At 35.9% G+C, this 57,671-nt stretch carries 51 protein-coding genes and 3 tRNA genes (1 of these 54 only partly in view); 26 read left to right on the forward strand and 28 right to left on the reverse strand.

Annotated elements, in window-relative coordinates:
* The first annotated feature begins 130 nt into the window (after nucleotides 1-130).
* The 5 genes from ACFSTE_RS01795 to ACFSTE_RS01815 all read left to right on the forward strand — a co-directional run bounded on the left by ACFSTE_RS01795 (nucleotide 131) and on the right by ACFSTE_RS01815 (nucleotide 5,210).
* On the forward strand, nucleotides 131-949 hold the full coding sequence (locus ACFSTE_RS01795) for a sensor histidine kinase (RefSeq protein ID WP_254884106.1): 819 nt from the start codon (nucleotides 131-133) through the stop codon (nucleotides 947-949).
* A complete protein-coding gene (locus tag ACFSTE_RS01800; protein ID WP_176027843.1) occupies nucleotides 946-1,668 on the forward strand; it encodes a LytR/AlgR family response regulator transcription factor in 723 nt (240 codons plus the stop codon). The genes ACFSTE_RS01795 and ACFSTE_RS01800 overlap by 4 nt, the downstream gene beginning before the upstream one ends.
* Before the next feature lie 6 nt (nucleotides 1,669-1,674).
* Complete coding sequence (locus tag ACFSTE_RS01805) at nucleotides 1,675-3,483, forward strand: sodium:solute symporter family protein (protein ID WP_176027842.1); 1,809 nt, start codon at nucleotides 1,675-1,677, stop codon at nucleotides 3,481-3,483.
* A gap of 3 nt (nucleotides 3,484-3,486) precedes the next feature.
* Nucleotides 3,487-4,584 (forward strand): acyltransferase family protein, encoded by a 1,098-nt coding sequence (locus tag ACFSTE_RS01810; protein WP_378258168.1) that lies wholly within the window; start codon nucleotides 3,487-3,489, stop codon nucleotides 4,582-4,584.
* A 110-nt stretch (nucleotides 4,585-4,694) separates the two neighbouring features.
* Complete coding sequence (locus tag ACFSTE_RS01815) at nucleotides 4,695-5,210, forward strand: NUDIX domain-containing protein (protein WP_378258170.1); 516 nt, start codon at nucleotides 4,695-4,697, stop codon at nucleotides 5,208-5,210.
* Here ACFSTE_RS01815 and ACFSTE_RS01820 read toward each other — a convergent pair whose 3' ends face one another.
* Nucleotides 5,211-5,879, reverse strand: a complete 669-nt coding sequence (locus ACFSTE_RS01820) for an SCO family protein (RefSeq protein WP_176027839.1) — start codon at nucleotides 5,877-5,879, stop codon at nucleotides 5,211-5,213.
* 160 nt (nucleotides 5,880-6,039) lie between these two features.
* Between ACFSTE_RS01820 and rseP the strand changes: the two genes are divergently transcribed.
* Together rseP and ACFSTE_RS01830 are read left to right on the forward strand one after the other, a co-directional pair.
* Nucleotides 6,040-7,362: an RIP metalloprotease RseP gene (gene rseP, locus ACFSTE_RS01825; RefSeq protein WP_378258172.1), complete on the forward strand. Its 1,323-nt coding sequence runs from the start codon at nucleotides 6,040-6,042 to the stop codon at nucleotides 7,360-7,362.
* A gap of 104 nt (nucleotides 7,363-7,466) precedes the next feature.
* A tRNA-Asn gene (locus ACFSTE_RS01830) sits at nucleotides 7,467-7,540 on the forward strand.
* A gap of 463 nt (nucleotides 7,541-8,003) precedes the next feature.
* Here the strand turns inward: ACFSTE_RS01830 and ACFSTE_RS01835 are convergent.
* Nucleotides 8,004-8,085, reverse strand: a tRNA-Leu gene (locus ACFSTE_RS01835).
* Nucleotides 8,086-8,317: 232 nt separating this feature from the next.
* On the opposite strand from ACFSTE_RS01835, the gene ACFSTE_RS01840 reads away from it, so the two are divergent.
* The 5 genes from ACFSTE_RS01840 (at nucleotide 8,318) to ACFSTE_RS01860 (ending at nucleotide 16,269) form a co-directional block, all read left to right on the forward strand.
* Nucleotides 8,318-9,706, forward strand: coding sequence for a dipeptidase (locus ACFSTE_RS01840; protein ID WP_176027837.1), 1,389 nt, complete (start codon nucleotides 8,318-8,320; stop codon nucleotides 9,704-9,706).
* Nucleotides 9,707-9,899: 193 nt separating this feature from the next.
* A complete protein-coding gene (locus ACFSTE_RS01845) occupies nucleotides 9,900-13,013 on the forward strand; it encodes a M43 family zinc metalloprotease (RefSeq protein WP_378258175.1) in 3,114 nt (1,037 codons plus the stop codon).
* 119 nt (nucleotides 13,014-13,132) lie between these two features.
* The gene (locus ACFSTE_RS01850; RefSeq protein WP_176027835.1) at nucleotides 13,133-13,504 is read left to right on the forward strand and encodes a BlaI/MecI/CopY family transcriptional regulator; all 372 of its coding nucleotides are present in this window, start codon (nucleotides 13,133-13,135) and stop codon (nucleotides 13,502-13,504) included.
* Complete coding sequence (locus ACFSTE_RS01855) at nucleotides 13,501-14,841, forward strand: M56 family metallopeptidase (protein WP_378258177.1); 1,341 nt, start codon at nucleotides 13,501-13,503, stop codon at nucleotides 14,839-14,841. The genes ACFSTE_RS01850 and ACFSTE_RS01855 overlap by 4 nt, the downstream gene beginning before the upstream one ends.
* Before the next feature lie 327 nt (nucleotides 14,842-15,168).
* Nucleotides 15,169-16,269, forward strand: a complete 1,101-nt coding sequence (locus ACFSTE_RS01860) for a DUF4407 domain-containing protein (RefSeq protein ID WP_378258179.1) — start codon at nucleotides 15,169-15,171, stop codon at nucleotides 16,267-16,269.
* Nucleotides 16,270-16,400: 131 nt separating this feature from the next.
* Here ACFSTE_RS01860 and ACFSTE_RS01865 read toward each other — a convergent pair whose 3' ends face one another.
* From ACFSTE_RS01865 to ACFSTE_RS01890, 6 genes are all read right to left on the reverse strand, one after another.
* The gene (locus ACFSTE_RS01865; RefSeq protein WP_378258181.1) at nucleotides 16,401-17,621 is read right to left on the reverse strand and encodes a M24 family metallopeptidase; all 1,221 of its coding nucleotides are present in this window, start codon (nucleotides 17,619-17,621) and stop codon (nucleotides 16,401-16,403) included.
* 43 nt (nucleotides 17,622-17,664) lie between these two features.
* On the reverse strand, nucleotides 17,665-18,909 hold the full coding sequence (locus ACFSTE_RS01870; RefSeq protein WP_378258183.1) for an NAD(P)/FAD-dependent oxidoreductase: 1,245 nt from the start codon (nucleotides 18,907-18,909) through the stop codon (nucleotides 17,665-17,667).
* Between the two features lie 19 nt (nucleotides 18,910-18,928).
* Entirely contained in the window at nucleotides 18,929-19,939 is a 1,011-nt protein-coding gene (locus tag ACFSTE_RS01875; RefSeq protein ID WP_378258185.1) for a 4-hydroxyproline epimerase, read from the reverse strand.
* Entirely contained in the window at nucleotides 19,932-21,662 is a 1,731-nt protein-coding gene (locus ACFSTE_RS01880) for a DUF885 domain-containing protein (protein WP_378258187.1), read from the reverse strand. Before ACFSTE_RS01880 ends, ACFSTE_RS01875 begins: the two co-directional genes overlap by 8 nt.
* Before the next feature lie 10 nt (nucleotides 21,663-21,672).
* Nucleotides 21,673-23,256, reverse strand: coding sequence for an aldehyde dehydrogenase (NADP(+)) (locus ACFSTE_RS01885; RefSeq protein ID WP_378258189.1), 1,584 nt, complete (start codon nucleotides 23,254-23,256; stop codon nucleotides 21,673-21,675).
* A 95-nt stretch (nucleotides 23,257-23,351) separates the two neighbouring features.
* Complete coding sequence (locus ACFSTE_RS01890) at nucleotides 23,352-24,284, reverse strand: dihydrodipicolinate synthase family protein (RefSeq protein ID WP_378258191.1); 933 nt, start codon at nucleotides 24,282-24,284, stop codon at nucleotides 23,352-23,354.
* Between the two features lie 140 nt (nucleotides 24,285-24,424).
* On the opposite strand from ACFSTE_RS01890, the gene ACFSTE_RS01895 reads away from it, so the two are divergent.
* Entirely contained in the window at nucleotides 24,425-25,285 is an 861-nt protein-coding gene (locus ACFSTE_RS01895; RefSeq protein WP_378258192.1) for an AraC family transcriptional regulator, read from the forward strand.
* A gap of 50 nt (nucleotides 25,286-25,335) precedes the next feature.
* Here ACFSTE_RS01895 and ACFSTE_RS01900 read toward each other — a convergent pair whose 3' ends face one another.
* The 10 genes from ACFSTE_RS01900 to ACFSTE_RS01945 form a co-directional block, all read right to left on the reverse strand.
* Nucleotides 25,336-26,301 carry a hypothetical protein gene (locus ACFSTE_RS01900; protein WP_176027825.1) on the reverse strand — a complete coding sequence of 322 codons (966 nt, stop codon included), beginning with the start codon at nucleotides 26,299-26,301 and terminating at the stop codon, nucleotides 25,336-25,338.
* A 554-nt stretch (nucleotides 26,302-26,855) separates the two neighbouring features.
* Entirely contained in the window at nucleotides 26,856-28,625 is a 1,770-nt protein-coding gene (locus tag ACFSTE_RS01905; protein ID WP_378258196.1) for a MutS-related protein, read from the reverse strand.
* A gap of 24 nt (nucleotides 28,626-28,649) precedes the next feature.
* Nucleotides 28,650-29,006 (reverse strand): MmcQ/YjbR family DNA-binding protein, encoded by a 357-nt coding sequence (locus tag ACFSTE_RS01910; protein WP_378258198.1) that lies wholly within the window; start codon nucleotides 29,004-29,006, stop codon nucleotides 28,650-28,652.
* On the reverse strand, nucleotides 29,003-29,422 hold the full coding sequence (locus tag ACFSTE_RS01915; RefSeq protein ID WP_176027822.1) for a GNAT family N-acetyltransferase: 420 nt from the start codon (nucleotides 29,420-29,422) through the stop codon (nucleotides 29,003-29,005). The genes ACFSTE_RS01910 and ACFSTE_RS01915 overlap by 4 nt, the downstream gene beginning before the upstream one ends.
* A complete protein-coding gene (locus ACFSTE_RS01920; protein ID WP_176027821.1) occupies nucleotides 29,422-30,042 on the reverse strand; it encodes a DUF4230 domain-containing protein in 621 nt (206 codons plus the stop codon). The genes ACFSTE_RS01915 and ACFSTE_RS01920 overlap by 1 nt, the downstream gene beginning before the upstream one ends.
* 105 nt (nucleotides 30,043-30,147) lie before the next feature.
* Nucleotides 30,148-30,915, reverse strand: coding sequence for a cyclase family protein (locus ACFSTE_RS01925; RefSeq protein ID WP_176027820.1), 768 nt, complete (start codon nucleotides 30,913-30,915; stop codon nucleotides 30,148-30,150).
* A gap of 31 nt (nucleotides 30,916-30,946) precedes the next feature.
* Nucleotides 30,947-32,083, reverse strand: a complete 1,137-nt coding sequence (gene hemW / locus ACFSTE_RS01930; RefSeq protein ID WP_378258966.1) for a radical SAM family heme chaperone HemW — start codon at nucleotides 32,081-32,083, stop codon at nucleotides 30,947-30,949.
* Nucleotides 32,084-32,151: 68 nt separating this feature from the next.
* Nucleotides 32,152-32,709 (reverse strand): crossover junction endodeoxyribonuclease RuvC, encoded by a 558-nt coding sequence (gene ruvC, locus ACFSTE_RS01935; protein WP_176027819.1) that lies wholly within the window; start codon nucleotides 32,707-32,709, stop codon nucleotides 32,152-32,154.
* Nucleotides 32,710-32,759: 50 nt separating this feature from the next.
* Nucleotides 32,760-33,239 (reverse strand): hypothetical protein, encoded by a 480-nt coding sequence (locus tag ACFSTE_RS01940; protein ID WP_378258202.1) that lies wholly within the window; start codon nucleotides 33,237-33,239, stop codon nucleotides 32,760-32,762.
* A gap of 108 nt (nucleotides 33,240-33,347) precedes the next feature.
* Nucleotides 33,348-34,487, reverse strand: a complete 1,140-nt coding sequence (locus tag ACFSTE_RS01945; protein ID WP_176027817.1) for a tetratricopeptide repeat protein — start codon at nucleotides 34,485-34,487, stop codon at nucleotides 33,348-33,350.
* Nucleotides 34,488-34,703: 216 nt separating this feature from the next.
* On the opposite strand from ACFSTE_RS01945, the gene ACFSTE_RS01950 reads away from it, so the two are divergent.
* Nucleotides 34,704-35,213, forward strand: a complete 510-nt coding sequence (locus ACFSTE_RS01950) for a DUF456 domain-containing protein (RefSeq protein WP_378258204.1) — start codon at nucleotides 34,704-34,706, stop codon at nucleotides 35,211-35,213.
* 149 nt (nucleotides 35,214-35,362) lie between these two features.
* Here the strand turns inward: ACFSTE_RS01950 and ACFSTE_RS01955 are convergent.
* The 5 genes from ACFSTE_RS01955 to ACFSTE_RS01975 all read right to left on the reverse strand — a co-directional run bounded on the left by ACFSTE_RS01955 (nucleotide 35,363) and on the right by ACFSTE_RS01975 (nucleotide 42,767).
* Nucleotides 35,363-35,436, reverse strand: a tRNA-Asp gene (locus tag ACFSTE_RS01955).
* Nucleotides 35,437-35,522: 86 nt separating this feature from the next.
* The gene (locus ACFSTE_RS01960) at nucleotides 35,523-36,449 is read right to left on the reverse strand and encodes a DUF58 domain-containing protein (protein WP_378258206.1); all 927 of its coding nucleotides are present in this window, start codon (nucleotides 36,447-36,449) and stop codon (nucleotides 35,523-35,525) included.
* An 83-nt stretch (nucleotides 36,450-36,532) separates the two neighbouring features.
* Nucleotides 36,533-36,850 carry a thioredoxin gene (trxA, locus tag ACFSTE_RS01965; protein WP_176027814.1) on the reverse strand — a complete coding sequence of 106 codons (318 nt, stop codon included), beginning with the start codon at nucleotides 36,848-36,850 and terminating at the stop codon, nucleotides 36,533-36,535.
* 531 nt (nucleotides 36,851-37,381) lie between these two features.
* Entirely contained in the window at nucleotides 37,382-41,767 is a 4,386-nt protein-coding gene (gene dnaE, locus ACFSTE_RS01970) for a DNA polymerase III subunit alpha (RefSeq protein ID WP_378258210.1), read from the reverse strand.
* A 169-nt stretch (nucleotides 41,768-41,936) separates the two neighbouring features.
* Nucleotides 41,937-42,767 carry a DUF6252 family protein gene (locus ACFSTE_RS01975; protein WP_378258212.1) on the reverse strand — a complete coding sequence of 277 codons (831 nt, stop codon included), beginning with the start codon at nucleotides 42,765-42,767 and terminating at the stop codon, nucleotides 41,937-41,939.
* A gap of 340 nt (nucleotides 42,768-43,107) precedes the next feature.
* On the opposite strand from ACFSTE_RS01975, the gene ACFSTE_RS01980 reads away from it, so the two are divergent.
* The 3 genes from ACFSTE_RS01980 to ACFSTE_RS01990 are packed head-to-tail and all read left to right on the forward strand — an operon-like array spanning nucleotide 43,108 to nucleotide 44,918.
* Complete coding sequence (locus ACFSTE_RS01980; protein WP_176027811.1) at nucleotides 43,108-43,638, forward strand: 30S ribosomal protein S16; 531 nt, start codon at nucleotides 43,108-43,110, stop codon at nucleotides 43,636-43,638.
* Between the two features lie 19 nt (nucleotides 43,639-43,657).
* Nucleotides 43,658-44,182, forward strand: coding sequence for a ribosome maturation factor RimM (gene rimM, locus ACFSTE_RS01985; RefSeq protein ID WP_176027810.1), 525 nt, complete (start codon nucleotides 43,658-43,660; stop codon nucleotides 44,180-44,182).
* 22 nt (nucleotides 44,183-44,204) lie between these two features.
* Complete coding sequence (locus tag ACFSTE_RS01990) at nucleotides 44,205-44,918, forward strand: tRNA1(Val) (adenine(37)-N6)-methyltransferase (protein ID WP_378258215.1); 714 nt, start codon at nucleotides 44,205-44,207, stop codon at nucleotides 44,916-44,918.
* Nucleotides 44,919-45,418: 500 nt separating this feature from the next.
* Here the strand turns inward: ACFSTE_RS01990 and ACFSTE_RS01995 are convergent, their stop codons facing one another.
* The gene (locus tag ACFSTE_RS01995) at nucleotides 45,419-45,718 is read right to left on the reverse strand and encodes a hypothetical protein (protein WP_176027808.1); all 300 of its coding nucleotides are present in this window, start codon (nucleotides 45,716-45,718) and stop codon (nucleotides 45,419-45,421) included.
* Between the two features lie 362 nt (nucleotides 45,719-46,080).
* Here ACFSTE_RS01995 and ACFSTE_RS02000 point away from each other — a divergent pair, with 362 nt between their 5' ends.
* The 5 genes from ACFSTE_RS02000 (at nucleotide 46,081) to ACFSTE_RS02020 (ending at nucleotide 50,567) form a co-directional block, all read left to right on the forward strand.
* The gene (locus ACFSTE_RS02000; protein WP_176027807.1) at nucleotides 46,081-47,259 is read left to right on the forward strand and encodes an acyl-CoA dehydrogenase family protein; all 1,179 of its coding nucleotides are present in this window, start codon (nucleotides 46,081-46,083) and stop codon (nucleotides 47,257-47,259) included.
* Between the two features lie 11 nt (nucleotides 47,260-47,270).
* Nucleotides 47,271-47,951, forward strand: a complete 681-nt coding sequence (locus ACFSTE_RS02005; RefSeq protein ID WP_378258217.1) for a glycerophosphodiester phosphodiesterase — start codon at nucleotides 47,271-47,273, stop codon at nucleotides 47,949-47,951.
* Nucleotides 47,948-49,159 carry a BaiN/RdsA family NAD(P)/FAD-dependent oxidoreductase gene (locus ACFSTE_RS02010; protein WP_378258219.1) on the forward strand — a complete coding sequence of 404 codons (1,212 nt, stop codon included), beginning with the start codon at nucleotides 47,948-47,950 and terminating at the stop codon, nucleotides 49,157-49,159. Before ACFSTE_RS02005 ends, ACFSTE_RS02010 begins: the two co-directional genes overlap by 4 nt.
* A gap of 5 nt (nucleotides 49,160-49,164) precedes the next feature.
* The gene (locus ACFSTE_RS02015; protein ID WP_378258221.1) at nucleotides 49,165-49,704 is read left to right on the forward strand and encodes a DUF1697 domain-containing protein; all 540 of its coding nucleotides are present in this window, start codon (nucleotides 49,165-49,167) and stop codon (nucleotides 49,702-49,704) included.
* A 74-nt stretch (nucleotides 49,705-49,778) separates the two neighbouring features.
* Nucleotides 49,779-50,567, forward strand: a complete 789-nt coding sequence (locus ACFSTE_RS02020) for a hypothetical protein (protein ID WP_176027803.1) — start codon at nucleotides 49,779-49,781, stop codon at nucleotides 50,565-50,567.
* Between the two features lie 127 nt (nucleotides 50,568-50,694).
* Here ACFSTE_RS02020 and ACFSTE_RS02025 read toward each other — a convergent pair whose 3' ends face one another.
* Together ACFSTE_RS02025 and ACFSTE_RS02030 are read right to left on the reverse strand one after the other, a co-directional pair.
* A complete protein-coding gene (locus ACFSTE_RS02025; RefSeq protein WP_176027802.1) occupies nucleotides 50,695-51,258 on the reverse strand; it encodes a TetR/AcrR family transcriptional regulator in 564 nt (187 codons plus the stop codon).
* 37 nt (nucleotides 51,259-51,295) lie between these two features.
* Nucleotides 51,296-51,769: a TspO/MBR family protein gene (locus ACFSTE_RS02030; RefSeq protein ID WP_176027801.1), complete on the reverse strand. Its 474-nt coding sequence runs from the start codon at nucleotides 51,767-51,769 to the stop codon at nucleotides 51,296-51,298.
* Between the two features lie 102 nt (nucleotides 51,770-51,871).
* Here ACFSTE_RS02030 and ACFSTE_RS02035 point away from each other — a divergent pair, with 102 nt between their 5' ends.
* Genes ACFSTE_RS02035 through ACFSTE_RS02045 form a run of 3 tightly spaced genes read left to right on the forward strand, consistent with a single transcriptional unit; the run spans nucleotide 51,872 to nucleotide 54,877 of the window.
* Nucleotides 51,872-52,957 carry a diphosphomevalonate/mevalonate 3,5-bisphosphate decarboxylase family protein gene (locus ACFSTE_RS02035; protein ID WP_378258224.1) on the forward strand — a complete coding sequence of 362 codons (1,086 nt, stop codon included), beginning with the start codon at nucleotides 51,872-51,874 and terminating at the stop codon, nucleotides 52,955-52,957.
* 48 nt (nucleotides 52,958-53,005) lie between these two features.
* On the forward strand, nucleotides 53,006-53,941 hold the full coding sequence (locus ACFSTE_RS02040; RefSeq protein ID WP_378258968.1) for a mevalonate kinase family protein: 936 nt from the start codon (nucleotides 53,006-53,008) through the stop codon (nucleotides 53,939-53,941).
* A gap of 21 nt (nucleotides 53,942-53,962) precedes the next feature.
* Nucleotides 53,963-54,877, forward strand: a complete 915-nt coding sequence (locus tag ACFSTE_RS02045) for a geranylgeranylglycerol-phosphate geranylgeranyltransferase (protein ID WP_378258226.1) — start codon at nucleotides 53,963-53,965, stop codon at nucleotides 54,875-54,877.
* A 105-nt stretch (nucleotides 54,878-54,982) separates the two neighbouring features.
* Here the strand turns inward: ACFSTE_RS02045 and ACFSTE_RS02050 are convergent, their stop codons facing one another.
* Both ACFSTE_RS02050 and ACFSTE_RS02055 read right to left on the reverse strand, forming a co-directional pair.
* On the reverse strand, nucleotides 54,983-55,327 hold the full coding sequence (locus ACFSTE_RS02050) for a hypothetical protein (RefSeq protein WP_176027798.1): 345 nt from the start codon (nucleotides 55,325-55,327) through the stop codon (nucleotides 54,983-54,985).
* Nucleotides 55,328-56,138: 811 nt separating this feature from the next.
* Entirely contained in the window at nucleotides 56,139-56,483 is a 345-nt protein-coding gene (locus ACFSTE_RS02055) for a hypothetical protein (protein WP_378297926.1), read from the reverse strand.
* A gap of 508 nt (nucleotides 56,484-56,991) precedes the next feature.
* On the opposite strand from ACFSTE_RS02055, the gene ACFSTE_RS02060 reads away from it, so the two are divergent.
* Nucleotides 56,992-57,671: the 5' portion of a carbon-nitrogen hydrolase family protein gene (locus ACFSTE_RS02060; protein ID WP_176027796.1), read on the forward strand. 277 nt of this gene lie beyond the right edge of the window; the window shows 680 of its 957 coding nt (coding positions 1-680); it begins with the start codon at nucleotides 56,992-56,994; the stop codon falls past the right edge of the window.

Genomic DNA, 57,671 nt, shown 5'->3' on the forward strand with positions numbered 1-57,671 from the left:
GGGGAGCTATTTTAATGATTATTGGTACTCATTAAAGTCAAATCTAGTAGAGTTCCCACTCCACATTATTATAGTGTACTTTAATATATATTATTTAGTTCCTAAGTATATCTTGAAAAAGAAATATGCTATGTATATAGCATTCTTATTAATGGCTTTAGGGATTCATTATCTGGTTCGGTCGGGTCTGAATTATTGGTTGGTTACTGAAAACATCTGGCCAGAAGTACAGGGTCGACATGATGCATTTGGATTTAATCATATCATTGCAGTAGTTCTGGGAGAACTGTATGTTATTGGTCTGACTTCTTCGATTAAGTTTACAGCAGACTTTCTTTATGAAAGAAACCAAAATCAACGATTAAAAGCACTACAATATAAAACAGAGCTCAAATATTTGAGAGCACAGATTCAGCCACACTTTTTCTTTAATACCCTGAATAATATTTATGCGTTGACAATGCAGAAATCTTCAGAAGCTTCAGATGTTGTTTTGAAATTGTCTGACATAATGAAATACATTATCTATGATGCCAGTAAGAAAAGTGTTTCACTTCTTCAGGAAATTAATTATATAGATAACTATATAGAACTTGAAAAAGTACGGTTTGGATATAAAGTAACATCAGAAATTAGTATTACAGGGAATGTAGATGAAGTTCAGGTACCTCCCTTGTTATTTTTGCCATTTATTGAAAATTCGTTTAAACATGGATTGTATTCTGGCTCTGATATGAATTTAACAGTTTCTTTTGAAAAAAATAAAGAAGAACTGGTTTTTGTTTCTAAAAATACATTTGATGAGGAGACCGTTCCTAAATCAAAAGGAGGAATAGGGCTAAAAAATATTGAAAGAAGGCTTCAACTACTATACGATAAGGATTATGTTTTGTACATTGCTGTTGAGAATAACGAATTTATTGTTGTCCTTAAAATCCCTGTACAATGACGGTAAAATGTATAATAGTTGATGATGAGCCTTTGGCCATAAATGTGATAGAGTCTTATTTAGAAGAGTTTAAAAATATTGAAGTATGCGGAGTGTATGAAAGTGCTATTGAGGCACTTCCTGCTATGGAAAGTGGTGATATTGATGTTGTTTTTTTAGATATTAATATGCCCAGAATGAGCGGCTTGGAATTCTTGAAAAGTTTACAAGAATATCCAATGATTATTATTACTACTGCATATAAAGAACACGCATTAGAGAGTTATGAGCTAGAGGTGTTAGATTATTTGGTAAAGCCAATTCCTTTTAGTCGTTTTCTGAAATCGATTAATAAACTAATGGCGAGGCTTCTTTCTGAAAAGAATGTAAGACTTACCTCAGATGATGATCCTCATATATTCTTGAAAGTAGAACGTAAATTAATGAAGATATATCTCAGAGATATTCTCTTTATAGAAAGTCTGAAAGACTATATAAAAGTTTGTACGGAAGATGGAAGTTATGTTTCGCATAAGTCCTTGTCGAGTATTAGCGAAGAACTACCGTCAGAAAACTTTGTGAGAATACATAAGTCCTATACTATAGCTATAGATAAGGTAAAGTGTATAGAAGGGAATTTAATTGAGATAGGAAGTAAAAAAATACCCATGGGGAGAAATTATGCAACCCATGCGAAACAACGAATATTAAAAAACGAAGGAAATTTATTTAAAGAGTAATACATTATGAAACTTAGTATTTTAGACTATGGTATAATAGTCACATTTTTATTATCCGTATTGTTAATAGGGGTAGTGGTATCAAAAAGGTCCGGTAAAAATTCATCTGAATATTTCTTATCCGGGCGTAGTATGCCTTGGTGGTTACTAGGTTTCTCTATGGTGGCAACAACTTTCTCTACAGACACCCCGAATTTGGTGACCAATCTGGTGAGAAAAAATGGAGTGGCAGGAAACTGGGAATGGTGGGCCTTTTTATTAACAGGGCTATTGACGGTTTTTGTATATGCTAAGCTCTGGAGGCGTTCTAATGTTAATACAGATATGGAATTTTATGAGCTGAGATATTCAGGAAAGCCAGCTCGTTTTTTAAGAGGGTTTCGTTCTATATATTTAGGAGTGATTTTTAATGTACTTGCTATGGCAGGGGTTACTTTGGCAGCAATTAAGATTGGTGGAATTATGTTTGGATTGCCTCCTTTGCACACAGTAGGATATGCAGCATTGATAACAGTAGTGTTTAGTGCGATTGGCGGTTTTAAAGGAGTTGTGTATTCTGATTTTTTACTATTCTTTGTGGCAATGGCAGGGTCAATAGGAGCTGCTTATTATTGTGTTAACCTTCCAGAGGTGAATGGTTTGGATGGTCTGATTACACACCCTAATGTAGTTGATAAAATATCATTGCTTCCTAGTTGGAGTAATAAAGAAATGATTATTAGTTTGCTGGTAATTCCGTTGGCAGTCCAGTGGTGGAGTTCATGGTATCCAGGGGCAGAACCTGGAGGAGGTGGTTACATAGCACAACGCATGTTAGCAGCAAAAGATGAAAGCCACGCGATTGGAGCAACCTTCTTTTTTAATATTATGCATTACGCATTACGTCCTTGGCCATGGATTATTGTAGCGTTAACATCATTAGTATTGTATCCGGATTTAGCAAGCATAAAAGAAGCCTTTCCTGATGTTACAAATGATAAGCTAGGGCATGACTTAGCGTATTCGGCGATGCTTACCAAGTTGCCCTCAGGGTTATTAGGAGTGGTGGTAGCATCTTTAGTGGCAGCTTATATGTCCACGATATCTACACATTTGAATTGGGGAGCATCTTATGTAGTAAATGATGTGTATAAGCAGTTTGTTAAGAAGGATGCCTCAGAAAAAGAGCTAGTAAATGTAGGTAGAATTTCTACAGTATTATTAATGGCAATAAGTGCAGTTATTGCTTTGTTATTGACAGATGCGGTTCAGTTGTTTAAGTATATTTTAATGTTTGGGGCAGGAACTGGTCTGATATTTTTATTACGATGGTTCTGGTGGCGTATCAATGCATGGAGTGAGATTTCTGCCATGTTTTCTTCAGGGATTATTTCGATTATAATTAATATAGAAGTAGTAAAAAATTCTATGTTTGGAGATGCCGGGATTTTTCCAAGCTGGGGACAGATTCCTTTTGTGGTGGTTGTAACAACTATTATATGGTTGTTGGCTACTTTTCTAACAAAGCCTGATGAAGATAAAACCCTGTTTAATTTTTATAAAAAAATACAACCTGGAGGACCTGGTTGGGATAAGATACTTCAGAGAGCAAATGAAGAAGGAATAGATATAGTAGATAAAGAGGAAAAATGGGCGGTTCCATTAGGAATTGGAGCAATGCTTCTTGGTTGTGTATTAGTCTATGGAGCGTTATTTGCTACAGGAAACCTTATCTATGGAAAATATACAGATGCAATTATTTTTATAGTTGTGACACTGGTATCTGGAGGGTTACTTGTAAAAGTGTGGAATAAGATGAAAAATAATTTTTTGTAATTCATGACATTAAAAAATAGAATACAATCCGTTGACTTTTTACGTGGGTTAACGATAGTGGTCATGATATTAGTAAATACCCCAGGAGACTGGGGTTTTGTTTATAAACCTTTATTGCATGCAAAATGGAATGGTTTGACAATAGCAGATTTTGTCTTTCCTTTCTTTTTGTACATAGTAGGTATTTCTATTTCTTTTGTATACAAAGCCAAAACACCTGATAAAACAATTTATAAAAAGATAGCGATAAGGAGTCTTAAGTTGATTGGATTGGGACTGTTTCTTAATGCTTTTTTGCCATATATTCCTTTTGTAGAATCATGGGAGAAAATGAGAATCCCTGGAGTTCTTCAGCGAATAGGGATTGTTTTTTTTGTGACCTCGGTATTATATCTTAATATGAGTAAGAAAGGATTGATGATATTGACGGCAGGAATTCTCGTAGGGTATTGGATATGGTTGGGATATATTCCTTTTCCTGGAGGAGATACTCCTACCTTGGAAAGAGCAGCTAATAATTGGGCAAATTACTTAGACTTACAGCTTTTGGGAACTCATATGTGGAAACCTGATTACGATCCGGAAGGGATAATAAGTACAATTCCTTCAATTGCTTCTGCGCTTACAGGGGTTTTTATAGGAGAAGTGTTAACGAGTTCAATGCTTCGAAAACATTTAAGATTATTAGGGTTAGGAAGCTTGTTGTTGGGAATTGGTTATATATGGAGCCTTGTTTTTCCTCTGAATAAGGCATTATGGAGTAGTAGTTTTGTTTTGGTTACTTCAGGATATGCTACACTTATTTTAGCGTTGATTTATTACCTTACGGATTATAAAGAGATTTCTTTAGGGAATATGTTTACCTATGTTGGTTCTAATGCTATTGTGCTCTATTTTTCGTCTATGTTTATCTCCAAAACGTTTTATCTGATATCAGTAGGAGAAAAGTATACGATTCATAGTTGGCTGTATGAGACTGTTTTTGTATATGAAGGAATGAGTAAGGAATTCTCGTCGTTATTGTATGCATTAGTTGTTATTGTCTTTTATGTTGTTGTGGCTTATGTGTTGTATCGAAAGCGGATTTTTATTAAAGTTTAATCAATACGCATTATATCATTTTAACTTTTTTTAAGTACAGAGGATAAGAATAAGATATAAGTAATAATGCTATCTTGCGCATAAGAAGTGTAATTGCTAAGTAAAGATGCATGAGAGAAGTGTATAAATTTTGTCCTAGCTGTCAAAGCCCATTAGAAGTATTTGAAGAAGAGTATTTAGCGTGTTCCAGTGATCACTGTAACTTCGTGCATTATGGTAATCCAACTCCGGTAGTCGCTGCAATAGTAGAATATGAAGAAAGACAGATTTTATTAGCTCATAATACGCAGTGGCCAGAGGATTGGTATGCATTGATTACTGGTTTTTTAGAGAGGAATGAGCACCCTGATGAGGCAGTGCTTAGAGAGGTTCAGGAAGAATTAGGAGTAATGGGAGAATTAGTTTCTTTTGTTGGGCATTATCCGTTTTATAGAATGAATCAAATACTGCTAGTGTATCATGTTAGGGTCAGTGGAAAGATCAATCTTAATGAAGAGTTGGATGATTATAAAATCATTCCTTTTTCAGAAGTGACGTATTGGCCTGCCGGGACTGGTTATGCGGTAAGAGATTTTTTGATATCAAAAGGAGAAACGCCAGTAGAAGTTCCGTTCTCCGGGATGTAATCACTGTTCTTTTTTTAGGATTTCAATATCGTCCAAAAGCCGATCAATTTCTTCCTCATCTGTTCCGTCATAAAAACCACGAATTCTTTTTTTGGTGTCTACTAAAATAAAATTTTCTGTATGGATCATATCATAAGGACCTCCATCTCCATTAGATTTGGCTGCCAGATACGATTTTCTGGCTAGATTATAAATCTGCTTTTTGTCACCAGTAACCAGGTTCCATTTGGTGTCATTGACCCCTTTTCTTTTAGCATATCGCTTTAATTGGGCAACAGTATCAATATCAGGGGTAACTGTATGAGATAGTAATAAGACAGAAGCGTCATTCATGAGTTCGTCCTGAATTTTTTTCATATGTCCTGTCATAACTGGACAAATGGATTGACAGGTGGTAAAAAAGAAATCTGCTACATATATTTTATTATCATATTCTTTTTCTGTAATGGTTTTTCCATTTTGATTGGTAAGGGAAAAAGGAGCGATTTTATGATACTTTCTGATGTGTTGTACGGTGCTGTCTACTAATTCCGTGTTGACCATCTCTGGTTCGTAAATAGGTAAAACCGGTGTAGGCTTTAGAATAGAATAAATAATAGAAATGATAATTGCAGAAAGTACCAAAAGAACAATTCCAAAAAACTTATATCTGGAAAAAAAACGAAGCATATGAGTAATTTAATACTGCAAAATTACGAGGAATGTTTTATTAGTACGACCAGTTTTTGCTAAAAAATCATTAAAAGATTCGTTCCACTCTTTAGATTTCTTTCATAAGCAGTACTAAAAGGTTACTTTTGCGTGATTTAAATTTTGAACATAGACCGATATGAGTCCATTTTTTGTAAAAGCAATACAATTATTGTTAAGCTTATCTTTTCTTATTATCCTGCATGAATTGGGGCATTTTATCCCAGCAAAACTATTTAAGACCAGGGTGGAAAAATTCTATTTGTTTTTTGATGTTAAGTTCTCTTTGTTTAAGAAAAAAATAGGAGAAACAGTATACGGAATCGGGTGGTTGCCACTTGGAGGGTATGTAAAGATTGCTGGAATGATTGATGAGAGTATGGATAAGGAACAAATGGCGGGTCCTCCACAACCATGGGAGTTTAGATCAAAACCAGCTTGGCAACGCCTAATTATTATGTTAGGAGGAGTCACAGTGAATATTATTCTTGGTTTTCTTATTTATATGGCGATTGTTTTTACCTGGGGGAGTAATTATGTAGGAGTAGCAGATATGCCTAAAGGGTTTAAGGTAGCAGAATCGTTTAAAGAATATGGATTTCAGGATGGAGATCGTATTCTGAAGACAAATGGAGAGAAGTTGGAAGATATGACTCGAATTAATGCATACCTATTTTTGAGAGATGTAAAGACAGTTGAAGTGTTGCATCAAAATGGAGAAATGGAAACGATTACGATACCTGATGATATTGGTAAAAAAATGTTTGAAACAGGAGTGTTGACTCCTTTTTCGCCAATAGGAGATGCTAAGATAGATTTAGTTCAGGAAGGTTCAGGGGCAGATAAGGCAGGATTAGAGGTAGGAGATATTATTACAGGTACAAATGGAGCTCCTGTAGCATATATGAGCGATTATTTTGAAGCCAGGGCTAAAGATAGTATTAAAACAACGCCCATAACTCTTACATATAAAAGAGAAGGGATTGAAAAAACAGCAACCATTACCCCGGATGAAGAAGGGATAATAGGAATTTCTTTTGGAAGAGATTATGAAGTGCAGAAGAAGGCCTATTCGCTAGGAGAAAGTATTAGTCAGGGATTCGAATTGGGATATTGGACACTACACGATTATATAGCACAGTTTAAATATGTGTTTACTAAAAAAGGAGCAACTCAGGTAGGAGGTTTTGCGGCAATAGGAAATTTATTCCCTGAAGCCTGGAACTGGAAAGCTTTCTGGGGGACAACAGCTTTTATTTCTATTATTTTGGCATTTATGAATATTCTGCCTATTCCTGCATTGGATGGAGGGCATGTTATGTTTTTATTGTATGAGATGATTACAGGGAGAAAACCGAATGATAAATTTATGGAATATGCGCAATTGGTTGGTTTTGTGTTGTTAATCGCGTTGCTGTTATTCGCTAATGGAAATGATATCTATCGAGCAATTTTTAAATAAGAACTTTTTTTAAAAAAAATAGTAAAAATGTTTTTTACAATTCAAAAAAGGTTCTATATTTGCACTCGCAAAACGGAAATACATTAGCGGATTGCAAATGAAATTCCTCCTTAGCTCAGTTGGTTAGAGCATCTGACTGTTAATCAGAGGGTCCTTGGTTCGAGCCCAAGAGGGGGAGCAAAAAAAGACTTACAATTCAATTGTAAGTCTTTTTTGTTTTTATAGGTTTTTTAAAAAAGGAATACATCGAAAAATAATTTTTGATAAGGAGGAAGAGTGAGATGGGAGATTGGTGTTGTTTAAGTGTTTTTTAAGGAAAAGTTTAAAAGGTCAAAGATGTTCTTTTTAGCGTATTTAATGGCTTTTTTTAGTTGTTGAAATAGAATGTCTGGTCTGTTTTTTCTTGTAAGGTATTTAGTGAAGGGAAGATTGATATTGTTGTTGTTTAGAACTGTCTTTTCGTTGTGCTGGATTGTTGATTAGGGGAAGTAGGGTCGAGTGTGATCGGTTTTAAACTTATGTGCGATTAGCGAAAGTTAGAAAGAGGGTGATAAAGAGATTATGGTTTTTTTTTGGTGTAGGGCAGATTGATTGTTATATTGAAATAAAAAAAGCTGACTAAATAGTCAGCTTTTGTCTTGTGCGGGCGGAGAGACTCGAACTCTCACACCTCGCGGCACTAGATCCTAAGTCTAGCGTGTCTACCAATTCCACCACGCCCGCAATAAATATCGCTTAGCAAATAAAAACATTTGTAAAAGCGAGTGCAAATATAAGTAATACTTCATGATCTCAAAGGATTTTGAAAACTTTTTTTGAAAAAAATAAATCTTTTTTAAGACGGTACTGATAATGAGTGTGCTATGGGAGTAAAAAAAATGAGTATAAGAAGGTTTTTGTCTAGTATCCGGAATAAATCATTTTTAGTACTTTTAGAAAAAAAATAAATAGGCAAATGCAAAATATAAAATCCTACGTAGGAGAACATAAAGACCGCTTTATTAATGAACTGATGGAGCTATTAAGAATCCCGTCAGTAAGTGCGGATTCAGCTTTTGAAAAAGATGTAATCAGAACTGCAGAAGCGGTTAAAAAAAGCTTGGAGAAAGCAGGTTGTGATAAGGTAGAATTGTGTGAAACTCCTGGATACCCTATTGTATATGGGGAGAAAATAATAGATCCGGCATTGCCAACCGTACTTGTGTATGGGCATTATGATGTACAACCGGCAGATCCGATAGAATTATGGGATAGTCCCCCGTTTGAGCCTGTAGTAAAAAAGACAGCGATTCATCCCGAAGGAGCTATTTTTGGTCGTGGGTCATGTGATGATAAAGGACAGATGTATATGCATGTCAAAGCTCTGGAATTTATGACAGAAACTGGACAGTTACCTTGTAATGTTAAGTTTATGATCGAAGGAGAAGAAGAAGTAGGAAGTAAGAGCCTGGGATGGTTTGTAGAGAGAAACCAGGAGAAATTAAGTAATGACGTGATTTTGATTAGTGATACGGGGATGATTGCTAATGATGTTCCTTCTATTACCACTGGATTGCGAGGATTAAGTTATGTAGAAGTAGAGGTAACCGGACCGAATAGAGATTTACATAGTGGATTGTACGGAGGAGCAGTAGCAAACCCGATTAATATTCTGACCAAAATGATTGCATCATTACACGATGAAAATAATCGTATTACAATTCCGGGATTCTATGATAAGGTAGAAGAATTATCAACAGAAGAGAGAGCAGAGATGGCAAAAGCTCCTTTCTCATTAGATGCGTATAAGAAGTCATTAGATATTAAGGCTGTATACGGAGAAGAAGGATATACGACTAATGAACGTAATTCAATCCGTCCGACATTAGATGTGAATGGAATTTGGGGAGGATATACAGGAGAAGGAGCAAAAACTGTTATCGCTAGTAAAGCATATGCTAAGATTTCGATGCGATTAGTTCCGAATCAGGATTGGGAAGAAATTACCCAGCTGTTCAAGGATCACTTTGAGAAGATTGCTCCAGAAGCAGTTACTGTAAAAGTAACTCCACACCATGGGGGACAAGGGTATGTTACTCCTATTGATAATATAGGATATCAGGCAGCGAGTAACGCTTATAAAGATACTTTTGGAGTAGCTCCAATTCCTCAGCGAGGAGGAGGAAGTATTCCAATAGTAGCTTTGTTTGAAAAAGAACTAAAGAGTAAAACCATCTTAATGGGGTTTGGATTGGATAGTGATGCTATTCATTCCCCGAATGAGCATTTTGGAGTCTTTAATTATCTGAGAGGAATTGAAACAATTCCATTGTTCTATAAGTATTTTACAGCGCTAAGTAAATAATAAAGTAATAAAATAATGTAGAAAAGCACCTTGATAATCAAGGTGCTTTTTTGTTTTGTAAGAGAAACCAGCCGTAAGTATTTTTTAGAATAAAGAGAGGTAGAATAGTATATGCTTTGGTTATTATATAGTTATCAGATTGTTGTGATTTGAATTTACTTTGAAATAACTAATAACATAAACTCAATTTATTATGAAAATTCGAATTGCTGTACTAACAGTTTTAGTATTGTATATACCCATTATATGTCTGGGACAACAGACATCTGTCGATGCTAGAAAATGTAAGTCAAGTGAGGTAAATGCAGTAGCTTTTTCTCAAAATCCTGCTGCGCAATCAGAGTATGATGCCTTTAATAAAAAAACAAAAGGACTTGTGCAAGAAGGAATTGGTCTCCAAAAAAGGGGCATGACCTATACCATTCCTGTAGTAGTCCATGTGTATGGGAAAATACAACATGGGAAAACAGTAGATTATAACACAATTCACGGAGCTTTAGAAGCATTAAATAAAGATTTTAATGGGCTTAATGATGACTTCAATAGTATAGATCCGGTATTTGATGGAAGAAAATCCATATTGAATATTCGATTTGCATTAGCAAAAATTGATCCTAATGGAGGAAGTACCAATGGAGTAATTATACATCCAGAAGCATCAGGAATGGGAAATTATGGCAGCCCGATTGTGGCAGCAGATGGTTGGGATAACTATAAGTATATGAATGTGTACATTACTGGCGACTTATATGGAGATGGAGCTTCTAATAACTCAGGGGTCGCCTGGTATCCAAATACTAGTATGTCGGATCAGAATATTGCTAGAGTTGTGTATAACGGACAATATCTGCACGGTAATACAAATAAAGAATTTGCATCTGTGTTTACTCATGAATTTGGACATTGGTTAAATCTGATCCATACATTTGAAGGGGGGTGTAATGACCCAAATGGGGATTATGTTAGTGATACGCCAACAGAGGATTCCAATTCTGGAGATAAGGGATGTACTATAGGAGCCAGTGAATGCGGAAATCTAATTAACTATGAAAATTACATGGGATATGATTCAGCATCTGGCTGTGCTAAGATGTTTACGATCGGACAAGTAAATAGAATGTTAGCGGCTTTAGAGCACCCATCGAGAAGACCGTTATGGCAACCAGCGAATTTAATAGCAACAGGAGTGGATCTTAAAGGGGCATCGTTGGTTGCTTCTAATAATACTGTAGAAGAAGCAGTGTCTAATAATGGATCGTTAGCAGAAGTGTATTATGATATTGAAATACAAGGAGGGAGTTTTTCATTATCTTCGGGAGCACTTGTAGAGGGGACTCATTTTTCATCAATAGCTCCGCAGGGAATCACTACGTCTATTTCTGTAATCACGAATCAAAAATTACGAGTCAGATATAGCGGAAAAGCCAGTAAACATACAAGTCTTGATAACCTGAAGGGAAATATCACCCTGAAGGATGCGATTATTTATGGAGGAGTAAGTATTTTGAATTCAGCCAAGGTATCATTTGATTTCATGTTCTATGATCCTTTCGAGGTAGTGTATGTGGATAATCCTGATTATACTGCGAATGCAAGCACTACATGGACTTATTTTGTTTTACAAGGGGCAGAAACAAATAATTATGGAACTTTTTTTGAGAATAATGCTTTAAAATTAGAAACGTATACAAAAGCATTGATTTGTCTTCCGGGAAGTCTATATCCCGAACCATTAGTTTCTGGTGCTATGATTGACTCTAAAAATAACTGGGTGAATGGGGGAGCATATCCGGATTTACATGTCATTCGAAATGCTAACTATACCCAATGGGATGGTAAAACAGCGTATATAGGGTTTCAATTTGAGTTATATTCAGGAAAAACAAACTATGGATGGTTTCGGGTACGGGTAAATGCCGATGGCACATCATATACTTTATTAGACTATGCGTATAGTACGGAACCCTTTGGGGGAATTAAAGCAGGAAGTAAAGTAAGAGATGTCGCAACTCCTTCTTGTAATGATGGGATACAAAATGGAGATGAAACAGGAATTGATTGTGGAGGGTCTTGTTCTCCATGTTCTACTACACCGTATTGCATAGCAGGAAATCAAGGAACTAATTATATCAGTAATGTTACTTTTGGAGAGATTAATAATACAAGTGGTAATAGTACATATTCTGATTTTACAGCTATTGCAGCCACGATTGTTCAGGGAGAGGCAGAAAGGTTGATAGTAACTCCTTATTATAGTACTCCTAATTGGGGAGCAAATGTAGTTGGAGGATGGATTGACTGGAATCAGGACGGAGATTTTACAGATCCGGGAGAAGAGGTCTTAATGAAGCCAAGAGGAGCAGGAATCGGACTGGCAGAAGTAATTGTACCTACCACCGCTAAGTTGGGAAAGACAAGGTTACGCATTCGGTATCATTGGTGGGATGCACCTACTCCATGCAATACGACAGGAGGAGATGAAGCCGAAGATTATAGTGTTATTGTTGTAGAGGCAAGTACAGCAACATGTACAGATGGTATTCAGAATGGAGATGAAACAGGAATTGATTGTGGTGGGTTGTATTGTGAACCTTGTAATGCTACAGGAAATATTGTTTTCGTAGATATTAATGATATTGTGGTGAATACTACTTCAAATTGGGAATTTTTTAAAATAGAAATAGGGGATAACAGAGATTATGGGGCTTGGGTTTCAGGAGGAGAACTATCATTAGTTACTTATAACAAAGATATTGTATGTGAAACAGGGACTAATTATGTGAGCTTTCTGGGAGAAGGTATCGATATAGGAAAGGCTAGTAATTTTACACCTGAGAATCATAGTTATACGATCTTTTCTTCGTCATATGATACCTGGAAAGGCAAATCCGGATATGTTGGGTTTACTTTTAGTATCAATGGGGAGGTACATTATGGATGGTTCTATCTCACAGTGGCAATTGATGGATTGTCATATACAATAAAAGAGTATGCATATAATTCTATTGCAGGGGCGCCAATACGTACAGGAAGGAATTATACGGCAATAAACGAAAGCTGTGGGTTAGAGATGCATGCATATCCTAATCCCTATACAAAATACGCAACAATAGATCTATCTAAGTTACAGAAAGCTCCCGTAGAAATATGTGTGTATGATATGTATGGAAAACAGATTAATAGACAATTTTATAAAGCAAGTCCAACTAAATTTGTGTTGGGAGAGAAAACAAAAACGAGTGGCTATTATATAGTTAAGATCCATTCGAAAAGCAGATCGGAAGTTTTTATGATTGTTAAAAAATAATCTTTTTTCGAATTGAATTTTTATATAAAAGTAGCCCGCCTTTCTTAAAAGTGGGCTATTTTTTTGTAAAGTATTATTTTTGTTCTACATTTGTAGAGTTAATTCTAATAATGTAGAGCATGAAGTTGTCAAAAACAGAAGAACAATTGATGAAATATTTGTGGAAGTTAGAGAAAGCTTTTATGAAAGATTTATTAGAGGAATATCCAGAGCCTAAACCAGCAACGACTACAGTAGCTACTTTGCTAAAGAGGATGGCTGATAAAGGTTTTGTAGCATATACTTTATATGGAAAATCAAGAGAATATTACCCCCTGGTTGAAAAAACAACCTACTTCTCTACACATGTGAATAGTTTGATCAAGAATTTTTTTAATAATTCAGCTTCCCAATTCGCTTCTTTCTTTACCTCGGAGACAAATTTATCCACTGCCGAATTAGAAGAATTGCGAAAAATTGTAGATCAAGAAATCGAAAAAAAGAAGAAATGATACTATATGTTTTAAAATCAACTCTATGCTTGTTACTCTTTTGGGGGTTTTATATGTTATTTCTGGAAAAGGAAAAAATACATAGATACAAACGTTGGTATTTACTCGTTACTATTTTTATAGCATACATTATTCCGTTAATTACCATATCATATACCGTATCAGATGTGGAAACGACTCAATTAATTCAGGAGACTCCTGTTGGAGAAACCAAAGTAGAAGAAGGATATCAGGAGGGAACAGAGGAATTAGTTAGGCTATTGATTTGGAGTATATATATTGTAGGAGTATTGATATTTGGAACTCGGTGTATTCGAAATTTATGGCACTTACAACAACAAATCCGGCATAGTGAAAAAAGGAATGATAGCACTTTTATTAGCGTATTAGTGGACAGAAAGATCCTTCCTTTTACCTTTTTGAGATACGTCTTTTTTTCGAAAGAAGCCTATGTAAATCAGGAAATTCCAAAAGAAATTATACTTCATGAAGAAACTCATGTAAGACAACGACATACCGTAGATATTCTGTTTGTAGAAATGTTTCAAGTTATTTTTTGGTTCAATCCATTATGGTTTTGGGTCAAAAGAGCGATGAAACTAAATCATGAATTTCTGGCAGATCAGGCTGTCATTGACCGACAGACATCTGTACAGGAATATCAACAATTGCTCATTAACTATCCGATCAGTTTTAATCACACTGCGATAATGAGCGAAATCAATTATTCATTAACAAAAAAACGATTACAAATGATGAAAACTTCATTTTCAAAAAGAAGAGCGGTCTTACGGCTGCTAATGATGATTCCAATTATGGGGATTAGTATGACATTGTTTAATTATCAGGAGACCATTGCTTCTGACCCTTTTGCTCCAGTAGTAAAACAGGGAAAAAAAACACTCCATTCTGAAGAGTTGCAAGGCGTGACAGCAGAAATGATTGCCCGTTATAACAAATGGGCAAAAAATATCAGAAAAGCACAGGAAAAAGGAAGACGAGTGATTATAAAGTCAGAGGAGTTGAAAGAAATGCGAAGAATTTATGGACAAATGAGCGAAGAACAAAAGAGACAAGCAATTCCTTTTCCTGATGTTCCCCCTCCACCTCCGCCACCACTTGTTCGAAAAGGAGAAGTTACTGCAAAGATGGTGAGTAGCTTTAATAGATGGGCAAAGAAAATTAATAAAAGGATTGAAGAGAGACAAAGAATAATCTTAAAGGAGAAAGAAACAAATTATATGAAGATGATATATAATGCAATGACGAAGGAGCAAAAGGAGAAATCAGAGGCGTTTCCAAATATTCCTCCTCCACCCCCTCCACCAAAAATCTAATCAATAGAATTATAGAATAACCAATGCGGTATAAAAAGTGTTTGAATACTCAAACACTTTTTTGCGTTTTACAAGCTCAGATATCGGTTTTATGATATTTGTTTTTTCCATAATAGAAACAATCATATTTGTAGTTGATAGGTGGATTGAATGTAGAATCGGTTTTTAAAAAAATATAAGAAAGTGAGAAAAGATATCCTCTCTAAAGAAATATAGATACTATTTATATACATAGAACAAGAAGAGCAGTATAGAGTTATAAACAATGTGTAACATTTTACTTACAATCAACGTTCTATATATACATTCAATCAAAAAACCTCAATCATGCTAAAACGATTTTTTATTTTATGCGCTGGCGCAGACGAAAAAATATTATCAGAGTGTTCTCACGGAGAGCAAAACAAATATGTCGGGATTGGAGCCACAGTTTTCTTTACCGCAGTCATGGCATTTATAGCAGCAGCCTATGCACTATATACTGTATTTGATACATACCTTACAGCAATCTTTTTTGGATTAATTTGGGGGTTACTTATTTTTAATCTAGATCGATTTATCGTATCTACTATTAAGAAAAAAGACCGGTTTATACGAGAGTTTTTACAAGCTGTTCCCAGGCTTATTTTAGCTGTTATTATTGCAATTGTTATTTCCAAACCATTAGAATTAAAAATATTTGAAAAGGAAATTGACAGAGTATTGTTAGAGCAAAAAAATGACTATACCTTATCAAATAAAGAACAGATACAAACTCAATATACCCCTCAGGTTGAAGCGTTGAATGAAGAAATAAAAGCATTAACGACAACTGTAGAAACCAAAGAAGCAGCAGTCAATGCATTATATGATACTTATATTGCAGAAGCTGAAGGAAGAAAAGGGACTAAAAAGATAGGCAAAGGACCGGTTTATAAAGAAAAAAGAGAAAAACATGATGCTGCTCTTGCGGCGTTGAAAGAACTGAAAACAACCACAGCAGCCAGGATAAAAACACTGGAAGAAAAAAAAGAAGCATTGGCAGTAGAATATCAGGAAGTAGTTGCTGCTTCTCAACCGGTTATTGATAATTTTGACGGGCTTATGGCTCGTATTGAAGCATTAGGGAAACTTCCTTGGTTCCCTTCGTTTTTTATTTTTTTACTCTTTTTAGCTATAGAAACTGCTCCTATTTTTGCAAAATTGATTAGTGCCCGTGGGGAATACGATTATCGAGTAGAAGATAGGGAACAGGAAGTGAAATCATGGGTGGATCAGAAGAAAAACCAACGTACTGTTTTGGTAGCGACGGATCATACAATTAATGATAAAGTGTATCAGGATATTGCGGAAGAAGAAGAACTCTATGCATATAAGAAAAAAATAACAAGAGACCTGATGAAGAAACAGCAGGATGCTTTTTATAAAAAGCAAACAGGAATTTTATAGTTATGTTGGTTTATGAGCAGAAAGAAGCTCCTCTTTTTCTTTTAAAAAAAGAATGTTTTAATCGATATTAGAAATTGAAATTTTTCTGGGTTAGGTCTAAAATTAACTTTATGTAAGAAAGTTGACTATTCCTACAATGCTAGCCCAAAGGGATCATCAATAGAATGTGCAGGTTTAGTAAACCATTTAGGACCGTCTTCAGTCATGTATATATGATCTTCTAAGCGAACACCAAATTTGTAAGGAACACAAATCATAGGTTCATTACTAAAACACATTCCAGGTGTTAATATGCTGTCTTCATGTCTAGCAATATATGGCCATTCGTGTATATCCAAACCAATGCCATGCCCGGTTCGGTGTGGTAATCCAGGTAATTTGTAGTCAGGTCCTAGTTTGTTTTTCTCGAGATGCTTTCTCACAGCAATATCGATATGAGAACAGGGATGCCCTAATTGTGCTGCATGAAAAGCGACCAATTGTGCTTCTTTTTCCAGATTCCATATTTTTCGTTGTTCATCACTAATAGTTCCATAGACATAAGTTCGTGTAATATCTGAAATGTAGTTATTCAAAATACAACCGGTGTCGATCAGAACAGTATCGTTTTCTTCCAGATTTTTAGGAGCTTTTACCCCATGCGGAAAAGAAGAATCTACCCCGAATAGAACAATGCAAAAATAAGAACCGGAAGCAATGCCATATCGTTTGTGTGCTTCATTAATGAAGTCTGTAACTTCCTTACTACTGATCCCTGGTTTTAATATACTTGCAGTAGCTTTCTGAACTTTCATAGTGATGTCCATAGCTGCCTGTATAATAGCAATCTCAGCAGGGGATTTTGTCATTCTGCATCCTGCGGTAATCACTTTGGCATTCATAAGTTGATAAGAGGACTGTAATTGAATAAATCCATCAATGACAAAAAAGGGAGTTGTTTCATCCATAGCGATTTTTCCTTCGGAGTATCCTTTTTTTTGCAAGATTTTCAATGATAATTCATATGGATTTTCATGTTCTTCCCAGCAATGCACAGTTCCCCGAATCATCATGAAATCCATAATTGTTCCTTTTTCGAAGCGAGGACCTATATAATGGAGACTTCCATCAGGGAATAAAAATGCTCCCATTAATCGTTCACTAGGGGACCATCGCATACCTGTAAAGTAATACAGATTGGTTCCTGCGTGTAGATAAAGGACGGGAACCTGATGCTTTTTCATAAGGAGGCAAGCCTTCTGTATTCTATCCTGGAACTCTTCTTTCTGGATAGAGGGGACAAGATGTGCGCTTGGTTGTATGGCATTTAATTCAATTTCTATGGTAGATCCACCGATTCCTAATGCATTCATAATGGTATACTAAAAAGAATTTGTTTTTGTTTTATTGATTTTTTCAAAAAGAGCGATCTGGATGATAAACAGACAGATCCAAAGATGTTTTTTGACCGGAAATAATCTCAGATACAAGTTTTCCGGTTGCAGGTCCCATACTCCATCCCATCATTGCATGCCCTGTGGCGATAGTCAGATTTGAACACTTTTCGGATTTTCCTATGTAGGCCATACCGTCAGGGGAAACAGGGCGTAGTCCACAAGAAGCTTTGGCAGTTTCTTCTGGCATTAGCTGAATCTCCGGATAGTACCTATTGGCAGCATTAGCAATAGTTTGTACCCGTATTGGATTAATATCGTGATTAATTCCTGCGATCTCCATAGTACCTGCAAAACGAGTAAACCCTTGCATAGGGGTCACAGCGACCTTTGCCTCGCATAAAATAGCAGGCATGTTTATTCCTAGATTTCTTGTCGAGTTAATAGAATATCCTTTGCCTCCTTCCAACAAAATTTTTAATCCCAGTTTCTTACTCAGCAGGTGAGACCAGGATCCTGCTGCTAATACATATTCATCTGCTTTGTAGGATTGTCGGGAAGTGACTACAGAAGAGATAGACTCTTTATTAGTAATGATATCAGTAACTTTTTCATTCAATAGAAAATTGACTCCTACATTGGTTAGGTAGGTTCTCATCTCTTCCATAAATGTTTGTGGTGTTGTATGTCCATCGCATCGATATAACAATGCACCTAGTGCAGCAATTGATATTTCGGGTTCGATGTTCTTTATCTCTTCAAGTGACAGTGATGTTACCGGAAGCCCTTCTTCCCTAGCAATAGCTGCCATACGTGTTTCCTCTTCCAGAACCTTTTCTGTTTGACAAAGCATGAGTAACCCTTTTTTTTCCAGATGAAAATTAAACTGTTCGTCTGCTTTTATGTCAGAGTATAATTCGCTGCTAAAGAGGTTGATGTCTTTAATGGCTGTGACGTTTTTGGAGACATTTTTTTGTGTGCAGGACTTATTAAAAGCCCAAGCCCATTGTATGAAATCTTTTTGCATCCTGGGTTTGATAAATAGAGGACTGGTAGGATTAAACATCCATTTAATTCCTTTTTTCATTACTCCAGGAGCTGCCAATGGGATAATGTGGCTGGGGGTAAGATATCCGGCATTGACATATGACGCTCCGGTAGTAGCTGATGATTGATCAATAATGGTTACCTGATGTCCTTCTTTATGCAAGTAATAAGCACTACACAACCCTATAATTCCTCCTCCTATAATGATACAGTGTTTCAATTTTTTTGATTTAAGAATGTTAAATTACCTGGAAACCAAATGCATATGGGTCATTTTCGTCTATACTAATGGTGTTGTGACCATAGATACGTGCCCATCCTTGTATGCTAGGGATAATGGCTTTGGTAGTACCCAATGTTGTCTCCTCTTTAATTCGTCCTATAAATTTAGAACCTATATAGCTTTCATGGATGAATTCTTCCCCTTTTTTTAATTTTCCTTTGGAATATAATTGCGCCATTCTAGCAGAAGTTCCTGTTCCACAAGGGGAACGATCGATTGCTTTATCTCCATAAAATACAGCATTCCTTCCAGAAGAAGAAGGGTTTATAGGGGTCCCGGTCCATAAAATATGAGAGACATCTCTAATCGTTTCATTGTCGGGGTGAATAAACTGATCAGGATATTTGGTATTAATACGGTCACGTATCAATTGAGCATATTGAATAAGTTTGCTGGCAGTATATGCCTGAACTCCTTCAAAGTTTGGTTGTGGATCGATAATGGCATAAAAATTCCCTCCATAGGAAACGTCAAAGATGAGTTCTCCAAGTTCCGGGCAATCAATACTTAGATCTTCTGCTGCGAGATAAGAGGATACATTAGTCAATTTTACCCAATCTACCTTATTTCCGGTTTGTTGATAATCAATTTCAACTAATCCTGCTGGAGCCTCCATTCTAATTTTACCAGGAATTTTAGGTGTAATTAGCCCTTCTTCTATAGCGATGGTAATGGTTCCAATAGTACCATGACCACACATAGGCAGACATCCAGAGGTTTCTATAAATAGAATTGCAAAATCATTTGTAGGATCGTGTGGTTCAAACAGGAAACTTCCACTCATCATATCATGCCCTCTAGGTTCAAACATGAGTCCTTTTCGAATCCAATCATACTCTTTGAGGAAATGTTGTCTTTTCGCACTCATAGTTTCCCCTTTGAGATCAGGTCTTCCAGTGGTGACCACTCGGACAGGGTTTCCGCAAGTATGCGCGTCAATGCACTTATAGATATGTTTCTTATTCATTGTTACTACTGTGTTTTTTGATGTATTCCATAATCCGCTGTTCGAGGATAGAGAGAGTTACGGTTCCCTGTTGCAGGATTACTTCATGAAATTCCCTGATATCAAATTCGCTACCAAGGGCTGCTGTTGCTTTTTTTCGAAGAGTCCTAATTTTTAGCTCTCCGATTTTATAAGATAATGCTTGTCCAGGCCATGAAATATAGCGATCCGTCTCTGTTTGTATTTCATGAAGAGATAGTGCAGTATTGGACTGGAGAAAAGCTACGACAGCTTCTCTAGTCCACCCTTTGGCATGAATCCCTGTATCTACCACTAGACGGCATGCTCTCCACATTTCATAAGTTAGTTTTCCGAAATGTTCATAGGGGGTGGTGTAAATTCCCATTTCTTCGGCAAGGAATTCACTGTAGAGCCCCCAACCTTCTCCATAAGCAGATAAATAAAGGTTTTTTCTAAATTGGGGAATGCTGTCTCCTAATTCATTGTTTAAACTTCCTTGTAGGTGATGACCGGGAACTGCTTCGTGTACGGTCAATGAAGGAAGGGTGTATAAAGTCCTGCTGGGAAGATCATAAGTATTTACCCAATAATATCCGGGATCCGTACTGTTTTTAGAGGTTCCTATATATCTTCCTCCCGTATATTTAGGGGCAATGGAAGCGGGGACAGGAGCTACTCCATAAGGCTTTCGTGGTAAGGTTTTAAAAAACCTTGGAAGTTGTTCGTCAGCACGTTTTGAAATATCCCGGGCAATCATTAATAGTTCTCTGGAAGTTTTGGCATAAAATTGTTCATCAGTCCTAAGAAAGGTCAGAAAGTCAGAAAAACTGCCTTTAAACTCTAGAGAGTCGATAATTTTTTGCATTTCGGATTTTATACGAGTGACTTCTTTTAATCCAATGTTATGAATGTCATCTGCAGTATACTGATCACTGGTTGTATAGTAATTAATTCGGTTCTGATAGAAAGCTTTTCCATTAGGTGTTTTGGAAACTCCCAACGTTGTTCGGGTTTTAGGTAGGTACTCTGTCTCAAAAAAAGCTTTTACTCTTTTGAATTGCGGAATTACCCTGGTTTCTATTATAGTTTTGGCAACCTGTAGAATAGAATCTTTCTGAGCCGAAGGAATCGTTTCGGGAAGGGAAGTAAATGGAGTATAAAAAGGACTATTCTGGTAGGTTGTTACGATCTGATCGTTATATGAAGCTTCATATCCTTTAAAAATAACCTTGGGTTGTGAGGCTCCTTTTTTCAATCCAGCACGTAAATTTTCTAGATGTTGATCAATATAAGTAGGTATTGCCTGTAATTTATCGAGATATTTTTTAGTTTGCTCCAGATTGGTCAAAGGTCGGATGTGAAATGTAAGATTGATATGAAAACCGGAATCTGAGAGTAATGGGTTTAGGTGCCTCTCAAAGGCATAAAAATCGATTTGTTCCTGTAGGATAAATCGAAGGAGTTGAGCAGAAATACGTTCAGTTTCGTTCAGTTTTTTCTGATCGATTTTAGCGAGTTTTTCTAGTAATTCCTGAGCAAAAGAGGCTTCAGACTGATAATACTCTTTGGTATAGAGCCCTAAAGGATATGTATGGGTATCATATCCTTTATGGTTTTCATATTCATTTATTAATTGAGTTAGAACGGTCGATGTATCAGGCGTTTTTTGCTGCTTACACCCTGTTATTAATAACCCAAATAGAATCAGGAATAAATAGCGCATATAGAATTTTTTATAGCGATGCTGTTGTTTGTTGATTGTTTACAGTTCTTGTAATGCCCAATGGGTTCCTGTTTTTTAAAGCATCGGGCAATAATTGATCCGGCCAGCTTTGGTAACTGAAAGGACGAACCCAACGTTTTATAGAATGGACTCCTACTGCTGTAAATCTACTATCTGTAGAAGCGGGATATGGTCCTCCATGTAGCATGGAAGGGCAAACTTCTACCCCGGTAGGAACACCGTTAAAGATAATTCTTCCTACTCTGTTTTTTAAAGCTTCGATTACAGCTTCAAATTGTACGGCATCATTACCTTCGGCAAGAATAGTTCCTGTTAATTGTCCTTCTAAAGAAGAAATGATTTTTTCCATCTCTTCTTTGGTACTACAGGAAATTACTAGAGAAAAAGGACCGAATACCTCCTGCTGTAGGGAAGGGGTATTTAGGAAAGTTTCTCCTTTTACTACACTTACTGCTTGTCTGGCGTGATTTACAGCCGTTTCATGAGGATATTCTGCTGTAACTGTCACACCTTGTTGTGCAATTAGTTGTTGTTTGTTTTTTTCGTAATTGCCAATTATAGAAGGATGTAGCATACAAGAGGGGTTTATCTGTATAATTTCTTCAGAAAGGGTCTTGATAAAAAGATCGAGTGCAGCTCCTTTAATTCCAATAATAAGTCCAGGGTTGGTACAAAACTGACCTGTTCCCAATGTGATTGAACTGGCATATGTTTTGGCATGCGTTGTTGCTTTGGAGCTTGCAGCTTCCGGGAGGAGAAGTACCGGGTTAATACTTCCCATTTCTGCAAATACAGGGATAGGTTCAGGGCGTTGTGATGCGAGATCGAATAAGGCTCGACCCCCCTGAATACTTCCTGTAAAACCAACAGCTTTTACCGCTGGATGTTTTACTAGCTGAACGCCTACTTCAATACCACTACTGTTGAGGTTGGAAAATACCCCTTCAGGCATTCCGGTTTTTTGCGCTGCTTTGTGAATGGCCATAGCCACAAGTTCTCCGGTTCCAGCATGCATCGGGTGTGACTTTACAATAACAGGGCATCCTGCAGCAAAGGCTGCAGCAGTATCACCTCCTGCAGTAGAATATGCTAAGGGGAAATTACTGGCACCAAAAACAACTACAGGTCCCAAAGGCACCAGCATTTTTCTGATATCTTGTTTTGGGATAGGGGTTCTTTCAGGGGCTGCTGTATCAATTGTAGCCTCTACCCATGATCCTTCACTGACCAAATCAGCAAAAGAACGCAGTTGCCCAATAGTCCTTCCTCGTTCTCCTTTGGCACGCCCTTCTGGTAAACCGGTTTCTGCCATATAAGTTTTTAGTAAGAGTTCATCCAATGCCAGTATCTCATCTGCAATGGCATTTAGAAAGCTAGCCTTTTTAGCTCCTGAGAAATTTCTGAAATGTTGAAATGCGTCTTTTGCCAAAGAAACCGCTTTTTCGATCTCCTCTTCTGTTGCCTCATAAAAAACTGTTGGGTTTTCTATATTGAGTTTGGGGTTGATCGTTTTGTAAGTGGTATTCCCCGATGCGATTCTTTGATGTCCTATATAGTTATGTCCGGTTATCATGCTTTGTTATATTTGGTTATATAGAGGGGTTTTAGTATTCATAGTCTTCTCAATTAAAAATTATTTCAGACCTGGAATTGTAATATGCTTAGATCTTAAGAAATAATGGGTTCCTGCAAACTTTTATAATCAGGGAGTATAGGTCTGTTATTGATTCCTGTTTGTATAATGTCCAGCACATTTGCTCTCTCTTCTCCTATAAGCGGAAGTCTTGGAGCACGAACATTTTCTGTTCCAATGCCTGTAGCAACTTCTGCCAGTTTTATATTTTGTACTAATTTAGCATTTATATCTAACTCTAATAATGGAAGAAACCAACGATAGATAGCCAAAGCTTCCTGTATTCTTCCTGCTTTTTGCAATTCATAAATGGCAACTGTTTCTGCTGGGAAGGCATCAACAAGTCCGGCAACCCATCCATCTGCACCCATTAATAAACTTTCCAAAGCAAGCGTATCTACTCCAGATAAGATTTTTAACCGATCTCCAAAACGGTTTTTGATCCGGGTAACATTGGAGATATCCCGGGTAGACTCTTTAACTGCCTGAATGTTGTCTTCTTTTAAGAGTTCTTCAAACATGTCTAAGGTTACTTCTATTTTGTAATCAACAGGGTTGTTGTATACCATAATTGGCAAAGAAGTGTTTGTAGCGACTTCTTTAAAATACGTAATGGTTTCCCGTTCTCCTGCTTTATATCGCATTGGAGGAAGCATCATAAGACCATTTGCTCCATCCTTTTCTGCCTGATGAGCTGCTTTAATGGCGTCTTTTGTTGTTTGTTCGGCAATATTCATAATTACCGGCACCTTATTATTTGTTATAGATGCTGTGGTTTTTATAAGAGTACTTTTTTCTTCTGTACTTAATGTACTTGCTTCTCCTAGTGTACCTCCCAGAATAATTCCATGAACCCCTGCTTCTAATTGTGCATTTATATTTACAGTAAACATATCAAGGTCTAAGGTGTCTTGCGTGGTGAATTTTGTGGTAACGGCAGGCATTACCCCTTTCCATTGTATTTTCATTCGAATCATTATTTGTGTCAAAGATATTATGATTATAAAGGCTTGATTAGGTATAAATTATCCATGTATGATGTTATATTACCCTAAATGTGTAATTATTTAATAATTATGAGTAATATCGTCTTATATTTAGAATACGTATGAAGGCTTTACCATTTAAAATACCTAAAGGGTCTACGGATACTTTGATTGTTCAGGAGGATAAAGAAATGGTTTTCTATGATAAATTTCATCAACATGAAGAAATTCAGATTTCTTGTATCATTTTAGGAGAAGGTAGTGTTATTGTAGGAGATGCTATTACTGATTATCAGACTGGAGATATCTTGGTTTTCGGTAGTCATGTTCCTCATGTACTTAAGAGTGAGCCATCAGGTCAGGAGTCTTATATGATTTCTGTTTTTTTTACTAAAGCATCTTTTGGGACTGACTTTTTTGAGCTACCTGAATTTGACGATTTTTCTAGTTTTTTTAGGAATTCTTTATATGGGATGAAAATTATTTCAGAAAAAGAGACGCTCAAAGCATTGTTTGTACAGTTGAAAGAGGAGCAGACAAAAATGGGAAGGTTTATGATTTTCTTGAACGTTCTGAACCTTATCAATGCAGCGGACATTGAGCCGATTTCTTCTTTTATATCAAAAAAAATGTACTCAGATAATGAGGGGAATAGAATGGCTTCTGTATTTCAATTGGTGATGGATGAGTTTCACAGAGAAATTACGCTCAAAGAAGTTGCAGAGGTAGCAAATATGACCCCAAATGCTTTTTGTCGATATTTTAAGCAGCGAACGAATAAAACATTTTTTCAGTTTTTAACTACTATACGAGTTGAGAATGTAGGACGTTTATTGGCTAAACATAAAGAAATGACAATCCAGGAGGCTTCTTATCATAGCGGATTTAATAATTTGTCCAATTTTAATAAAAAGTTTAAAGAGATAAAAGGGGTAACCCCTTCTGTTTTTAAAAAACAATTATATGACTCTCATCTTTTGTAGTATTACCTGATTTTTATGCCAATATGTAAGGTGATGTAATTGGATAATTATTATTTTTTTGATGCTATTAACTGTGTGACTAATAATTTTAATTTCTCTATTTCCTTTTGTTGTTGGATAGTATAAAGTGTTAGTTCTTCTATTTTTTTAAGAAGTTTCATATCCATTTCTGCCTGCATAATACCATTTTGTTCGAATTCTTTTGCAGATGGGATTTCGGGTAAATGATTGTTTTTTTTAATAAATTTTTCTACTTCATTTATGCTTCTTAATCTATAGTCTTTTTTGAAAACATAATCTGGAGCGGCAATATTGAGATCTATTTTTACTTCTTTAGCATGAATATCTCCATTTACTGTTAATTTCATATCTGGATTAGTTGTACCTATTCCGATATTTCCATTATTCCGAATGACAAATTTATTCGTTCCAGAATTTCCATTAGGAGAGGTCGCGAATTTAAAGTCTTTACCATTTCTAGCAAAAAACTGTAAGGCATTTCGATAGTTTGAATCGGTATAATTGTCATCAAAACTACTGATATTTGCAGATTTACCATCATGATCAGTAAAGGTGATATACGTTCCTGCATTATTAGTGTTATTTGTTAATCTAATACCTTGCCCATGAGTGTTTAGGTTCAGTTTTAACCCTCCATTGATGTCTAGTTTTTGAATAGGATTAGATGTTCCAATTCCAATATTCCCATTATTAAGAATAACAAATTTATTCGTTCCGGAATTTCCATTAGGGGAGGTCGCGAATTTAAAGTCTTTACCATTTCTGGCAAAAAACTGTAAGGCATTTCGATAGTTTGAATCTGTATAATTGTCATCAAAACTACTGATATTCGCAGATTTGCCATCGTGATCAGTAAAGGAGATATAAGTTCCGGCAATATCAGCACTGTTTGTTAATTTAAGACCCTGTCCATGAGCATTTAAATTAATTCTTTCTGTTTGGGAGTGAGAAAAATTGTAGATTAGAATGAATATCAAAACAAAAGTTTTTTCCATATTTTCTTGTCATATTTAGTCTGTAAAATTACAAGTTTCCTATATGATTTTGTAAAAAACCTATTGCAACTACAGAAATTAATCTTTAGGGCATGTAAAAAGACTTTGTATTCAATTAGCTAATATTTTAGGAACTCAATATTCATAACAATGTACAGTGGTTTTGTAATTTACTCCAATGAACGGGGTGATAGTGTATAGATAAGAATAATAGAGGTTATTACTTGATACTACTGAGATAGTTTTTACAAGGTAATTTTAATAATTGCTATGATATATGGTAGTCATTTTCCATTTCGCAGAACGTAGTCATTTTAGTATATTCATAAGGGGCTTTTTTATAATATTCGGATCCAGCTCTTTTAAATTGCGGTAAGTGTATAGAGTTTGATTACCTTATAGATTAACAAGTCATCCCCTGGATCTTAATTTATGCCATTTAGACCTTAAATCTACTGGAATAAAATGTTCTTTTTTATCTCAGTCCCAGAATAAAAATAAACCGTAGCACTACCTTAATTTTCTTTGCCTGTAAATTCAAAACCTAAATGGTATCATACAATCCCCATTTTCTTTAATAAGAAAGAAGCATTCATATTTTGGCAAATTCCCTCTTTAAAGGTATAATCAAAATACAATTCGTCATTAATGATCTGCGCATCAAAGAACTTATTTTTTACCTCGGGTAATTCATGAGCAGTTTCACACAGACTCAGGTCATGGGTAGCGATAATACCTGTAGCATTTCCCCGAACCAGTTTTTCTACAAATTTTTTTGATCCGGCAGCTTTGTCTTTGCTGTTGGTTCCTTTTAAAATTTCATCCAGAATAATAAAATATTCGTGATTTTCCAGTGCATCAACAATTTTTTTGAGCTGGGTTAATTCCGAAAAGAAATAAGAAGCATCATCACTGAGAGAATCAGAAGTTCGCATACTGGAGATAAGCTTGATCGGATTATAAGAGCATGACTTAGCACAAATAGGGAGACCAATATTAGACATAAGAATTTGCAAAGCTACCGTTCTCAGAAAGGTGCTTTTTCCTGCCATATTAGCTCCAGTAATGATAAAGAACTGTTCTCGTTTTATGCAGATATCATTATCAACTCTCTTTTCTGGTAATAACATCGGATGCCCCAGTTCTTTAGCATCGACTACAATAGCATCTGTGGTAATAATAGGGTATATATAATCAGGGTTATTAAAAGCGTAGTTTCCTAATGAATTATATGCGTCAAAGAAGGCAATTACTTCAAACCATTTACTTACTTGTTCTTGGTGTTTCTGAATCCATTGTTCAATTCGGTAACTTTGAAGTAAATCCCATAAAAACAGACCATTGGCTAATACGCCAAACAACATATTATTTCGCTGGTCAAATGCATTGAGAATAGTAGCAAATTGCTTTAGAACAAGAGAAGTTTTTTCTTTTTCCGAGATGATATGTTGCTGTTGCTCCTGAAGTAGGGGAGCGGTAAAAGAGGCAGCTTCTATCTTATCAATAAGCTTGTAGTATTGCTCAAAAGTATCTTTTACCTGATTAGATTCACTGTAGAGTGTATTGATTTTTTTTAAACGAGCTCCAGTAATAATCAGACCTACAAAAAACCAGTATAAAAAAACAGAAAAACTGATTGTCTCGGTAAACAATAAGATCATCATGATCACTGAAATAGTGGAAATGATCATAGGTAGCACTTTCATTACTTTGGGAACAAAGGGAGTGTAATTGTCCAGCCATTTTTCAATTACTGGGATAGATACATCAACCTGTACTAATGCAGCAATTGCACTAAAGTCTTGTCTCCATAGTGGGATTTTGGCTAAGTTTTTTACAGCTTCTTGCTTTTCTTTTAGTTGGTTGATATCGTTACTTTTTAAGAGAGTTGCCAGTTTATTTTTTCCGGCAAGGGTAACCGTACGGTTCATAAACTGAAAAAAAGAACGAGGACCAAAAAGATCAATATCATGGCTGTAAAAATGAGCAGGATCGATAAATTCCTTTCCTGAATCCAGATGATTGTAGTCATTGTTTGCTACTTTCACTTCGGATTCATTAATTTTTATCAGTTCGTTGGTTTTGTTTTTTTGTGCGATAAAACGGGTATGTCTATTGACTAAAAAGATAAATAAGACAGCTCCCAACACAAGTGTTCCAATAATTATCTGAGCATTTGGATAGCCAAAATAGAGTACGGTAATAATGGCGAAAAAAGTAATAAGTCGCAACATACTGGAGCGAACAAGTTTGCGTTTTATTTGGGATAAGGCTACTTTATGTAGTTCGATTTGCTGCTGATAGAAGTCTAAAGGCGTTCGCATTTGTTTTGGTGACAATTAGAGTACTTATAGATTTTTTAAGGTTTCTTTTGCTTTCTTGGTCAGTCCGTTGACAACGAGTTCATAAGAGTGATCAATTAAGTCAATCAATAGATGAGTCGGTAAACCATCAGAGAAAGTAACAGTATTCCAGTGTTTTTTATTCATATGGTATCCAGGAGCTACCTGTGGATGAGATTCTCGTAGTTCAATAGCGCGATCCGGATCACATTTTAAATTGACACTAAACGGTAGTCGATCTAGTCCTGTCAGAGCAAAGGCCTTTCCCATAACCTTAAATACCAATGTTGTTTTATCAAAAGGAAATTCTTCAGTGACTCCTTTTTTTTGTAAACAATAATTTCGAAATTCTTCTATGTTCATATTATTGGAGGTTTACTGGTTTTTTGCATCATAGTTGAAGTAGGATTTTCATATGGGACAAATCCGAATTTTTTATAGAGTCCCTGAGCATCTTTGGTGTTGAGCATCCATTTTTGAACGTTGTTTACCGTCTTATATTGCAGAATATGACGGATCAACATTTTGGCATATCCTTTTCCGCGATGCTCCTCGATAATAAAAACATCTAGGAGGTAACCAAAAAGGATAAAATCAGTGACGACTCTGGCATATCCGATTTGTTCCTGATCGAGGTACATTCCGAAATTTAGTGAATGTTCTATACTAAGTGCGACTTCTTTTTTGGTTCTGCCCCTTGCCCAATAAGAATGGGTTAGAAACTGATGAATGCAATCTACATCCAATAGGTTTTTATCTGTAGAAATAGTAATATTCATCAAGAGTTATCTATTAATTTATTTGTTTCTCCTTCTTGTAATTCAATAGCAGAATAATCCAGTGTCCATCCAATTGATTGTGCCAGTGTTTCCATTATAGAAATAGCGGTTAAAGCTTCTTTTTTTGCAGATTCCAAGAGACCACTTTGGGGAATTTTATCGATAATAAATTGCTTCGCTTCTTTATTTATTTCTGTCAGATCTGAAGATGTCATAGGATTAAGCCAACCTTCTTTTTTGTCATAGTATTTAAAATCGGTTTCTATGGTCAGGATTTGTGGTTGTGGAAACTGTGTGAGAATAATGCGTTTTTTTTTAGTGTCACTCTCTAGTTTGATTTTGGAGAGATCAAATCCTACATGTGCTTTGGCATCAATAAGGATTAGTGCTTTTTTCTTTCCGGTAAGTAAGCTGAAAAATTTTTCTTTGACACTTTCATAGTGGTAGATTTCTGCAAAATCTCCCTCTACAGTCACTAGTTTGCACACGCTTTTTATTTTCTCCATAAGAATTACGGACTGTGATTCTATAGTGGTTCTTTTTTTAGAAGCACTAAACTTTGCAAAAATAAAGTAGGAAAAGATGGCTCCTCCGATCAGTCCAATAAATAATAACTCCATATTACTTTTTTATTTTGTTCACAAAATAAGGGCTGTATGAGATTTTATCATTGCCCCAGATTCTTTAATTTGTTTTTAATTTTTTAAATACATACTTGGGATACGTTATTTACTATCAGGAATAGGAGGTGAGTGTAGTCGGTACAAAATTGGTTTGCTGGGAGAAGCATCGTTGTCAAATGCTGCAATCTGTAAATTTAATAAGTACCTGTCATCTGTAATGTGTTCCGGCACATAAATCATTTCTGTTATGGTTGCATTATAGCGGGGTTGCTGGGGGTATCGCCAGAAAGCTTTATGTGCCAGTAATTTTCCGTCATCTTTTTCTTTGTCTACTGATGGTAGGTCAATCAACAGGTGATTTACTCCTGATTCTCGCAAGAATGTAGCAGCTTCTTCGGATAAATACGCCCAATTTGTATGAGAGTACTGCCTAGATAATTTATCTTCAGTATTGGGGAGTGTCCTGAGGATGACTGCTTCTACTGAAGAGGTTAATTTTGAAGCAATCATAGCTTTGGTGATGACTTTATCCCCTTCTTTTTCCTCTGGGGTTACTGATATTAATTGTGCTATAAAAAAGAATCGCTGTAAAGAACGATTAATGCTGTGGAACTCTTCAGTGATATGACCTACGCATTCGGTATGAGTTCCATGTCCGTGAGGATTAAAGATAATGTTGTTAAAATTGGTAGAGGCACCTTCTGATACTTTCCCGATCCAGTTTCCTTCCGTGACTGGGGTGATTACAGGAGGAGGGATATACCAGGCATTTACATTAGTAGTAGAAGCTCGTATAGGGATAGAGATATCAATAGGTGCTGATAGGTCTATTGTATATTCGTTTTGGTGTTGTAGAATGATGCGATCCATAAGTGTTTAATTGACTACAATACTAGGTTCGTTAGGTTAAATTTAAAAAGAAAAGATCACTTGCAATTCCATCGCTCAAAAACTTTCCTTTTTTGGTAATCAAAAGAGTGTTGTCTTCAATGGTAAGCAATTGCTTGTCGATAAACCGTTGGGCATGTTGTAATAGATAGGAGTGATATGAATCTCCATATTCTTGTAGTACTTTGGTTAGAGAAACTCCCCAGATGGTTCGAAGACCGGTCATAATATATTCATTATAGCGATCTTGAGTGCTGAGAGTTTCGATTTCTCTTGGTAACTCTTTTTGTGCTAATGCGTCTATATATTTGATGTTGTTGGGGATATTCCAGCTGCGTTGTATTCCGTTAAAGGAGTGTGCTGATGGTCCAATGCCTAAATAGGGTTTTCCTTGCCAGTATGCAGTATTATTTTTGCTAAAGAAGCCAGGTTTTCCAAAATTAGAAAATTCATAATTGATAAATCCAGCGGTTTCCAGAGTATCGATTAATAGTTCGAAATGCTGTTGTGCCACCTCGTCTCTGGGAGCTGGAATTTTTCCTTTTCTGATATAAGCATCTAGTGCAGTTTTAGGTTCTACTGTAAGTGCATAACTGGAAATATGCGGGATCTTGGAGGCTAGAGCGAGTTCCAGGTTCTGTTTCCAGCGATCAATTGTCATTCCTGGGATTCCATAAATTAAATCGATAGAAATATTGTCAAAATGGGCTGCTGCCAGTTGTAAACATTGTAGTGCTTCCTCTGCCGAATGGGCACGGTTCATCATTTCCAGATCTTCTTCAAAAAAAGATTGAATACCAATACTAAGTCTATTGATAGGAGAATTTGCCCAAATACTAATAGCTTCGGGAGTAAGGTCATCAGGGTTCGCTTCCAGTGTAATTTCTGCCTCATCAGCAACCAAATAGGTTTCATAAATGGTATCTATAATAAAACGAATCTCTTCCGATTTTAGAATACTCGGGGTTCCGCCTCCAAAATAAATAGTGTTAATAATTTCGTAATCGGCTACTTCTGACCTTCTTATTTTTAGCTCTTCACACAAAGCAAAGATCATCTGATCTTTTCTTTTTAAGGAAGTAGAAAAGTGAAAATCGCAATAATGGCATGCCTGTTTGCAAAAAGGAATATGGATATAAATACCGCTAATCTTATTTTGTTTTTAGGGTTAATTATCAAAAGAGGAGTAAAATACTAAATTTTGGATCGAGTTTGTTTCTATTTTTTGATCCTTTTGTCATTTTGCTTAACAAAGGCGGCCCAGCCGGTATAGCTTTTTTGAGTAGTATTTGGTTTTCCCATATTATAAAAATGGCAAACTGCGGCAGCAAGACCATCTGTAGAGTCCAGGTTTTTGGGAAGTTGTTTTAATTTAAGCATTCCTTGTAGCATTTTGGCGACCTGTTCTTTAGTGGCATTTCCGTTTCCGGTAATAGCCATCTTTATTTTCTTAGGAGAGTATTCGGTAATAGGTACTTCCCGACTAAGTCCTGCTGCCATCGCTACTCCCTGTGCCCTTCCGAGTTTGAGCATAGATTGTACGTTTTTTCCAAAAAAAGGAGCTTCAATTGCTATCTCATCAGGATTGTATGTATCTATAAGTTCTATGGTACGTTCGAAAATAAGCTTTAGCTTTAGGTAGTGATCTTCATATTTGCCTAGCTGAAGCTCATTGAGTTGCAGAAAAGACATTTTTTTGTTGACTACTTTTATCAGACCAAATCCCATAATGGTGGTTCCTGGATCAATACCTAGTATTATGTGTTCGTTTTCCAAAAAGAATAATTTATGCAAATCTAATCATTTCCTCTTAGTAAACTTCTTGATCAATCTACTTTGATCAGGATAGGCAACCGGTATTGTGTGGTTACTGTAGTGCCTCGTACATGTCCTGGCTTTACTTCGGGTAGTGATAGAAGACTTTCTGTAAGAAGTGTTTTGAAATTGGGGATCTGTTTTTCTAAAAAAGCAGGGGGTTCAAAATCTTTGTAAGTGATTCCTCCTTCTTTGTCGATAATAATAGAGACCCATACAGTGTCTTGGGTAGCTTCTTTTAGTACGACTGTATAATCAGATAAAAATTGCTCAATATGAGTAGTAATAGTATTGCTGAAACAGATCTCTAATGTTTCTTTGGGTTCATTCTTGCAGTTAGTAAATAAGGGTGGTTGCTCAACTTCGTGCTGATTGAGTTTTTCCCATTCTTTTTTTACAATATCTTCTCGGCTTTCTTTTTTAGGAAGAAAGAAATCACAGGAAGATAAAAAAAAGAGTAACAGAATTATATACCAATTGTTTTTGCCCATCGTACAAGCCTGCCTTTTTTCAAAAAGGCAAGCTACATATTTTTTCTAAAAGTAACAGCTGTATCAAAGAAAACTATCTAATTTTAGGTGTTTTGAGAGCTTTTTGTGTTATTTTTCTTTCTGTTGTTCGATCTCTTTTTGTAATTGTTCGATTCTTTTTTCTACCATAAATTGCATGTACTTGTGTTGTTGTTCTCCAAAGGTATTTGTGAAGGTTTCGTAATACTTGAGTTTGGTATTTGGGTCGTCATAGTAAGCATCTGCAAATAGTGCCATTTGATAATGTGCTTTTTGTGAACGAGGATTTTCTCTTATAGCAGACTTAATGTATTGTATAGCTTTTTCCCATTGTTCCTGATGTCGATATGCCATAGCAATATCAATAAGTTCCTGATCTACCGGAGTGTTTTTTAGCTTTAGAGCTTTTTTGTGGTTTTCTAAAGATTGTGTATGATCATTAAGACGACCGTATATAGAGCCTATCTGGCTATATAGATGAGGTTTTTGTTCGAATTCTAAGGCTTTTTTGTAATGGATAATAGCCTTGTCATAGTCGGATGTTTTTAGATATGCAGTGGCGATTTTGGTATGGATAAACCCACTTTCGTATCCTAATTCCAGTAATTTTTTGAAAAAAGGAATGGCACGATCATAATAACTTCTCAGAAAATTATTTTGACCTAATATGCTTAATAACTGAGGATTTTCAGGATAGGAAGATAGTCCTCTTAAGGCAGTTGTTTTTGTTAGGTCATACTTTCTTTTTTGCATGTAATACTTAGCAACTTTATAGCAGCTTTTTTGATGAGTACTATCCAGAGAAAAAGCAGTTTTATAAGAGACTATATATGAAGAGTCTTGTCGCTGTTCTTTAGTAATGCCTAAGTGATAATGAAAGTTAGGATTAGAAGGGTAGGTTGTGGTGAGATACAGGAAGAGGCTGTCCGCCTGTTTGAGTTTTTTGGTGGTGAGTAACAGTTTTCCATATGCCAGTGTTGTCGGAATTAAGGAGGGGTTTTTAGTGATGGCTCGGTGGTAGTAAGTAAGAGCCTGTTGATGATTCCCCAGCGCATTATAAGCTTTGGCAATCTTGGTATCATATAAGGGAGAAGAGGTGTTTTTTTGATAGAGAGCAATTGCTTTTTGATATTCCCCAACCTGAAAAAGGCTGTCAGCTATAGTAACCGATGTTTGGGCATGACTAAAAGTAATGTACATGCAAATAGTTCCTAAAAAAAATGATTTCATGGGTTTACATTGTTATTTCGTATTACATGAAATTTTTCCAAACAGGCATGTGTTGAATAGTAACACGCATGTTATGACCTGTTTCATGTAATTTTTAGATGTTATAATTAGTAATTTAGCGGGGGAGTGTTTGAAGTACTAATATAACTATTTTTTTAGTTCTAGAGTGTAACAATTTAATTAGTTGATCGTCAAATATTTTAAAAAAAAGCAGATATGGATATAGCTTTGGTAATAATTGGATTGCTATTGTGTTTTCTTGGGGTTGTAGGGAGTTTTCTTCCGGTGCTACCTGGTCCGTTGACCTCGTGGATAGGGTTGTTACTGATTCATCTTACAAAAACGATTGAAGAAGACTGGACTTTTCTGGGGATAACATTAGGGGTTGCGGTATTGGTATGGGGATTGGATTATATAGTACCTGCATTGGGAACGAAGAAATTTGGAGGGACAAAATATGGTGTTATAGGAAGCTCTTTAGGATTGATTGTCGGAATTTTATTTTTAGGACCATTAGGGATTATTATAGGTCCTTTTGCAGGAGCTTTTATAGGAGAACTTATTAAGGATAGTTCGGATTCATCCAGAGCGCTAAAAGCAGCCTTGGGATCTTTTATTGGTTTTTTGGCAGGAACTTTTGTCAAGTTTGTGGTAGCTATTGTGTTTTTGGTGATGTATATAAATATTGTTCTGGGGCATTGGAGTGCTTTATTTCAGACGGTATAAAAAGTTATAAAAATAAAAAAGCCTCTCCATTTGCTGGAAAAGCTTCTCATTGGTTTATTACTAAACCACCACGTTAAACGTGGACAACACAACATTTTTAATTGCGCAAAAAAAAGCTTCAAAAAATATTGAAGCTTTTTGCAATTTTGCGGTCTGGACGGGACTCGAACCCGCGACCCCCTGCGTGACAGGCAGGTATTCTAACCAACTGAACTACCAGACCAGTGCGTTATTGCGGTTGCAAATATACACCGCTTTTTCGTTTCCACAAATCTTTTTTGACTTTTTTTTAGACTTTTTTTTGAGGAGTTATACAAACTTTTGTCGTTCAATTAGATAGGTGGTTAGGATTTTGTCGAATTTTTTTGTGATATCAGCGGGGACATACTTTATTTTGTATTGAGTGCATTTCATTTTTAACTCATAGAAGTATGCCTGGACAGCTTTTTGGTAATTTTCTTTGATGTTATCAGCATATAAGTTGATGTATTCTCCTGTTTCTACATCTACAAATCGAGTAGGAGTATTGTCGAAATTAAACTGAATTTCTTTATCTCCGTCAAAAGTATGAAACAATATGACCTCATGTTTGTTGTGCTTAAGGTGTCGTAAGGCATCGAATAATTTTTCAGGTTTCGTATTAGCCTGAAGCATGTCAGTAAATAAGAAAATAAGGGAGCGTCTGTGGATTTTCTCTGCTATTTGGTGAAGATAGGTGTAAGTATCGGTGTTCTTAGGGGTGGAGCGAGTGACCATTTCACTTAGTTTGCTTAGTAGCATCTGATGGTGTCGCTCACTCCCTTTTTCCGGAGCATAATAATCGTATTGGTCACTGTATATGCTGAGTCCTATGGCATCTCGTTGTTTTTTTAGAATCTGCATCAAGCAAGCGCTTGCTAAGGCTGCAAAACTGCTTTTGTTGAGTGTGTCAATATGGTGCTCTTTTATTTTTGGGTAGTGCATGGAAGCTGAGTTATCTATGATAATATGGCATCGCAGATTGGTTTCTTCTTCATAGCGCTTAGTGTATAATTTATCGGTTTTAGCATATAATTTCCAATCGATATGTTTTGTGCTCTCTCCACTATTATAGATTTTGTGTTCTGCAAACTCAGCAGAAAATCCATGAAAAGGGCTTTTGTGCATTCCGGATATAAACCCTTCAACGACCTGCTTCGCTAATAATTCTAGGTTGATAAATCCAGAAGTTTTATTTGTTTCTTTTTGAAGATCCATATCGTATTTGATTATATGTGTAAAATAAAAAAGGTTTGATAATTCATCAAACCTTTTTTATAAATTTATATCGCTTATCAGTTTTATAAAAGCGAATCAATAGCGTCTGTATAAACATTCTTAGGAGAAACTCCTACTTGTCTACCTACTACTTCTCCGTTTTGAAAAACTAATACAGTAGGAATATTTCTTACACCATATTTAGCAGCAAATTCCTGATTAGCGTCAACATCAACTTTTCCTACAACCGCTTTTCCTTCATATTCTTCGCTTATTTGCTCAATGATAGGACCCACCATTCTACAAGGACCACACCATGCCGCCCAAAAATCTACTAGTACTGGTTTGTCGCTTTTTAATACCACTTCTTCAAAGGTAGTATCTGTTATTTCTAATGCCATAGTTTATCTTTTATTTAAGATTCATATTTTATTCACACAAAATTAGTCAATAATTTTGCCAAAGCTTACAAACAAAACATTTGTTTTGATTATAGAAGCATTGAGTTTTTCGATTTCAAATATACTATGAAAGTATTGAAAGTCAGAATATCGTTGTGAATTTTGTGCAAAAAACAGAGAGATTACCTTCAATTTTAAGGGAGATGCAGAAGGGAGCTAAGAAAGTGTATTGGATGACTTTTTTACTAATAGCTAGATGAATAAAGGGATGATGGGGAATCATGTTTGTAGAAAAAAGAAGCGAAGCATAGACAAGGAAAAAGAAAAGGTGCTGTGTAATAGGGGGATTGTAATTAACATTCAGAGATGTTTTTTTTGATGCAAAAACGATGTTGCAAGCGTCTTTTTAATGAAGAATGTGTTAAGTGCTATTAAGGAAAAGGGCTGCCAGAATGACAAAAGAAATCATGGAAGATGTCAGTATTTCAGGAGGCATCCCGATCCTGTTCGCGTATACAATATGTTGAATTTTTAATTCAATTTATAATAAATTGAATTTTCTTCTAAGATATTTAGTAGTTCAGGAGAGATGTTTACTTTTTGTCTTCTGCTAGGAAGATGAAGCTTTAATTTTTCCTGCATCTCATAAATAACAAAATTCAAGGTGTGATTTCCTGAATGAGCACTAAGAATTTCCTGAAGAACTTCAATGCTTTTTTCAGAGAGCATGTTGATATCTAGCTGGATAGTCAGTTTCCTTGAATACGTTTCTAATACATCGTGTAAGAGTTGGAAACTGTTGAACTGTATTCTGGGATCTCCTTTTTTTCCGGTGTCTTTATTCGTCCAACCTTCTTTGACATAGGCTTTGGCGTAGACAAAGGTGCTTTGTACCAGGAAAGGGCGGTGTTTTAGGTAATCCTCTCCAAATATCCTGAATTCATGAGCAGTATCATAATCTTCTATAACGAATGTGGCCCATCCTTTACCGTTTTTAGAGGTACGGTGTTCGACGGAGGTAATAACGCCACCAAAGGCGAGTTCTTTGTTTACATTTGCTTCCAGATCTGCAAAATGTAATAAAGAGGCATTACAAAAATATTTGATTTCATGTTTGAAATCGTCCAGAGGATGTCCGGACAGGTAGATACCTACCACTTCTTTTTCTTTGGCTAATTTTTCCATTGTTCCCCATTCTTCGCAGGGAGGAACGATAGGTTCTGGGATTTGAACATCGCTACTTTCTCCAAATAGACTTACCTGAGAAGAGTTTTCGCTTTCTTGCATCTTAGAGCCATACCGAATTGTTTTTTCTAAAAACATGGTTCCGTCGGCATCTTTATGAAAATATTGTCCCCTGTGGGTGTCTGTAAAAGAATCAAATCCGCCTGCTAATGCTAGACTCTCAAACGCTTTTTTATTGGCAGCTCTAAGGTCAATACGTTTGGCAAGGTCGAAGATAGATTTGTAGGGACCATCTTCTTTCCTGTTGTCTACAATTGTTGCAACAGCTCCGGTTCCTACTCCTTTAATTGCTCCCATTCCAAAGCGGATAGCACCTTCATTGTTTACGGAGAATTTTCTATAAGATTCATTAACATCCGGTCCCAGTACTTCTAGTTTCATGCGTTTGCATTCCTCCATAAAGAAAGATACTTGCTTGATGTCATTCATGTTGTTGGATAGTACAGCGGCCATATACTCTGCAGGATAATGAGCTTTTAAATAGGCTGTTTGATAGGCAATCCAGGCGTAACAGGTAGAATGCGATTTGTTAAAGGCGTAGGCGGCAAAAGCTTCCCAGTCTTTCCATATTTTTTCCAGTTTGTCTTCGGCATGCCCTTTGGCAGAGGCTTGTGAGATAAACTTGGGTTTCATTTTATCCAGTACTGCTTTTTGCTTTTTACCCATAGCTTTACGCAGTACATCGGCTTCACCTTTAGTGAAGTCTGCTAACTTTTGAGAAAGTAGCATCACCTGCTCCTGGTATACCGTAATCCCGTAGGTTTCTTGGAGATATTCTTCACAGGCTTCCAGGTCATATATAATTTCTTCAGTTCCGTGTTTTCTGTTGATAAAACTCGGAATATATTCCAGAGGTCCAGGACGGTACAAGGCATTCATGGCTATCAAATCTGCAAAAACAGTTGGTTTGAGTTCCTTCATGTATTTCTGCATTCCTGGAGATTCATACTGGAATACTCCTACGGTTTCTCCTCTTTGGAATAAAGCATAAGTTTCTTCATCTTCCAGAGAAAAATTCTCCGGATCCAGGGTAATTCCATGTTTGGCTTTGACAATTTTAACCGTGTCTTTGATCAGGGTTAATGTTTTGAGTCCCAGGAAATCCATTTTTAGTAGTCCGGCACTTTCCACAACCGAGTTATCGAATTGCGTGCAGTACATGTTGGAGTCTTTAGCTAGGGCTACAGGGACAAACTTTGTAATGTCATCAGGAGTAATAATTACTCCACAAGCGTGAATTCCGGTATTACGGACAGAACCTTCCAGGATTCGAGCCTGATTAAGGGTTTCTGCTTCCAGGTTATTCCCTTCTGCAATACCTAGAAGTTCGTTTATTTTTTCAAGCTCTTCAGATCTGAATTTCTGTTTTAAAGTAGCTTCGTCTACCCCAAATATTTTTCCTAATTTGGACATATTAGGAATAAGCTTGGCGATTCTATCAGCGTCACTAAGTGGGAGATCCAGTACCCTGGCAGTGTCTCTGATAGATGATTTGGCAGCCATGGTACCATAGGTGATGATCTGGGCTACCTGGTTAGCGCCGTATTTGTCGATTACATAATCCATTACCCGACCACGTCCTTCATCGTCAAAGTCGATATCAATATCGGGCATGCTGACACGATCAGGATTTAGGAAACGCTCAAAAAGAAGATCGTACTTTATCGGGTCGAGATTCGTAATCCATAAACAATAGGCAACAGCAGATCCTGCTGCTGACCCACGACCGGGACCAACGGAAACTCCCATCTCTCTAGCAGCTCGAATAAAATCTTCTACAATAAGAAAGTATCCGGGGTATCCTGTTTTTTCGATTACTTTGAGCTCAAAGTCTAATCGCTCATCAATTTTAGGAGTAATCTCCCCGTATCTTTTCTTTGCTCCTTCATAGGTAAGGTGTCTTAGGAATTTGTTTTCTCCACGTTTTCCTCCGTCAACCTTATCTTCTTCGAACTGGAATTCTTCAGGGATATCGAATGCAGGAAGTAATACATCTCTGGCAAGCTCGAAAGGCTCGATCTTTTCGACAATCTCTTGCGTGTTTATAATGGCTTCGGGAATATCTTTAAAGAGTTCCTTCATTTCTTTAGAAGATTTGAAGTAATACTCTTGATTAGGAAGACCATATCGGTATCCTCTACCTCTACCTATGGGAGTAGCTTGTTTTTCTCCATCTTTTACACATAAAAGGATATCGTGGGCATTGGCATCTTGTTGATCGCAATAATAGGTATTGTTGGTTGCGATTGTTTTTATTTGATGTTTTTTGGCAAAATCAATAAGGACCTGGTTAACCCTGTTTTCATCTTCCTGATTATGTCTAATAAGTTCTATGTATAAATCGTCTCCGAATTGCTCATGCCACCAAAGAAGAGCTTCTTCTGCCTGCTTTTCTCCGATATTCAAAACCTTACTGGGAACTTCTCCGTATAAATTCCCTGTTAGGACGATAATGTCTTCTTTGTATTGTTTTATAACCTCTTTGTCAATCCTGGGGATATAGTAAAATCCATCTACAAACCCAGTGGAAGACATTTTTGCCAGATTGTGATATCCGTTTTTGTTTTTGGCGAGCATAACGATTTGATAACCATTATCTTTTCTGGATTTGTCTTTGTGGTCTTCACAAACGAAAAATTCACATCCAATGATAGGGGTGATTGGGACCCCTTTGGGTTCTTCCCCATTGCTAATTGCCTCTTCATTAGCCGCCGTTACGCTTTTATTATGTTTGGAAACGGCACTTACAAAATGAAAAGCCCCCATCATATTAGCGTGATCAGTTATGGCAACGGCATTCATTTTATGAGCAACAGCTGCATTTACAAGATCAGGAATACTTGTGGTAGATTGAAGAATGGAGAACTGAGTATGATTGTGCAGGTGTGCAAAGTTAACAGCATCTAAGGCAGCAATATTTTTTTCTATCTCTTCCTGAGATAGGCTAGGTGCTGTTTGTTTGTTTAAAGCTTCACTAATTTTTTGTGAAGCTTTTTTTAGATTTATATGTTGTAAACCTATTAATTGAATAGGTTCAGGGTTCTTGGTTTTGAATTCCTCGAAATATCCGGGTTCAACATCCAGTTCTTCCAGTGTGAATACTTGTTTTCGGATAAGTTCCAGGAAACATCGGGTTGTTGCTTCTACATCGGCAGTTGCGTTATGTGCTTCTCCGAATTTTGTACCGAATAAATGTTCATGTAATTCGGTTAGGGTGGGGAGCTTGAATTTACCTCCTCGCCCTCCAGGGATTTGACATAATTGTGCAGTAGTTTCAGTACAGGTGTCTAACACGGGAAGCTCCTGGAGTTTGTTTGCTACATCTAACCTGAAAAATTCAGCACCCATAATATTGACGTCAAAGCCAACATTCTGTCCGACAATAAATTTTGTTTTAGACAGCGCGATATTGAATTTATCAAGTACTTCTCGTAATGAGATCCCATCTTGCTCAGCCAATTCTGTAGAAATCCCGTGAACCTTTTCAGCGTCATAAGGGATGTTGAAGCCTTCTGGTTTGACCAGATAATCCTGATGTTCAATACAGTTCCCTAAAGCATCATGTAATTGCCAGGCAATCTGGATACACCGTGGCCAGTTATCTGTGTCACTGATAGGTGCATCCCATCGTTTAGGTAATCCAGTGGTTTCAGTGTCAAAAATAAGATACATAAAAGGTCGAGTTTCCGAAGTTTTTCCGCTATACAAATGTAAAGGTCAAAAATAACTAAAATGTGAATATTGGAACTTGAAACTTATGGATAGTTATCAACCGATAAAATGGGAAAAGCGCATTTATAAAATTATAAATGCGCTTTCTACAGGTAAATATTTGGTTTGTTTAATATCCGAAATCGAATACGCCTTCTGTTATTTCTGTATCTCCTCCGGTACTGAAATAGAAAGTTCCGCTGATGCATCTTGTTTCTTGATCATGGGATATGATCGTTATCTCTCCGGAAACAGCAGATGCCTTATCTTTTTTATATTCATAAGTGGCACTGTAATCTCCAGAACCAGTAAGGCTGTAAGTTCCTGGAATTGCGTCAATAGGAAAAATAATAGTGATCTCTTCTTTAAAGTTTGCGGCTTTGATAAGAATAGACGAATTATCAGTTCCAAAGGATTCTGCGCTGTGTGTGTCTGTTTCAATTGGAGTTCCGTCTACATTAGCTGTTAAAGTTGCGTTTGTAAGGCATGGATTGGGAACTTCAGGTGTGTCTTCAGGGGTTTCATCTCCGATAGGAACTTTGTAAAACCATCCATTGCTAAAGCTTTTTGTGTTTCCTTCAGTGTCCTTTAAGTCTTTAAAATAGAAAGTACCAGTGATCTCATTGTTGGAGATTTCCGTAATGACAATTTCTCCTTCACTCTCTTCTGCCGTGGATAAAAATTTACTATCCATTGTTTCGAATGAGCTTTCTACATTGGATTGTCCTAATTTGTACTTTCCTTCCTTGGTAGTAGCTGTATAAAAACGAATGGTTTCCGTTCCTGAATGACCAATAATCATAAGGCGACCATCATCTTTAATTACTGCTTTTTTGAAATCAGTTCTGAAAAGCTCTCCTTCTACGGATGCTTGTAATGCAGGAGTGTTAATCTCAATATCTGTACTACAGGAGGTTATGATGAAAAAAGAAAGTAAGATAAGTGTAGTTGTTTTTTTCATATTTACTAGGGGCTTTGTTGTAACTTAATTACGGTTTTAAAGTAATTGCTATTAAACGAAAACAAAAGTAGGGTTAAAATATTGATTTACCAATATTTAAGAGAATAAAATGAAATAAAATAACGATTAAGTGCTGTTTTTAACGGTTAAATACCTGTTTTTGTAAGATTTTTTAATTTTTGTAGGTTTTTTTGCTGTACGGATAAACTTGTTGGTTTGAGAAAAATTATTAGGTTAGTTGCAAAGTTGTAAGTTCTTTTGTGTCAGGGTTTATAAAAAAACAGTATCTTTGCAGACTTTTAAATTATAAATAGGGTCGTGTACCCAAAAATTAATTCGTATGCCTGTTAAAATCAGATTACAGAGACATGGTAAAAAAGGGAAGCCTTTTTACTGGGTTGTAGCAGCAGATGCTAGAGCAAAAAGAGATGGTAAATTCTTAGAGAAAATAGGAATTTATAATCCAAATACTAACCCTGCAACAATCGACTTAGATGTTGATAGTGCTGTAAAGTGGTTACAAAATGGAGCTCAGCCTACTGATACAGCTAGAGCACTTTTATCTTATAAAGGAGCCTTATTGAAAAATCACCTAGCTGGTGGTGTGAAAAAAGGAGCTTTGACCGAGGAACAAGCGGAAGAGAAATTCCAGGCTTGGTTAGCAGAAAAAGAAGGAAGTGTTACTGCTAAGAAAGAAAGTTTAGCAAAAGAAGAAGCTGATGCAAAAGAAAAAGCATTAGCTGCAGAAAAAGAAGTGAATGCTAAGCGTGAGGCTGCTGCTGCAGAAGCAGAGGCGGCTGCACAAGCAGAAGCTGCTGAGGCTGCAAAAGCTGAAGAAGAAACACCAGAAGCTAGTAACGAAGAAGAGTAGTTATATTTAGTCACGAACTATGAAGAAAGAAGAATGCTTCTATCTGGGTAGAATCGTAAGTAAATTTAGTTTCAAAGGGGAGGTGCTAGTAAAATTAGATACTGATGATCCTGAAAGTTATGTAGGAATGGAATCGGTTTTTGTTGAATATAACAAAAACCTGATTCCATTTTTTTTGGAACGATGTGTTTTACATAAAAGCGATCTATTGCGGATAAAATTTGAAGATGTAGACTCAGAAGAGGATGCGGATAGCCTGATGAAAGCAGGATTGTATTTGCCGTTATCTCTATTGCCTCCACTGGAAGGGAATAAATTTTACTTTCATGAAGTAATTGGATTTACTATAGTGGATACTTCTTTTGGTGAAGTAGGAGTTGTAAAAGGAATAAATGATTCGACGGCTCAGTCTTTGTTCGAAGTGGATAGGGATGGAGTAGAAATTTTTATTCCTATGAATGATGAATTTATTGTAAAAGTAGATAGAAATAAAAAACAAATTTTGGTTCAGGTGCCGGATGGATTAATTGATTTGTATCTGTAACTGTTTTGGAAATGTTTAGTGTATGAGTAAACCTTTTGTGTTTAAAAGATTTGAAGTGCATCAAGAGCGATGTGCTATGAAGATAGGGACAGATGGGGTGCTCTTAGGGGCTTGGGCTTCTGTATCTGATACTGTACATTCTATATTGGATGTGGGAACCGGAACAGGGGTTATTGCTCTGATGATGGCGCAGCGATCTCCGGCAGAAATTGTCGATGCGTTAGAAATTGATTCTGATGCATATGAGCAAGCAGTTGATAATTTTGAGGGGTCTCCTTGGGGGGATAGACTTTTTTGTTATCATGCCTCTTTTCAGGAATTTGTGACTGAAATAGAGGATTCTTACGACCTGATTATTAGTAATCCTCCATTTTTTGCAGAGGATTATAAAACAACAGATGTCAAAAGAGATTTGGCAAGGTTTGAAGAAGCCCTTCCGTTTGAACATCTTATTCACGGGGCTGTTCGTCTATTGAATGAGCAAGGTAAACTAGCATTGATAGTTCCTTTTAAAGAAGAGAAGCGAATTATAGAGTTGGCAGCACAGGTTTCCTTGTTTCCGCAACGAATTACCAGAGTTAGAGGGACTCCAGATACAGTTTTGAAAAGAAGCCTTTTGGAACTAGGTTTTTTGAATAAAATGTGTGAAGAAGAAGAGCTGGTGATAGAGTCTTCCAGACACCAATATACAGAAGCTTATATGAAGCTGACAAAAGACTTTTATTTAAAAATGTAATACAAAAAGTGAAAAAGCAAGAATTCAAAAAGAATCCTCACTTTTTCTAAATATAACCATCTCGGGTGGTTTTGTAGTATGTTCTTAATTTTTGACCTTAAGGGGATTTGTGCTTAAAAACCAAAGCATGGGTAGGTTAGGATTGGTGGTTTTTAAATGTTTAGAGGGAGTTAAAAGCCCGAAATTATACAACAGATTTTCGACCTGGGCATGAGATGGCTAAATATTGTATAGCGTTTAGTGTATTCTGATATTTTAGTAGTTGAGTTTGTGTTATCAAAATAGACCGGGTAGTTACTCCTTTGTCACTATTTTAGCTTTTGCTGTGAAAACCTATTGCATAATTCGGGTACTTTCTATTTCATAATTTTATTTTTTTAATATTTTCATTTTTAATAGAGAAATGAATCTGTAGTATTAAGAGATTCATTTCTCTTGGGGGCAATGCAATTGTGATTACATCTTTTAGTTGATTTGGCTATGAAAATAATGTTAGTTAGTTACTTTTTTATGAGATTGCCTTTTGGGTCATAGTTGATGACTAAAGTTTCTCCATTTTTATATGCTAATTTTAATTCGTAAAAAGACGTTTTGTCAGAGCGTGTACTTTTATTAATAACCGCCCCTTTATAATCCCTTTCAACAGCTTTTGTGATGGTTTCTGGTAATTCTTTAACCGGAATAGAAGCGATTTCTTTTTCAGTAGAAATTCCTTCCTGAGGCGCATTCTGTGCAGAAACATTTTCTAAGCCTATTAATATACCTATTATAAGAATAGGAGTTAAAAATAGATTTTTCATTGTTGCAGGGGTTTGTATTTTACATGTATTCTTTTGTTAAAATTGTGCCATTGTTTGGAAGGTACTTGTAATTTGTTGGTAATCCCTTGTTTTGTAAGTGGTTGAAGATTGAGATGGGGATGATCGTAGATGTGTGGAAATTGTATAAAAAGTGTAGAATGCACGTTAATACTGTAGAAAATATACACACTTTTAGAAAAAAACAAATGAGAAACAGTAAGAAACATCTGTATGTAGTTTGAATTTGTTGATTTTTTTAACGAATTAAAAAAATTGTTTTCTCTGGTAGCATTAAGTACATTTGTTAGAATTCTTATCTCAGAAACTTTCATGTATTCTTTAATTATAAAACAACAAGCAGTATGAAGCCAGACTTATTTCAAGCACCTGATTATTATGAGTTAGATGAACTATTGACAGCAGAACAGAAAATGGTGAGGGAAGCTTCTAGGGAGTGGGTAAAACGAGAAGTTTCTCCTATAATAGAAGAATATGCACAACGAGCAGCATTTCCAAAACAGTTGATAAAAGGATTGGCAGATATCGGAGCTTTTGGTCCTTATATCCCTGCAGAATATGGAGGGGCTGGTTTGGATCAGATTAGCTATGGGCTGATTATGCAAGAAATAGAAAGGGGAGATTCAGGGATTCGATCTACTGCCTCAGTACAATCCTCTTTAGTGATGTATCCGATCTGGAAATATGGAACTGAAGAGCAGCGAAAAAGATTTTTGCCCAAGCTGGCTTCCGGGGAGTTTGTAGGTTGTTTCGGGTTAACAGAACCGGATTATGGTTCAAATCCAGGAGGAATGATTACAAACTTTAAAGATAAAGGAGATCATTACTTACTAAATGGGGCAAAAATGTGGATTTCCAATGCTCCGTTTGCTGATGTAGCAGTGGTTTGGGCAAAGAATGAAGAAGGAAGAATCTATGGGTTACTTGTAGAAAGAGGTATGGAGGGGTTTTCGACCCCGGAAACACATAATAAATGGTCGTTGCGAGCTTCAGCCACAGGAGAGCTTATTTTTGATAATGTGAAAGTGCCTAAGGAGAATCTCCTGCCAGAAAAAAGTGGATTAGGGGCCCCATTGGGGTGTTTGGATTCTGCACGATTTGGAATAGCATGGGGAGCTATTGGTGCAGCAATGGATTGCTATGATACCGCCCTGCGATATGCGAAAGAGAGAATCCAGTTTGATAAACCAATTGCAGGAACACAGTTGCAGCAAAAGAAATTATCAGAGATGATTACGGAAATAACCAAAGCACAATTGCTAACCTGGAGATTAGGAGTATTGAGAAATGAAGGAAGAGCAACCTCTGCTCAGATCTCTATGGCAAAAAGAAATAATGTGGATATGGCACTTACTATTGCTAGAGAAGCTAGGCAGATATTAGGAGGAATGGGAATTACAGGAGAATATAGTATCATGAGACACATGATGAATTTAGAAAGTGTAATTACTTATGAAGGGACTCATGATATTCATTTGTTAATTACCGGAATGGATATTACAGGGATACCGGCATTTAAATAATAGTAGTTCTTGTGAAAATATTTGGACATCGCGGAGCGGCGGGATTGGCAGAAGAAAACACATTGATATCTGTAGAAGAAGCACTTCGGTATTCGGTTGATGGAGTGGAAATAGATGTGCATCGTTGTCGTTCGGGAGAGTTGATCGTGATGCATGATGAAACAATAGATCGAACAACCCGGGGAGAAGGTCGGGTATCTGAATTATCATTTCAGGAATTGAAGAATGTTGTGACAAATAAAGGTGCTACTATTCCTGCGTTATCAGAAATAGTGGCACTTGTTGATAAACGCTGTACTATTAATATTGAACTAAAAGGGAAAGACACAGCTTTGTCGGTTGTGTCGTATCTAAAAATACTTGTTCAAGAGACCTTTTGGGATTTTTCAGACTTTATAGTATCTAGTTTTGATAAAGAGTTATTGACACAAGTTAGGCGTGCGAGTGATGAGATTAAAGTAGGTGTACTGGAGGAAGAAAAACCAGAAAGAGCTATTGAGATCGCTATAAAACTACAAGCGTATTCAGTGCATCTTCCTATTTCTTGTATAAAAGAAGAACATGTTTTGTCAGCTCATAATAATGGGTTGCAGGTATATGTGTGGACTGTCAATAAAAAGCCGTTGTTCGAGAAAATGAAAAGCTGGAATGTAGATGGGATCATTACGGATTTTCCTAATTTTGCTACATGATATATGATCTTATTATTGCCGGAGGAGGAGCTGCCGGTTTTTTTACAGCTATTAATGTAGCAACACAAAATCCGGAGCTTACTATTCTGATAATAGAAAAAGGAAAAGAAGTTTTGACGAAGGTTAAAGTTTCAGGAGGAGGACGTTGTAATGTTACACATGGAGAGTTTATCCCAAAAGAATTGAGTAAGAACTATCCGAGAGGAGAGAAAGAGTTGATAGGTCCTTTTCATACTTTTATGACAGGAGATACGATGGAGTGGTTCGAAAATAAAGGAGTAGCATTGAAAATAGAAGAAGATGGTCGTGTGTTTCCGGTGTCTGACTCTTCACAGACGATTATCGATTGTTTTATAAAGGAGGCTAAAGAAAGAAAAGTAACAGTTGTAAAAGGGCAGCTTATTAAAGACTTTGGTCAGGAAGAAACATTGTGGAAAGTCGTGACGAATAAAGAGGTGTTTTTTTCAAAAAAAATGATGGTTGCTACAGGAAGTAACCAAAAGATATGGGAGATATTGAAAAAGCTGAATCACACCATTGTTCCGTCTGTTCATTCTTTATTTACATTTAATATAGCAGATAAAAGGATAAAAGAACTGCCTGGAGTAGTTGCTAATGCGGAGGTAAAAATACAAGGACAGAAACTGACTAGCGAAGGACCATTACTGATTACACATTGGGGGATGAGTGGTCCTGCAATACTGAAGTTGTCTTCCTGGGGGGCGTTAGTGTTACATGATCTCGGATATTCATTTACGATAGAAGTAAACTGGCTGCCAGGGTATACCCGGAAAGATGTAATAGAGGAACTAAAAGGGTTTAAAGAAGAGTGTGCTAAGCAACTGGTGTATAAGTATGCGAGATTTGAGCTGCCAAAACGCTTATGGAGGAGCTTTGTGAATGCAGCTGGGATTGTAGATACTATGCGGTGGGCAGATGTCAACAAAAGTCAATTGTCGCAACTGGCATCAGAAGTAGTAGAAAGCGTGTATTCTGTAGACGGAAAAAGTACCTTCAAGGAAGAGTTTGTTACTGCCGGAGGAGTCGATTTGAAAGAGGTTAGTTTTAAAACGTATGAGAGTAAAAAAAATAAAAATTTGTATTTTGCCGGTGAAGTTTTGAACATTGATGCTATTACCGGAGGGTTTAACTTTCAGAATGCCTGGACGGGAGCTTATATCGCTGCTCAGGCTATTGCAAAACAGTAAAAAATATGTATGTTGCTTTACTTAGAGGAATTAATGTAAGTGGTCAAAAAAAAATAAAAATGATTGACTTGACTTCTCTTTTGGAAGAAATAGGATTGTCAGAAATTCAAACCTATATCCAGAGTGGTAATGTGATATTCGAAACAAATAGATATAAAAAAGAAGAAATAAGTACTGTAATCAGTCATGAAATAAAAAAAAGGTACGGATTTGATGTTCCTGTCTTGGTGCTAGATATAGAAGAGTTAAAAAGAATCCGTAATGCAAATCCGTTTCAGTACGAGGAAGAAGATCTGGGAAAGAAGGTGTATGTTACCTTTTTGGAAAAAAAAGTAGCTGCAGCCGAAGAGACAGTACTGAGATCAGTAGCCAGAGAAGAGGAGAAGATAGTGGCAGGAGAAAGAGTGGTGTATCTGTATATCCCTAACGGATATGGAAAAACAAAATTAAATAATGCATTTTTTGAAAAAAAGCTAATGTGTAATGCGACAACGAGAAACCTGAGAACAGTAGAGAAATTGATAGCATTAGGTAATAATGTGTAGGTAGTATCGTTTGATAATGCATAAAATTGTTAAAAGTTTAGTATCTTTAAATTAAATATTTATCCCAAATTATTATGAAAAAAATTACAATTATTATTGTGGCTTTGCTAACCTCGTTTAGTGTACAGAATATCAAAGCAGCGGACTATGACGAGCCGGTAAGAAAGCTTCTTTCTGATTATGTGAATATGGTCAATGGCCTGAATCAGGGAGTGGATAAAGAAACGGTATTGGAATTGTTTAGTGAATCTTATGTGGGGAATACGGCCTATGTAAGATTATCAGGTACTGTGGTGAGAAAACGGTATAAAAAAGAAGACCTGGCACGACAAATAGATGATATTGTAGGGGTGAATAAATACAAGTTTAGACTTAGCCTGGATAAAGTATTGTATGTAAGTCAAAAAGAACGTGCAGGAACAATTTCTGCATTGGTAACTTTTGAATCTTTAGTAGATGGGAAATTAGCGGAAAAAGGAACCATGTTGATGAACTTGGTAGGGACTTATCAGAGTGAAGGATGGAAAATTGTGCAAAATAATATTGTCCGAGTGTCTGAAACAAAAGATGTTGGAGATTGTGTGTGCTATGTCTATGCAAAAGGATCTACTAAATTTGTGACAGAGATCTATTTCCCTGCAGGAGTAGAGTATGGACAAGACTTCGTTACATTTAGAGTGACAACGAAAGATGAAGATAGAATTATCAAATCCGGAAATAAAGACTTTGTGTGGAGTAAAGAAACCGGAGAATTGACATATAAAGGAGCTTCCATAGGAACTGCGGAAGATTCTAAAAAAGCAATTGAAGCAGCGCTGAAAGATATGTACAAAGAATCTTGTCTGAAGATTCTGTTTAACTAGTACAACAAAAAAATAATACAAACAAAAAAGTACCGGATTAAACTATAATACCGGTGCTTTTTTGTTTCAGGTATAAATTACAGTAAAAAAATGCTGTAGTTTTATAATGTAGGGGGTGATTGTTGTATTATTCAGCTTTTTTTAGAAATCCTTTCCATGAAATTTCTATAGCCTGATTGATGCAACGTTCTTTTAGATTTCCGCCTTTATTTTCATATAGTTTTACCAGCGAAACCACATTTCCAAAAAACAATTCTTCCATGACTAGTATGTCATATGCTTTAAACTCTTTTTTTCGGATAGTTTCTCTAAAAAAAGCTTCGATGTCTTTGTAGTATTGCCTGGCTTGATTTTTTAAACTTGTTGGGATCTCAGGAGATCGTGCAATTTGTTCTGAAAATATAAATGCCAAAGGATTGTTTACAAAATAATAAAAAAGGTTTTGCCACATAATAGCAAATTGTTTCTTGGTGTCTTCTTCTGGTAGGTTTCTCATAACGACCGTACCAAAGTCTTGTGAAAGCATCAAGTATAATTCGGATATGATTTCTTCTTTATTTTTGAAATGATGATACAGGGTGCCATTGGCAACACCCGATGTTTTAATAATTTGCGACAGAGAAGTTGCTCGGATACCTTGTTTTGTAATTAACTCAAGAGTTGTTTGTAAAACAATTGCTTTTTTACTCATAAATTTTTCTAATTCCTTATTCTTTCTACGTTCTTCATTAATTGAGTTGCCAAATGCAAAAATTCAATGCGGTCGCAAAAGCAACCCATAGAATATAGGGTACAAGTAGGTAAGCAGCTGTAGCGTTTACAAATTTAAACCATTTAATTGTAAATAATAGCAAGATAAACAGGGTAGTTATATCTAATAACGCTATAAATGAATTTTGTAGTCCAAAGAAAAAAATGAACCATGAAACATTCAGCAACAGTTGAAACCCAAAATGATATAACGCAGTTTTTACCAATTTATGATAGAACCCTTTGTTCCAAATAATTCCTAAAGAAATACCCATCATAAAATAGAGAAGATTCCAAACGGCAAAAAAGACCCAATAAGGAGGGGTGAAAGAAGGTTTGTTGAGCGTAGTGTACCAAGGATGAAGGGATTTCTGAGAAGTAATAGTGACCAGAAAACCAATAAATAAACAAAACAAAACAGACAAGGTAGTACGAAGTAGTCTCTTTTTCATCCGATGATATAGTGAGCTACTAAAATAACAATTTATTTTTACTAGTTGGGCGTCCTATAAATGTTGATAAGAACTTATATTTGCCAAAAAATAGAAGTAAAGATGAATGATTACCCTCAATTTATTTTAAAACCAACTGAAGATATTCCGAATGAAGGAAAAATTTCTTGTAGTGCACCAAGTAATATTGCTTTAGTAAAGTATTGGGGGAAAAGACCTGTTCAATTACCAGAGAATGCTTCTATAAGTTTTACCCTAGATCATTGCAAGACAGAAACTACTGTCTGGTATGCTAAAAAAGAAGAGGCAGGCAATACCTTTGATTTTGAATTATTTTTTGAAGGCGCTTTAAAACCATCATTTCGTCCGAAAATCCAAAAGTTTTTTGAACGAGTATATCCATACCTTCCTTTTTTGAAGCAGTATACTTTCAGGATAGAGACCTCCAATACTTTTCCTCATAGTAGTGGAATTGCTTCTTCAGCCAGTGGTATGAGTGCACTTTCGTACTGTCTGATGGGATTGGAAAAAAAGATGCATCCAGAAATGACAGAGGAAGCTTTTCTGAAAAAAGCATCATTCTTAGCTAGACTGGGGTCAGGAAGTGCTTGCCGTAGTATAGAAGGACCTGTAGAAGTTTGGGGTGCACATGCAGATATTACAGGAAGTGATGATGCGTATGCAGTGAAATTTCCGTATGAAATTCATGATCATTTCAGTGGATATCGAGATCTGATATTATTAGTGGATAAAGGAGAGAAACAAGTGAGTAGTACAGTAGGTCATGATTTAATGCACGGTCACCCCTTTGCTAAACAAAGATTTGAACAAGCAAAAGAGAATATATCAAAGATAAAAGAGGTTTTGATTAATGGAGATCAGGATGCATTTATAAAAATAGTAGAAAGTGAGGCATTGAGTCTGCATGCGATGATGATGACTTCTATGCCGTATTTTATTCTGATGAAACCAAATACATTATCAATTATTAATAAGATTTGGGATTATAGAAAAGCTACAGGTTCCAAAGTGTGTTTTACCTTGGATGCAGGAGCAAATGTACATGTATTATATCCTGAAAAAGAAAAAGAAACCGTATTGGAATTTGTTAAAAAAGAGCTGGTTGGTTATTGTCAGAAAGGACAGTATATTTGTGACAAAATAGGAACAGGAGCTAAATTTTTGTAACTTTATAAAAATATGGATACTAATCCGGAAAAGGTAGGAGAAAACAACATGAAAAGCCCATTATTTTATTCTAAGATTCTTTTGTTTGGTGAATATGGAATTATAAAAGATTCCAAAGGACTTTCTATTCCTTATAATTTTTATAAAGGAGCATTAAAAGTTTCTGAAAACCCCGATGAAGAAGCAAAAAACTCTAATGAAAGTCTAAGAAAGTTTGCCAGCTATCTGGAAGAGATTAATGATGAGCGAATTGTTACGTTTGATTTGGAGCGATTAACGGCTGATGTAGAAAATGGAATGTATTTCGATAGTAGCATTCCTCAGGGATATGGAGTAGGAAGTAGTGGGGCGCTTGTGGCTGCTATATATGATAAATATGCAGATAATAAGATTACAGTATTAGAAAACCTGACCAGAGAAAAACTGCTGACTCTAAAGAAAATTTTTGGAGCGATGGAATCTTTCTTTCATGGAAACAGTTCTGGTCTCGATCCTTTAAATAGCTATCTCAGTCTACCAATATTGATCCACTCCAAAGATAATATTGAACCCGCAGGAATTCCTTCTCAAAGTGTAGATCATAAAAAAGGTGCTGTCTTCCTTTTAGACAGTGGAATTGTAGGAGAAACAGCTCCTATGGTGAATATTTTTATGGAGAAAATGAGACAAGAAGGATTTCGCAATATGTTGAAAAACCAATTTGTAAAATATACCGATGCCTGTGTGGAAGATTTCCTGGGAGGAGATATCAGGTCGTTGTTCTCTAACATAAAAAAATTATCTAATGTTGTTTTGGATAATTTTAAGCCGATGATCCCAAAGGAATTTCAAACCTTGTGGAGAAATGGTATTGAGACGAACGATTACTACTTAAAGCTCTGTGGCTCTGGTGGAGGAGGGTACATTTTAGGATTTACACAAGATCTTGAAAAAGCCAGAAAAGCGCTTAAGGGGCATAAACTGGAAGTAGTGTATAATTTTTAAAAAAATAAGCATTCTTCTCTTATGCTTAGTAGAAAAAACAAACTTGTATTACTGAAGTTGTTAAGTTTGTTTTCTGTGGTGAGAGGCTATAATATTCTGATTTTAGTCATTGCTCAATATCTAACAGCTATATTTATTCTTGCTCCCAATCGAGGGTGGAAAAATGTATTATTAGATACGAATCTTTTTGTCATAGTTTTGGCGTCATCCGGGGTGATAGCTGCCGGATATATTATTAATAATTTTTACGATAGAGAAAAAGATTTAATAAACAGACCGCAAAAAACAATGCTGGATCGTTTGGTAAGTCAGCAAACAAAACTAACAGCCTATTTTATTCTTAACTTTTTATCCGTAGTACTGGCAAGTTATGTGTCTTTTAAGGCAGTTGTCTTTTTTTCATTGTACATATTTGGTATTTGGTTTTATTCTCATAAACTCAAAAAAATATTATTTGTAGGGAATATTGTTGCTTCCTTATTATCGATCACTCCTTTTTTTGCAGTTTTTATCTATTACCTGAATTTTGATCAGGTTATATTTGTTCATGCTACCTTTTTATATCTGATGTTGATCATGAAAGAGTTGGTAAAGGATATGGGGAATCTAAAAGGAGATATAGCTCAGAACTATAGAACAATTGCTGTCGAATATGGAGAGGGAATGTCTAAAAAACTCGTCAGCATCTTAGTGTTCGTTTCAGGAATCCCTCTGTATTTACTGTTGAATACTTATCGTATAGGAGGAATGCGTATATTTTTCTATGCCAGTATATTTTTACTCATTCTTTTTTTAGTAGCGTTGTGGAGATCAAAAGGGAAAGTGCATTATGTCTGGCTTCATAACATTTTGAAATTTATAATTGTTTCCGGGGTTTTTAGCATTGTACTTATTGATTTCAAAAGTATTTTAGATAAAATTTTGTCATTTTTATAAACGAAAAAAAGATCATTTAAAAAAGTTTTAAATGATCTCGCTGCGTCGATTATTTTAGTGTTTATGGATAAGGACTATCCATTAGAAATCACTAGTAAGAAAGGATTAAGAGTTAGGTTTTAAGATTTTTAGGTCGACTCTGTATATCTTGTAATCGTTTTCTAATATTTCAGAATCTACTTTTTTGTAGTTTAATTTAGAAAGAACATAGTCTTCTACTATTTTCTCAGAGGTATCCACTGTCAGTACAACAATCTCTCCCTTAGCATTAAGTGTAAATTCGATATTAGCTTTTAAATCTTCATTCTCTACTTTGATATCAGGACTGCTTAATAATGTAAGGATTTCATTTCTTAATTGTTGCTCAGGAGTCTCATCAGAAGGAGTAGAAGCAAATAATTGCGTTGAAGTGATAAAAAGTGCTGCAAGTAATAATCTTAAGTTTTTCATTTTTGTATGTTTTTGATACTGTTGTTTTCAATTTTATTTGTGACAAATGTACATTCTGATCCTGCATTTTTTGTGATAAAATTTATGATTAGAATGATGCTTTTAGGTTATGTTTAGGTTAATAAGGAGTGTGATTAATAAAAAAGAAACCTTATTAAAAAAGTAGTAATTGCTACTTTTTTTTACGCTTTTTTCAATAAAAAAGGAAGAGAAGGTTAAGTTCTCCAACAGATGACAGGAATATGTGAAAGAATACAGAAATTAGATAATAAACAAGTGTTAGGAGAATGTTATTTTGAGGTTTTACCTTATGTCTAATCAATGAGTTATTGTGAAAAAAGCTTGTTTTTTATTGGTGTTACTAAAGAATATAATACCCCAGGGATTGCCTCGAAATTGAAAATTTGTTTCTAATGAATACCTCGTGGGTTTGCACCGAAGTAATTTATTTGTTTTTGATAAGAGGTTGATAAAAAAGAAGATAAAAGGAGAGGGGTGTAAATACCAGAAGATTTTTGGTAGAGGAAAATAGAAATTATCAATTTATTAGATAATTCGATACGTTTATGCTATGTGAATTAGCAGACAGTATTTGAGAGGATGCAAGGGCTACAATCTTTTCTGTTGAGGTTATTTTAATAACAGTTCTTTTTTATATATAAAGAAAAAAATGGGACACTGTCAGGAAGAAGCGATATAAAATTAGGATTACCAGTAGTTAGAAACCCGAAGTGAAGAAAAAATAGAAATAAAAAAAAGCAGTTACTGCTAGGTAACTGCTTTTTCTAGTTTTGGGGCGTCCGTATAGATACTATACGTTAGGATTTAATACCTTTAATGACATTCTGAAAATTTTGGAATTAGTTTCTGGCATTTTAGAATTCACTTTTTTGTAATTTAGTTTATACTTTACAAAGTCTTCTAAAGATTCAGTTTCAGAATTTACTGTCAGGATTACGATTTCATTTTTAGAGTTTAGTGTAAACTCTATATTTGCTTTTACTTCGTTGTTGCTAATTTTGATGTCCGGATTATCTAATAAATTGATAATTTCATTTCTTAATTGTTGTTCCGGAGATTTTGTCGACTTGTCAGCAGAAAATGCTTGGAAAGACACTACAAAAATTGCTATTAATACTACTTTTAAATTTTTCATTTTTTAGGTTTTAGTTTTTAAGAGTATTCTCTTTTGTTTTTATCTTACGAGGCAAATTTATGTCAGTTAGAAATGAAAAAATCAGTTTCAAAGTTAAGAGAACATTTTTTTAATGTTATGTTTACGTTAATTCCTTGTTTTTTTACAGTAAATTAAGTTTTGAGAAAAAAGTAGTTTTGAGATGAGAATACCTCCTAGTTGGTAATCATTTCGTTGTCTTTTTTAGGGATCTTCTTTTTTGGGATATAAAAATGCGAATTCTATATTTTTTTGTCGGTTTTCAATGTTAACTTAATGTTATCTTGAGGTTTAACCGCACGTCAATTCTTTGTATAAATATTTGAAAACCAGTAAAAACGACATGGTTTTTTAAGGTGTTTTTTATAGATGAGATACGAGTCCAATTATAAGACTGTCATAAAATCTATAGAAAGCAAATGTTTAATGTTTAGGTTTTAATCGATGAAAACATAGAATAAGTCGTATCTTCAGAGGAATTATTTAGGGTATGGAAAAAGATTTATTGACAATAGGGATGGCACAAATCTCTCCGGTATGGTTGAATAAAAAAGCAACGATACAGAAAATAGAAAAAACAATTAAAGATGCGAAACTTAAAAAGGTAGAATTGTTAGTCTTCGGCGAGACATTTTTGCCTGGTTATCCTTATTGGGTTTCGATTACTGATGGAGCACAATTTGATCACCCTGTACAAAAAGAAGTTCATGCACATTATGCCAGAAACGCAATTGTAATAGAAGAAGGGGATCTGAATAGCATTTGTGAATTGTCCAGAAAATATCAAATAGCGATATATTTAGGGATTATAGAACGTCCTACAGATAGAGGAGGGCATAGCTTATATGCTTCTTTAGTATATATAGATCGTACTGGGGTTATCCAATCCGTACATCGCAAATTGCAACCTACTTATGAAGAACGATTAACCTGGGCACCAGGTGATGGGAATGGTTTGCGGGTCCATGCCTTAAAATCTTTTAGAGTAGGAGGGTTAAACTGTTGGGAGAATTGGATGCCATTACCCAGAGCGGCTCTTTATGGTCAGGGAGAAAACCTACATATAGCAGTATGGCCGGGAAGTGATTATAATACTAAGGATATTACCAGGTTTATTGCCCGGGAATCAAGATCATTTGTGGTTTCGGTATCCAGTTTTATGAAAAAAGA

The sequence above is a fragment of the Aquimarina hainanensis genome (assembly GCF_042684685.1).
Lineage (GTDB): Bacteria > Bacteroidota > Bacteroidia > Flavobacteriales > Flavobacteriaceae > Aquimarina > Aquimarina hainanensis.

What these genes read in the sequence shown, in the direction of transcription:
- ACFSTE_RS01840 (WP_176027837.1), top strand. Translation starts at nt 8,318, where the DNA reads ATGCAAAATATAAAATCCTACGTAGGAGAACATAAAGACCGCTTTATT.
- ACFSTE_RS01890 (WP_378258191.1), bottom strand. Translation starts at nt 24,284, where the DNA reads ATGAAAATACAATGGAAAGGGGTAATGCCTGCCGTTACCACAAAATTC.
- ACFSTE_RS01820 (WP_176027839.1), bottom strand. Translation starts at nt 5,879, where the DNA reads ATGCTTCGTTTTTTTTCCAGATATAAGTTTTTTGGAATTGTTCTTTTG.
- ACFSTE_RS01910 (WP_378258198.1), bottom strand. Translation starts at nt 29,006, where the DNA reads ATGAACATAGAAGAATTTCGAAATTATTGTTTACAAAAAAAAGGAGTC.
- ACFSTE_RS01865 (WP_378258181.1), bottom strand. Translation starts at nt 17,621, where the DNA reads ATGAATGCATTAGGAATCGGTGGATCTACCATAGAAATTGAATTAAAT.
- ACFSTE_RS01860 (WP_378258179.1), top strand. Translation starts at nt 15,169, where the DNA reads ATGCTAAAACGATTTTTTATTTTATGCGCTGGCGCAGACGAAAAAATA.
- ACFSTE_RS01945 (WP_176027817.1), bottom strand. Translation starts at nt 34,487, where the DNA reads ATGAAATCATTTTTTTTAGGAACTATTTGCATGTACATTACTTTTAGT.
- ACFSTE_RS01980 (WP_176027811.1), top strand. Translation starts at nt 43,108, where the DNA reads ATGCCTGTTAAAATCAGATTACAGAGACATGGTAAAAAAGGGAAGCCT.
- ACFSTE_RS01925 (WP_176027820.1), bottom strand. Translation starts at nt 30,915, where the DNA reads ATGGATCGCATCATTCTACAACACCAAAACGAATATACAATAGACCTA.
- ACFSTE_RS02055 (WP_378297926.1), bottom strand. Translation starts at nt 56,483, where the DNA reads ATGAAAAATTTAAAAGTAGTATTAATAGCAATTTTTGTAGTGTCTTTC.
- ACFSTE_RS02010 (WP_378258219.1), top strand. Translation starts at nt 47,948, where the DNA reads ATGATATATGATCTTATTATTGCCGGAGGAGGAGCTGCCGGTTTTTTT.
- ACFSTE_RS01815 (WP_378258170.1), top strand. Translation starts at nt 4,695, where the DNA reads ATGAGAGAAGTGTATAAATTTTGTCCTAGCTGTCAAAGCCCATTAGAA.
- ACFSTE_RS01800 (WP_176027843.1), top strand. Translation starts at nt 946, where the DNA reads ATGACGGTAAAATGTATAATAGTTGATGATGAGCCTTTGGCCATAAAT.
- ACFSTE_RS01810 (WP_378258168.1), top strand. Translation starts at nt 3,487, where the DNA reads ATGACATTAAAAAATAGAATACAATCCGTTGACTTTTTACGTGGGTTA.
- dnaE (WP_378258210.1), bottom strand. Translation starts at nt 41,767, where the DNA reads ATGTATCTTATTTTTGACACTGAAACCACTGGATTACCTAAACGATGG.
- ACFSTE_RS02045 (WP_378258226.1), top strand. Translation starts at nt 53,963, where the DNA reads ATGCTTAGTAGAAAAAACAAACTTGTATTACTGAAGTTGTTAAGTTTG.
- ACFSTE_RS02035 (WP_378258224.1), top strand. Translation starts at nt 51,872, where the DNA reads ATGAATGATTACCCTCAATTTATTTTAAAACCAACTGAAGATATTCCG.
- ACFSTE_RS01900 (WP_176027825.1), bottom strand. Translation starts at nt 26,301, where the DNA reads ATGGAAAAAACTTTTGTTTTGATATTCATTCTAATCTACAATTTTTCT.
- ACFSTE_RS01805 (WP_176027842.1), top strand. Translation starts at nt 1,675, where the DNA reads ATGAAACTTAGTATTTTAGACTATGGTATAATAGTCACATTTTTATTA.
- trxA (WP_176027814.1), bottom strand. Translation starts at nt 36,850, where the DNA reads ATGGCATTAGAAATAACAGATACTACCTTTGAAGAAGTGGTATTAAAA.
- ACFSTE_RS02050 (WP_176027798.1), bottom strand. Translation starts at nt 55,327, where the DNA reads ATGAAAAACTTAAGATTATTACTTGCAGCACTTTTTATCACTTCAACG.
- ACFSTE_RS01990 (WP_378258215.1), top strand. Translation starts at nt 44,205, where the DNA reads ATGAGTAAACCTTTTGTGTTTAAAAGATTTGAAGTGCATCAAGAGCGA.
- ACFSTE_RS02030 (WP_176027801.1), bottom strand. Translation starts at nt 51,769, where the DNA reads ATGAAAAAGAGACTACTTCGTACTACCTTGTCTGTTTTGTTTTGTTTA.
- ACFSTE_RS01920 (WP_176027821.1), bottom strand. Translation starts at nt 30,042, where the DNA reads ATGGAGTTATTATTTATTGGACTGATCGGAGGAGCCATCTTTTCCTAC.
- rimM (WP_176027810.1), top strand. Translation starts at nt 43,658, where the DNA reads ATGAAGAAAGAAGAATGCTTCTATCTGGGTAGAATCGTAAGTAAATTT.
- ACFSTE_RS01975 (WP_378258212.1), bottom strand. Translation starts at nt 42,767, where the DNA reads ATGAAAAAAACAACTACACTTATCTTACTTTCTTTTTTCATCATAACC.
- ACFSTE_RS01905 (WP_378258196.1), bottom strand. Translation starts at nt 28,625, where the DNA reads ATGCGAACGCCTTTAGACTTCTATCAGCAGCAAATCGAACTACATAAA.
- ACFSTE_RS02025 (WP_176027802.1), bottom strand. Translation starts at nt 51,258, where the DNA reads ATGAGTAAAAAAGCAATTGTTTTACAAACAACTCTTGAGTTAATTACA.
- ACFSTE_RS01940 (WP_378258202.1), bottom strand. Translation starts at nt 33,239, where the DNA reads ATGGGCAAAAACAATTGGTATATAATTCTGTTACTCTTTTTTTTATCT.
- ACFSTE_RS01875 (WP_378258185.1), bottom strand. Translation starts at nt 19,939, where the DNA reads ATGAATAAGAAACATATCTATAAGTGCATTGACGCGCATACTTGCGGA.
- ACFSTE_RS01845 (WP_378258175.1), top strand. Translation starts at nt 9,900, where the DNA reads ATGAAAATTCGAATTGCTGTACTAACAGTTTTAGTATTGTATATACCC.
- ACFSTE_RS01795 (WP_254884106.1), top strand. Translation starts at nt 131, where the DNA reads ATGTATATAGCATTCTTATTAATGGCTTTAGGGATTCATTATCTGGTT.
- ACFSTE_RS01850 (WP_176027835.1), top strand. Translation starts at nt 13,133, where the DNA reads ATGAAGTTGTCAAAAACAGAAGAACAATTGATGAAATATTTGTGGAAG.
- ACFSTE_RS01895 (WP_378258192.1), top strand. Translation starts at nt 24,425, where the DNA reads ATGAAGGCTTTACCATTTAAAATACCTAAAGGGTCTACGGATACTTTG.
- ACFSTE_RS01950 (WP_378258204.1), top strand. Translation starts at nt 34,704, where the DNA reads ATGGATATAGCTTTGGTAATAATTGGATTGCTATTGTGTTTTCTTGGG.
- ACFSTE_RS02000 (WP_176027807.1), top strand. Translation starts at nt 46,081, where the DNA reads ATGAAGCCAGACTTATTTCAAGCACCTGATTATTATGAGTTAGATGAA.
- ACFSTE_RS01880 (WP_378258187.1), bottom strand. Translation starts at nt 21,662, where the DNA reads ATGCGCTATTTATTCCTGATTCTATTTGGGTTATTAATAACAGGGTGT.
- ACFSTE_RS02040 (WP_378258968.1), top strand. Translation starts at nt 53,006, where the DNA reads ATGAAAAGCCCATTATTTTATTCTAAGATTCTTTTGTTTGGTGAATAT.
- ACFSTE_RS01885 (WP_378258189.1), bottom strand. Translation starts at nt 23,256, where the DNA reads ATGATAACCGGACATAACTATATAGGACATCAAAGAATCGCATCGGGG.
- ACFSTE_RS01995 (WP_176027808.1), bottom strand. Translation starts at nt 45,718, where the DNA reads ATGAAAAATCTATTTTTAACTCCTATTCTTATAATAGGTATATTAATA.
- ACFSTE_RS02015 (WP_378258221.1), top strand. Translation starts at nt 49,165, where the DNA reads ATGTATGTTGCTTTACTTAGAGGAATTAATGTAAGTGGTCAAAAAAAA.
- ACFSTE_RS01855 (WP_378258177.1), top strand. Translation starts at nt 13,501, where the DNA reads ATGATACTATATGTTTTAAAATCAACTCTATGCTTGTTACTCTTTTGG.
- ACFSTE_RS02020 (WP_176027803.1), top strand. Translation starts at nt 49,779, where the DNA reads ATGAAAAAAATTACAATTATTATTGTGGCTTTGCTAACCTCGTTTAGT.
- ACFSTE_RS01960 (WP_378258206.1), bottom strand. Translation starts at nt 36,449, where the DNA reads ATGGATCTTCAAAAAGAAACAAATAAAACTTCTGGATTTATCAACCTA.
- ACFSTE_RS01915 (WP_176027822.1), bottom strand. Translation starts at nt 29,422, where the DNA reads ATGAATATTACTATTTCTACAGATAAAAACCTATTGGATGTAGATTGC.
- rseP (WP_378258172.1), top strand. Translation starts at nt 6,040, where the DNA reads ATGAGTCCATTTTTTGTAAAAGCAATACAATTATTGTTAAGCTTATCT.